Raw genomic sequence first — 57,671 nt, 5'->3', positions numbered from 1 at the left:
CGTGCATTGGCCGTCGTGAATACAGAGCGCGTCGCTACATTGCCGGATGTCCCGCCGATTACCGATACGATCCCGCAGCTAGAGCGCTTTTTGCCATGGGGGCCGTTCTATGGCGTTTTCGTGCGCCGTGATGTGCCAACCGAGGTCATCGACAAGCTCACGGCGGCGTATCTACCTGTATAACCGTGCGGACAGGCACCAGCGAGATCCGGATCAATAACCGCCATTTATTCTCTTCTCTTAGAAGGAGATGGTGAAGGCGACCCGATAGCAGAGGAAGTTCGCAGCCTCACCGATGGACACATTATGCTGTCCCGCAAACTCGCAGAAAGTGGTCATTTCCCCGCCATCGACGTGCTCAGCAGCTTAAGTCGTGTCATGCGAGACATCGTTACACCGGAACAGTTGAAGCTTGCCGCGGATGTTCGTGGACACCTTTCCAAGTACAAAGAAATCGAACTGTTGCTTCAGGTAGGAGAATTAAAGCAAGGCCAAGATCCTGATGCTGACGCGGCATGCGCTACACATCCTCGCATTCGCGCATTTTGTCGCCAACCCGAACAAGAAAAAGCTAATTTTTCCGCTGCTGTTGCTAGCTTGAAGAAGACTGCTTCATGAAGGAAATTGATCGCCTCCACCAACTTCAGGCACTTCGCAAGCAGCGTCTTCGAATTGCACAGGTGCGTCAACTTCAAGCCCAATCGCAAGCATTGGCCGCTGAGAAAATTGAAGAGAACCAAAGAGTCAAACTCAAAGGCTTAAAGGCGTCTCAAAATCAGTTCTTGGCAAAGACGTTGGATCGCTCAAATCGCATCTTTGACATCGGGTCACGCTTTGCTTCGATCTCATGGAAGATCAAAACCCAGAACTATCTGATCTCGAACACACAAAAAGAATGGACCCGTGCTGAACGTGATCTCAAAATTGCGATCAACAATTCAAACGATGCGGACAAAAAAGTGAAAAGGACCCAGTTTCAACAAGATAAGCTTGATGAAATCGTTGCAGAAAAACTCGTCTTGTTGCGCACTAAGGCCGAAATTCAATCCGAAGATCTGATGACTGAACAGGCGTCCATTTCCAAAGGTATTTACGCGAAGGACAGGGCGAAATGAAAGATAATGTTGATGATACATTTGATACCGCATTGGCCAACTTTGTCGCAAGCAAGATACGGCAAGTTGAAACAGTGTCCGACGATCAGACGGAACTAGAAAGACGCCTTCTAAATCTTTCGTTCACGCTTGACGAGTTGGAACTCAACATCGTCCAAGCAACCGGGGTGCAAACAGATCAAAGCTACTTATCAAAAAACACAGTCATTGATGTGGGCTTTGGAGACTCGAACGGACAGATTCGTCTTTCCAAGTCGACAGTTGACGCCATCTTTAGTGCACTCTGCCCAAGTGTAGATCTGGCAACCCTCTACGGACCTTCCGGCATGTTCCTAGCAGAACATCTGTTGACGCAGACATTAGACCAACTTGAAAAAACGCTTGAGGAGTCACTTTGCATCAATCGTCTGTCGCCCGACATAAGGATGGGTCAGTTTGACGCAAATCTATCGGTTGGGTTGCAGATTGCGAATAGCGACATCCCAGATAGTGTTATTTCGGTTGACGGTTCGCCTTCATTCATACGTGCGATTGCTTTGGCACTACTGGATCAAGCACCAGAGATTGTGAACACTACGTCGAAGATCGCCGACTTGACAGTCAGTATACGTAGCCCAGTATTCGCCATTGGTCGTGCAACGGCTGCAGAGCTTGCGCCCGGCGACATGCTGTTGCTAGACGAGCGATTTACCGGCCCAAATACGTGTAGGTTTTGGATAGAAGACGCATTCTCAGCTGGTGTTCATTCACAGGATGGCAGGCTGGTTCTAGATGAAACTCCGACTAGTCAAAACGATGCGATGGGTGGCACCCATTGGCCCGTGGGCAACACAGCAGGTGCTGCTCAACTGATCCTAGGGCAGAAGGAAATGCGAAGTGACACACTGTCAAGCTTAGCAACAGGCAGCGCTCTGCCCTTCGCGTTCAATAGGCTTATGCCCGTGACACTTCTGATTGGTGCGACCAAAATGCTACGCGGTCAAATTCTAGAGATGCCAGGACAATTGGGTTTCCTCGTCAAAGATATTGCACCCAATGAATGATCTTGCTTCACCACTGGTTCTTGGCTTTGTTGGCTCATTCTTCTTGGTCGCATTGCTCTCACTGACATCCTTCGTAAAAATTTCTGTGGTGTTCATGATCGTGCGAAATGCCACAGGGCTACAACAAGTCCCATCAAACATGATCTTGATGATTTTGGCGTTATTCTTATCCGTGTTTATCTCAATGCCAGTATTCTCGGCGTCCGTTACCGCACTATCAGAAGCCAACATAACTGCGACAACGGCCGGCGATTTCCTACAACTCTGGTCTATTGGTATTGCGCCATTCCAAGACTTTCTGACGTCCCACACGATCGACAGGCATCTGACCTTTATGGTCGAAGTATCAAATGACTTGTGGGCAGGATCAGGGCTATCAGGATCTAAGACTGATTTCGTTATCCAAGTATCATCATTTATGATTTCCCAGCTGACTGAGGCCTTCGAGATGGGCTTTCTGCTGTACCTCCCCTTCGTAGCGATTGACCTTGCGGTTACCGGTATCTTGATGGCGATGGGTATGCAGATGGTACAATCCAACATCATTGCGGTACCGTTTAAGTTGCTCATTTTCGTGTTTGTTGATGGTTGGTCCAAACTCGTTGAAGGGCTGATATTCAGCTATATAGGCGCCTAGGATGGAAACCGAGGCGTTCGGCAGCATTCTAGTCACCTTCATGATGGATACCGTCATCCTTGCAGGCGTACCGCTTGCTGCCGCGACCGTTATAGGACTGACCGTTTCTTTCTTCCAAGCAATCACACAAATTCAAGATCAGACATTCAGTCAGACTGTCAAAATTGGTGCAATTATTTTCGTCTTACTGACATTTGGTCGCGCGCTGACCGCGCCCCTCATGAACAGTACGCTCATGGTGTTTGAGAATTTCGGTGCCATGTAGTCATGGTTGCAGATGTTACAGATCTTTTGCTGAATACACCTCTGCAAACAATGTTTCTTCTCGTTTCATTGAACATGTTGCGTATCTTGGGTTTCTTATATGGTCTTGTCCCTCTCGCATGGGGGTTAATGCAATCAACTATATTACGTGCCAATATTGCGATCGCTTTGTCATTGCCTGTCATAGTTGGAAACTTGGATACAATCGCAACCCTGAGCACGGATGCAACCGCGCTTGATCTTGCGTTGCTTGCCCCAAAAGAGTTTGCTCTAGGCTTAGGGCTAGGTGTTCTCTCATCTACACCCTTTGCAGCTGCAGCCTATGCAGGGTCTATGATCGACACGTTCCGCGGCGAGTCAGACAGCGGCATTCAATCTCCGCTTGGAGGTGGAACTATTCAAACGACTGCATTGTTGTACACGGTTATTACCATTGCAGCCCTATTCGGCTTGGGCTTGTTTTCCGCCTTGCTTGGTCTGATCTACGACAGTTTTGCGGTTTGGAACGTAGATGAGATGCTACCAGTGTTTCCGGCTGCCACCGGAGAGCGTGTCGGTGTATTCCTATCGAATGCTCTCTCGCTTGGCATTCTGTTTGCCATGCCGCTTTTTTTGGTCTTGGTGATGACAGAACTCACAATAATTGTTGGTGCGAGGCTCGGCCGCAAGATGGGTATATACGATCTTTCGTTCCCTATGAAAAACCTGATGATGGTTCTGCTACTCCCAATCGTCGCGTTAATCGCATTCCGCACCGCGCCTGAAATGTTGAACATGTCAACCGATGCGTTGGAACGGCTGTTGAGTATCTACGATGAGTGATACTGAGTCAAAATCCAAACCTGCGTCGGGCCGTAAACTCCGAAAACAACGCGAAGAAGGATCAATTGCACAAGCATCGGAAGCAGGCACTTTTATTGCCGTAGCCTGCACAATCCTGTTGATGGGCGTTGGTGTACTGACGGGACTCCAGCTTTTTCATGCAAATTTTGATGCCGCCTTTATTGGCATCAGGCAGCCATTTGACGCCGCCATAAACATAACAGGGTCACAAATTGCGACAAACACAGCATTGATCGTTCTCCCTGTCGTTGGGGTCATGGTCATCGTCGCGATGGTTTTTGCCCTGATCTACAATCGCGGGCCGACTTTTGCGATGAAACCCGTTTCACTACAGTTCAATCGCCTATCTATGAAATCCGGTATGAAGCGGATTTATGAGCGGCGGGGATGGATCGAAACGGCTGCTGCAACCAGTCGCATTCTGCTGTGGTTTCACGCTGAATTTTGCGGGTCTTAAATGGTAAGAAGTCGAGGCGGAAACGACTGGGGTCTTGCGGCAAGCGAGGCGATAAGCCCATTTCACGCCAACTCATGTTCCAAGCATTCATGGGGCTTGTCTGCAGCCGACGCTTTTCGTCATGTATGTGATCTTGGAGCAAAAAAATTAGAATGAGCTGCTCGACCTCCAATAATGTCAGCTCTGCACGACTTTCTGGATTGTAAGTGCCTTTCTTTTGCACGTTTGAGAAAGTCGTACCGGGAAGTGTGTGGACATAGCACTGTGTTGTACCAATCAGCCGCTCTATGTGACCACCAAGATGGGGCAGAGCGATTTTCCGATAAAGGTGCTCAACGCCATATTGAAGAAGGCCACGGTTGAAGGCTTTCGATTTGAGGTCGGTCCCATTGTCGCTGCTGACTACTAGCGGAAGTCCATATACCGGCCACTCCAGGTCGACCCCTAGCTGGCGAAGGTATTCAGCCTTTGGAAACACCGCGCGCTGGAAGGCCATCATCAGATTGACCGCCGATGGCGCATCCATCGACAAATAGATGCCGGTGGGCATCCTTGTCGCTAGATCTAACAAGATCGTAAGCCAAGGGCGACCTATCGGTTCACCGGAGATTGGATGAACAACAATGATATCGAGGAGTGTATGATCGATCTGGACAACCGCCAATGGCTCCTGAACATCATATCGACCGCGAATAATCTGAAAGGCTTGTCGCGCCGCTGTGCTGCCTTCGCGTTTGCGCTTTAAATATCTGTCTTGAATGACAGCGATCCTGCGCTCGACGGTGGACTTGCCAATCTTGAATAGCCCCCTACCCTCCAGTTTTGTGTTGATGGATTTGAGTACCGCGCTTACTGACGCGCCGTTTCGGACAAGAAACTCTTTGCGGAGCACATGTTGGATGACTTTTTCATGCTGATCACTGAGCGCAACGCTCAGCGGCTTGCGTCCTGGCTTTGAACGGCGCAGGAAATCAGCGCGATCATCGCGCCTTGCCTTAGCCAGCCACCGATAGGCTGTTGATTTCGAACATTCATAGTCGCGGCAAAAGTCGCTTAGTGATCCCCTGGTCTTGAATCCGGTTTGGATGAAGGGTGCGAGGCCTGCTCGGATCGCAAACGCCTTTTCCCACTCCTTCTCTTCACGATTGGTTTTCTTCATGTGCATGATCGTCTCCTGACGCCAAGGCGCGACGAAAGGCTCGAAAAATCGAGTGTCAGCCTTGACTTTGAGTTTAAGTTAGAGATGATCTGGCAGACGACGGTACAAACGTCACAAGACCATCAGAGAGCCTATGTGTGCGACCACATAGGCTCTTTTCTCATTCAACTGGTCTTCATCTTACTCCTCCCATGTCTTTGTATCGTTCCGGCCAAATGTTGTCTGGCACGGTGCCAAGCCGTTCAGCGATGATCCGTTCGATCCGCCGCGAGCGTCGTGCCCCACGAGCGACATCAGTCACCGCAGTATGAGAGACACCCGCATCGCGAGATATGGAACGCAGAGACACCCCCGCTTTGTGGAGGTCCCGTTTCAGTTTGGAGTACGCATCCGTCATGGGATCAGCTTTCAAGGTTTCTCTCCTATTGAAAGCTGCCAGCAATATCGAGTCAAGTGTCTGATTTTACGACAAATTTATAGATTTGTTTTTCTCGGACGAACCAAATTTGAGCCAAATCCCCGGTTGTAACCACAGGTCAAAGTTGGAAGTTGTAACATTTGGGTATACCCTTATGATACGATCCGATGTGACAGCACAAAGTGTCACAAATGAGTGGAATGATTAAATATGTGACGGTATTGTCCGCCTACCCACCCTATTGTTACGGAACAAGAAATGCCTCGCATTGGATACGCCCGTGTCAGCACATCCGGTCAAGACCTCGAAGTTCAAATTGACAAACTGAAAGCGTGTGGTTGCGAAATCATACGCTCAGAAGTCGGTTCAGGCGCATCGCGCAATGGCAGAACTGAACTTGAAACGATCATGGAGTTCCTAAGGGAAGGTGACGAGCTGGTCGTACATCGTCTTGATCGCCTAGGTCGATCTACCCGCGATGTCCTCAACTTGGTTCACGATCTTGATTCCAAAGGCGCATCTTTGCGCATCTTAGAACCGGAAGTGACGACCGCTGGCGACTTGGGGCGGCTTGTCGTGACCGTTCTTGGCATGGTCGCGGACATGGAGTTGAAGTTCATCCGGGATCGACAACGTGCCGGCATTGATGCCGCAAAAGATAGAGGTGCCTATACAGGTAGGAAGAAACAAGTCGACGATGATGAAATTCGGCGACTTGCCAAGGCTGGCCGACCAAAGGCCAAGATAGCAAGAGATCTTGGTGTTTCCAGAATGACGGTTTATCGGGCGCTGGACCCACGCATAGCGCGCCGGACCACAGACATTCCCGCCGCCGAAGCACAGGCCCTGATAGCGGAGCTGCAACGCACCATAGAGGACGATGGGTAACTTAGCCGTTCAGCTCTTGCTCCCACGATTCCTGTTTTCAGCCTTTCGCTTGCTTCGGATGTAATCCTCATCGCGGTAACCAAGCAATGTTTGTGTGCCATCCGGTGCTTCGCGCACGATCTCTCCATCTTCCCGTCGGAAAACGAGATGTAGTCCTGCCTTCTGCCGTGCGCGCAGGTCTGCGTATATCGCATCAGCAAATGACGGGCGGTCATCAAATGGTGCCTTAATCGTTTCGTCATTCATCATGATGCCCTTTTTCGTCCGACTGATAACTTGGAAGCGCGTCGAACCCAAATCATTCTTCCCCACCTTTTTGGTAGTCGAGCAACTTCACATTTCTATGCGCTAGCTATTGCTAATTGCGCTTCTCATCGCGTCATGGTCTATATCGCCCAGATGTTCTTCATCAATGGTCTGAGTGTTGTCTTCAAACGGAAACTCGAACTCGTGCTCATAACCGGAAAGATATCCCGAAGTCCGACCTCCTGACTTCAGTCGATGCAGCTCGTCGTCAATTTGTGACATCAATGCATTCCACTTTGGAAGCAATAACACGGGGCAATCTTTTCCTGTCCAATCTTGGTGAGATTTCACTTTCGTCGTGTCCCATTCAAAGTCGTAAAGCAATGCCGCGACAAGCCTGGCTAGTCTGGCATCAGCATTTTTCTGATCAATCTCGCGGTGCATACATGTTTCGATCGCAATGCTGTTACCGTTGGCACTTCCAGCGTGGATAGCCCACTCATTTATTGGTAGCTGCTTGATGACCTTGCTATCATCGACAGTATAGTGCCAAGAAACCCAGCGTTTTGTCCCATTCCAGATATAGTACCCGGTTTTTCTAACCCAGTTGGAATGCGCATCTGCGTCAGCACCCGATCCAGAGTTTGATGTATTGTGGAGCGTTATGCTCGTTGGCCTGATGTTGATGCCTTTCCGGTTGGGCATATGTTCTGGGATGAGTTCCTCAAACAAATTCAGACTATTCCCAAGTTCCATTCTGTCCATTTTGCCCTCCGTTGACACCTTTGTTGGAAACCATCGGTTTCATTGACATGTACCCCAATATGATCCTCCATCTGCCACTACCAGCAGCGGTTTAGCTTGCCCTTCAACGTATTCTGCCACCTCATAGTATCTGATGTGGCCACCTTGACCGCTATCCGCGATTACCTTGAAGCTCCAGTCAGATGAACCACGGTTCAAAATGGTGATCTCATTGAAGCTGGTATTGCCCAAACTGGAGTGAGTGATCCGGCCAGTTTCTCGGTCGATAGTCATCGCGGTCCGCTTCGCGTCTTCGCCACGCATCTCCGCGACGGCATCACCCAGATGATCGGGAACATGGAGTCCCTCAATATTGCAAATGTAGCTCGTTGGTGCTGAGAATGCGTAGCCCGCATTTAACCACACAATTAACGCGGTTAATGTGACTGCCGGTTTCGCATCCCTCACTTTCCTGCACCATTCTCGGAAGTCCTCAACATTCGTTACCTCACTTGGTTACAACCAAGACCGGCTCTCCATCTTCGGCAAAGTTGATTTCGATCATCCGAACCTTATGATTTTCATCCCCTGCAAAGGGATACTCTGAAACAGGAACGAAAATCTCAAAATTACCTGTTGTTCGATTGTAGCGAGCAACAGTCGAAGAAATATATACGTCGTTAAATCCCACGAGATCGTCACCCTCTCCTGCATGAACAAGGTAACACAGGGGTGTCGGTCCCGCATCATCTCTGAACAACAACAACCATGCACCGGCCGACACAGGTTCACCCGTATACGATAGAGCCAGCCTCGCTTCCCTGAAATCGGTGTTAGGATTCATCAGATCGAGTGTGTTTTGAGAAACGGGCTCTGGGATCAGGCCGATCTCGTTTAGGTTGTCACACCCAGAAGAAATGTCGTCCGCTGAGGCCATGCTCGAATAAAGTGCAATTAGTGCCGATATTGATACAAAGCGGCATGCATTCTTCACCAATACTATCATTTCATTCACCTTTGTTGGAAGTGTTGTTCCATGCAGCGACCTCCGCCTCGGTAGCTTTTTGCACATAAAAAACTGGCTGGTCATCTCTGAAAATTCGACATCGCCACAATGTAGACAGGAAACCTCTTCCCGTTCTTTGCCGCCGGGAACCACCGGCCCCATCCATGACCAGGCGAACAATTCGCGGCACTTACTGGATTCCTCAACCGCCATCAATCTGCACCTTCGTTAAAATTGGTCCGAGACTGCCATAAATGATCCATAACGCCAAGATCGACTTCGAAGGGCCGCTCCCGCACGAAACTCGCAGTTGGTGCGCGCCGCGTAGCCAAATTTCCAGAACGACTCAATACGACCGATGCTGCGATGTGCATGAAAGGCAGCTTTGCGGCAGATCGCGGTGAGTACTATTCCAGTGCTGCTGGACTTGCTCACACCTGGCAGTCGATCCGCTATTTGAACGAATAACATACCGCCGTCGTGGCAGTTCTTGGAATGGTTGCTGACATGGAATTGAAGCTCATTCAAGGCAAGCAACGAACCGGCATCGGCCTTCACCGCATAAGATACTTTGATGATTAGGTCTATTGGATTGTCAATGCTGCTACCAGGAATGTAGCAAGAAGATACCCTGCGATTTTTTGCGTGAAATAGAAACTGCGAACCGCTGGCGCTTCATGATATATTTCGTCGAACCCGTTCGAAATTACTACCAAGGGCAATGTATTGTGAATGGAATACCAAAACCGATCGATTGGCTTTGAGCCTTCCATATTGGTCGACATGTATGAGCCGGCTACGCCCAGACTGACGAGTAGGACGAACCAGTATAGTGCCCTTTGCGGGTAGTACCCAAAGCCTGCTGTTAGCCGGTACAAATGCTTAGTACCTCGCAGTATAAGACTGCTTTCGGAGCTTAGCTGATGAATACTGCTCGCAAAAGCAACCGCTTTCGATTGAGGAAAGGCACCCATCCCATTCAATACACCAGAAAGTTGCTGATACGGCTGCGGGCGATATACAGCAGAGCAGTCGCAAGCGAATGGTTTTGAGTTGGAGACCCATCTTACTAGTCCATCCGCGTCAATGACCCCACTAGTGTTGGGTAGGCGACGATCAACCAACTCCAGCCAATCATAAGTAAAACCTTGGAGATCGTATCCAATCAAATCGCAATCACAGTCGTCTGAAGGCTTCCAGCTTCCTATTGGAGACATTGCCAGTCCAGAAACATCAGCGTTACGAAGCGACACAAATGTTCCCGCATACCAGCTAGGGTTTAGCACTGAAATACGCATTGAAGAATCTTCTTCTTGCACTGAGGCGAGGTCAAGCGAAAACCGAAGAGTGCCTCCTACTCTCGATCTCGACAGATCGAGAAGATTTGTAACCTCTGTTTCAAATAGGTTTAGGTCGCCTCCTACGCTCACGCCAGACAGGCCAACAAAATTGAACTCTGAGCCTCGGCCCAGAACGACGTCTCTAGAAAACTTCGAGGATGTGGCTTCAAAAGCACCTATATTCGTCTCTGCTAGCAGGAAGAGACCATCGACAACTGTCCCTGATGTGTTGAGTTGCTCACTAACGCTTGAACCTATGATTTCAAAACCGAGGGCAATAGTCGAAGCAGAAAAGTCAAGTGCGCCGATCTCCGAGTTTCTCACGGCAACTGCGCCTTCGATTACTGTTTTGTGGGCAACTACCTTATCCGATGAAGTAGCCTCAATAAGGATGAAGTCTCCACCGATCCTTGAGCCAGCAAAAGTCGCCTCAGAATTAAATCTCACATCATCGATTATTTGAATATCATGCGACACTCTCAATCTATCCGCGCGGAAATCTTCTTGAAAAACTGACTTTGCAAGCACTAACAGATGGTCAATATCCGCGCCTGATATAGAAACAAACTCTTCAAAATTGCTTTCGGTTAAGTATACTCCATCCTGAACTTCTGCGTTGCCCAATACAAAAATACCGTCAAATTGGGAGTTGCTTGCCGCAACTTGCCCACCAGCTGAAATACCGTCGAGAAAGACGTCTGTGTATCGGCCATTTTGTAGACCAACGTGATGTGCGATGCTGGCACCAGCCCCTCTAAGTGCACCTGGGAATACGACGCTCCCATCGAACGTGAGGGCACCATCAAAGTGAGCATCTTCGAAGCGAACTCCATCAGGGATGTAACTGAAATCCAACCACAGGCTCGGGACGATATCTTCATCATCCAAGACAATTTCACCTACAATTATTGCACAGTGAATCCTAATGAAGTTACGTTTTGTAGCCTCGAAAAATCTTTGCTCTGTTGCAATTTGTTCAATGAATCGTGCTCTTAAATTCCTGCTGTCTGGCCATGCCTCAACTCCATCTCGCGGGGCACATCCTTGCCCATCATCAAACCCAGTTATAGCGTGCGTCATTTCAGCAAAGCGGCCGAGACAAATCGCATTCCACGCCCAGCTTTCCTGTTCACTCCACCACTCAGGAAGCTCAGACGTGGATAGCGAACACTCGTCATCTTCATGCCCCACTAACAACGTCAATGGGCGGTCGTGATGTGATGCTGTGTGCGGGTCTTCATCAACGTCGGCAAAAACTTGAATCGGATGTAGTAAAAAAGTGAAATAACTGGAATTAAAGTGAATACCCCAGAAAAAAAACGACTTATAGAAATACTTCTGCTCATTGGACTACCATAGGTTTCGTTGTATCGTGAGGACCGCTGCGACGGCCTCAGCAGTCAACTTGGCGGGATCTATCGCAACACATGCGTCAATTTGTATAGTAGGAAAGCAATGGAGGTCGCTTACTGCAAATGGGTACAATGCGAGGAAAAGACGGTTGATCATGTCCTACGGTTAGTCGGTATGTCCACTCAAATCAATCGGGCAGCGTTCTCGGCTTAACCTCACCAATGTGTGGCTTGCCCCCGTTCTCACTTTCGTTGGAAAGGGCACGAAGTTATCCACATCGGCCAACAATATGTAAGAATCAGAGTCTCAAGATTTGAAAATGCTAAGTGACTGTTTTCGTTTGCTCTGCAGTCTCTCCAATAAGAAGATCCGACAAAAGCTAAAATGTCACCCGTGAGCAATTCAGGAATGTCACTCTGCCCTCAAAAATCAATGAGGGTGAGCGGACATGGGATGGGTGGTTATGAGCGAGCGCGAGTTGAACCGCGTGGAAGTGCTGGCGCAGGTCGATGATGGACGGTTGAGCGTCGATAATGCCGCGAACATGCTGCACCTGACACGACGGCAAATCTTTCGGCTGTTGAAGCGGTATCGTCAGGATGGCGCATCGGCGATCCGACACAAGGCGCGTGGCAAACCCCCGAACAATCGGATTCATCATGCAAAGCGTGACTACGCGCTGAGCTTGATCAAGGAGAACTACACAGACTTTGGCCCGACACTGGCGGCGGAGATGCTGGCCGAACATCATGGCTTTAAAGTCTCACGCGAGACCGTCCGCAAGTGGATGCAGGAAGATGGGATTTGGCTCTCTCGCAAACAGCGCCGGACATTCCACCAACCGCGGCTGCGCCGTGAATGCTTTGGCGAACTGATCCAGATCGACGGCTCGGATCACCGATGGTTTGAAGATCTCCGAACTCTTCATCACTCACGGTTTGAAGTTCGTCACCGCGCAATACACCCGATATCAATGCTCGCCCCGCGGACCCATCAGACTCCGGCACAAAAGCACCTTTGACGTCTTCTGGAAGGTAGTCTGCCCCACCACTACCGCCGGCCACCACCACATATCGCGGCGCAATACTGCCATCACCCATCGCACTGCGTAGGTCTTCCAACATCGCCCTTTCCTCGGCGCTTCGACCCTCATCCGACTTTCCCGTCAAAGCCACGGAGAAATCCTCGAAACGGTCATCATCGGCAGCGACGTCCCTGTATTTCGCATCTGAAGTTTCTCCTGCCCGAGCGACTGGCACCTCAGCTGGTGGTTGTTCAGGAGGATTGAACGGCTTCCCGTTTGGTTCTGCGAAGTCGAGCGGAGTGGTACGGCTGTTGCTGATGCTTTCAACTCTGGGCATAGTCTAGGTCCTTGTACAAATCAGTTACGTCGCTCGCTCAGAGAACGATATGCTTCCGCATTTTGGGGCGACATTTCAGGAACTATCAATTTTGCTCGCTACCTAGTACCGCAAGTAATTACGCAAATTCACCCGCGCTGTACGCAGGACACCCAACTCCGGCTTCTCTTGTGATCGGAATGCGTTGGGCGTGAAGCTCCGCCGACCCAACATGGGCTGCGGCGGTGTCACACCCGCTATGAAACTGAATTCAATCGCGTAGGCAGGTGGCGGCCGACTTTGTGGAGGCTTCTCGACGCTGCACTCCTGGATCAAGCAGGACCCACGCCCCCTGCTTAGCCCGTCTTTTCAATGTGGCCATATGTTCTAAGAAAGGACTATGGTCGCATCTGTGAGGATGCTAAGTATAGGGTGGCTGCCATTTTGCCGTAGATTGGCGTAGCCTCTCGCATGAACGACTTTGACACATTTACTGGAACCACGTGATGGCGCAACGTATCAAGAACTTAGAATTGCCTCATGATAACCTGAAAGACCTCAGGCGTACCTTGGGGTCTTGGCTGAAGAACCAGCGCGAGTTTGCGGGCCTGACACAAGCGCAACTCGCTGACCATCTGGAGCTGCGCTACTATTCGTTCATTTCTCAGGTCGAGAACGGGACCTGCCGCATCCCTCAGGATTTGTACGAAAAATGGGCCGATGGCATTGGCGTCAAGCGCAGCGAATTTGCAAAAACAGTGCTTGAACATGTCGAACCTGGTTTGAGCAAGATGCTGTTTCCGCAAAAGAAGTGAACCATGCTTCCGGGCGGCAGATGATGAACAAAGTTTTCAGACTAATATGCAATGACCAGACATTATCGCATGACTGGACCCAAAAAGAGCTTGGGCGGTTGTGGTACTTACACTCTGTCCTTGGTGCGTTTTTTGGCGATCTGGAAATCGACTTTGGATTGACCGACGCGGGCGATCCTTGGGCAAGTTTTGTTGATCCAGAGGATGGACGACTGTTGGCCCATGCTGCGCGCTACAATAGCTTTGTTGTGCTGGACATTCCTGATCTTGGCCTGAGTTACGAAGGACGCACATTGCGCGAGGCCGTGGCCAGGGTCGCCTCCGATGCCCCAATTGCGAACAACAGAAACGGTCAATGCGCAAAGATTGGCGCACATTTTCGCGCCGCTGCAATCCGCGGTACAGGTCTGACGGCCCTTGTGCTGACGCTTCTGGAGAGTTTGCGCCCGAGGCCAGCGATGGCCCAAAGCAGCGAGACCGGATCAGGCACGCCGAAACCAATGCTCCGGCATATTCAGGATAAGGTTTTTGGTGTCTTCTCTGCACCGTTGAAAGCCGCGCTTGTGATGTTGGCTATCTCTGTTGAGGCAACAGCCGCACAGCGACCCGCCCCAGAAGATGACATTGATGATACCGGCGACGAAGAGTTTGACGCAGAAATCACACTGACCAACGAAGTCGCTCTGCCAAAGGCGGAACAGACTGACGCTCCTAAGATAGTCACGGCGGATAGGCCGCAGGCCGATGCATCGGTTGAGGGATATTCTCCAAAATCGTCAACCCAAGTGAATATTGAACATACAGAAAGCAGCCCGACAAAAACAAGCTTTGACGTTGAAATGCAGGGCACGCAGCTTTCTTTGAAAGGTGGCCCAGACGACGACATCCTCAACGGGGGCGCTGGCGCAGACATACTGCTTGGTGGTGACGGCAACGATATCCTTTTTGGAAACGGTGGCGATGATTTGCTGGATGGGGGGTCAGGCGACGACATCCTCGATGGGGGTGCGGGCGCGGACATACTGCTTGGTGGCGAAGGCGACGACATCCTTTTCGGACGCAGCGGCGATGACCTGCTCAACGGTGGGCGCGGCAATGACAGGCTCGAGGGAGGTACCGGCGCGGACAAACTACTTGGACGAGGCGGTGACGACATCCTGCAAGACGATGACGGACCGGGCGAACTCAACGGTGGGGCCGGGAATGATGTCGTCATTGCCGGAAATGGCATAAACACTGTTCGCGGAAGCTTCGGTGACGATACTCTCGAAGTGAAAGGCGGAGACAACCTCGTGCGCGGGGGTCGGGGTGACGATACATTAAAGAGCGGTACAGGAAACGACATCCTGAACGGTGGCAAAGGGGCCGACCATTTTCTTGTATCGGGCGGGGGTCAGGACCTGGTCCAAGATTTCACATCAGAGGATCGCGCGACGCTGACCGTCAATGGTACCTCGCATCTGCTGAGCAATGAAGCGGATCTTATCGAACTCGCAGCGTATCTTTCATCGGACAATGATGATGTCACCGATGCAGCCTTTGGGAAAAACAGCGTAACATTTGTTATCGGTCAACATGATGACGGCACCGCGATGTCTGTTCGGTTCCAAGGCCTGCCGGGGATTGACGACGCTGCGCAAAGGTCCAGATACGAAGACGATCCCGTGACCATGATCGAAACTTTCGATATGATCTGACGGGCTCTGCCCACGACACGTTGTACGAACCAGACCGCTACAGATTGCGCGTGGTATCGTCAGCGCCCGCTGCGCCAGACATACATGCCGCCCGCAAAAATCAACGCGGCCCCGACCAAAATATTCCACGTCGGCACCGCACCAAAGACGAACAAACCCGCCAACGTCAGGTAAATGATGAAACTATAGCCAAAGGGCGCAAGGGTGCTGGCTTCGGCATAGGCGTGGGCGCGGGTCAGTGCCTCATGCCCGGCCCAGGCGAACGCGCCAATGGCCATCAACAGGCCCCAACTCAAAGGCGACGTTGGCATCACCCAGCTGATGGCCGCAAACGGGGCCAGCGCGAGCGTGCCCATTGCGCCGGTGTAGAACTGCAAAACACCCGGAGTGACCTGTCGGGTCAGTTTGCGGGTCAGCACCTGATACATCGCCATCCCCATCGCCGGATACAGCATCAGAACCGCATACCAGTTGATAGGCTCACCCGCCGGCCAAAGGATCAAACAGGCCCCCATCAAGCCAAAGCCGATTGATACCAGATGTGCCGCGCGGATCGGCTCGTTCAGGATCAGGCGTGCGAAGATGCAGACGAAAACTGGCGCAAGATACAACATCGCTGATGTGACGGCGAGAGACAGGTATCCCAGCGCAAAGAAGTTCACCAATGTTGATGAGACCAGACAGAAGGATCGCAGCAAAACAAATCCGACAACGCGGCGCGGCAGGCGCTGCGGCGCCCTGCCCCGCCACATCCGTTCGATGGCAGTGATCAGGAAATGAACAGCATAGCGCATAAAGGCAAGCTGGAACACAACCAGACCGCCGCCAATCAGCCATTTCGTCGACGTGTCCACAACGGAAAACAGGAGATTTGCCAAAAGGACCAGCGCAACACCACGGCCAATCTGTCCTTCGGGCGTTGTGTCAGACACGCCCGTAGTGTTTCAGATAATGGTCCAGCAATTCAGGGACCATCTTATCACCCAACCCGTCCTGCAAGGCCTGCCGCATCATTTCCAAAGGTGCCTTGGCCATCACAGTTGGCGCGCCCATAGCGTCAGCCATCTGCGCGTAATAGCCCACGTCCTTGGTCGCGTTTTCGATCGAGAAGGCCAATTTGCTTGGGTCGTCATTCAAAGGGTAGTTCGCAAAGAAATCCATGAAAGGTGATCCAAGCGGACCGGCGAACATCACGTCGAACAGCTTTTGACGATCAACCTGTGCAAGATCAGCCATCACAAAGGCCTCGGACAAGGCGTTGGCCACAACCTGACCAAAGAAGTTGTTGATCAGCTTAATCGTGTGCCCGCTGCCCACCTCGCCTAGATGAAACACGTTTTCGGCCAGATCCTGCAGCACAGGCTTGACCCGCGCGAACGCATCCTCGTCACCAGAACACATCAGGTTGAGCATCCCGTCCCGCGCCTGAACCGGCGTGCGCCCGATTGGTGCGTCCAAATAGATACCGCCCGCAATCTCGACCTCTTGTGCCAGCGCGCGCGTGGACGATGGCAGCGAAGTGCCAAAGTCTATCACAATGGTCCCCGGCTTCATCCCGGCGATCACACCGTCCGTCCCACGCATGCGACTTTCGACATGTTCAGATGTCCCCATGCACAGCATGACAATGTCGCTTTGTGCCGCCACCTCATGGGCTGATGCCGCTTCGACGGCACCACACGCAATCGCCTTGTCCATCTCGGTCCGGTCACGGTTGCCAAGCACAGTCAGGCCATACCCCTTGTCCTGAAGACGCGACACCATCGCACCCCCCATCAGGCCCAGCCCGATAAAACCGATTTTCTGTGTGCTCATGTCATGCGCTCCTTACATCACAGCCCCGATTTGCCACGGGACGAATTCGAAATCTCCAAGATCCTGTGCTTCGGATTTTGTCTGCTGACCAGAGGCGGTAGCGAGGATTGCCTCATAAATCTCGCGCCCCAACGTGGCGATGTCTATGCCATCCGACAGGATACGGCCCGCGTCGATGTCCATGTCTTCGGACATACGCCGCGCCATATCAGTGTTCGTCGCGATCTTGATCGTGGGGCTGGGTTTGGACCCAAACGCCGACCCGCGTCCGGTCGTAAAGCACACGATTTGGCAGCCGCCTGCAATCTGTCCGGTGACACTGACGGGATCATAACCGGGACTGTCCATAAAGGTGAACCCGGGCGTCGTAACCATCTCGGCGTATTTGAACACACCCATCAGGGGGGTCGTGCCGCCTTTGGCCGCAGCCCCCAGCGATTTTTCAAGGATTGTAGACAACCCCCCGGCCTTGTTGCCCGGACTGGGGTTATTATCCATCGATCCGCGATTGCGGGTGGTGTAATCCTCCCACCAGTGGATCATATCAATCAGCTTTTGGGCTGTCTGCGGATCTGCCGCGCGTTCGCACAAAAGATGCTCTGCGCCATAAATCTCGGGGGTCTCAGCCAGAACGCCGGTCCCGCCGTGGGCCACCAACGTGTCGCAGGCATATCCCAAAGCAGGGTTTGCCGTGATCCCAGACCAGGCATCCGATCCACCGCATTGCAATGCAACCTTCAACGCACTGACCGGACACGGGGTCCGGGTCGCGCGGTTGGCCTCTGGCAGCATCGCGGCAACCTTCTCGATCCCCATCTCGATCGTGCGGCGCAGACCCGCGACGTTCTGTATGTTCATCGTTTGAAACTGGGGGCCATGTTTCAGCCCATACGCCTCCAACAACCAATCAATCTGGTTCATCTCGCAACCCAGACCAACCATCAGCACACCGGCAAGATTTGGGTGACGGGCATAGCCCCACATGACCCGCTGCAACGCCTCAAAGCCGGTCCCGTCCCCGCCCATACCGCAACCGGTACCATGCACAAAGGCCGCAACACCGTCGACATTGGGATAGGCGGCCAGTACCTCAGGCGTGAAATGATCTGCGATCATCCGGGCCGCCGTGGCCGAGCAATTCACGGACGTGATAATTCCGATGTAGTTGCGGGTCCCCACGCGTCCGTCCCCACGATCATACCCCATGAACGTATCAGCAGTGGCCGGGGTCGGCGCGAAACGCATATTGGTGCCAACGGCATACTCACCCGTGACCGGGACAAAGCTAAGGTTGTGGGTATGCACATGGTGCCCCGCTACGATATCTGTTGAAGCAAGGCCAATCCGCTGTGCATATTTGATGACGGCCGCGCCTTGCGGAATGTCACGCAGCGCAACCTTGTGACCCACCGGTACGGGCGTGGCGATTGTTAGTCCATCCACCACGTCGCCGGGCTCAAGCCGCTTTTGAACGACGGCGACATTGTCGCTTATGTCCAGTCGCAAAAGCCCCACGTCAGGCGCAATACGGCCCATCCGAGGGCCACCTGTGTTGTGGAATATGCGCGCTGCGCGCAAGCCTGTGGCGGGTATCAGTCCACATGTCATGCCACGCGCGCCAGTCCTTGAGTGCGGTATGCGGAGCCGCCAGCGACCGCGCGACAAAGCTGGGAAACTGGTCGCGGCCCGTTGATTGCCCCGTCACATTATAGCGCAGATCGAAGGACCAACGATATTCATCAGACAGGTTACGCAGGCTGGCATGCGGCGTCAGCGGATCAAAAATTACCGCGCCACCCGCCCTCACCGGCGTCGGGACCGCACCCTCCTTCGATAGATAGGTGTCGGTGATACCCACCTGGGTCATCGTGCAATGCGGCAGCATCGCGTCGCGCTTGCCGGGCATGACCTGCAAACAACCGTTTTCGACTGTCGCATCAGTGATGGCCAGCCACACGGTCAGCATCTGCGTGTTATCAGCACTTTCAAGCGTCACACCACGATCCTGATGCCAGTCGGTCGACACAATATGCGCGCGGGTCTCATCGCCGGATACCTGCCGCTCCGGTGGCTTGATCCGCACATGCTGAATAGGGTTCGACGTCAACTCTGGCCCCAGAAGGCTCTCTACAATGTCCAGCAACCGGGTATGTGTCGCCATTTGAAACACCGCAGGACCAATATGCATGGGCGTGCCATCGCAGATGTCAGCATGAGGCAGCGAAATATCGAGCGGTTGATACCACTCCAGACCTGCAGCCACCGCATGATCCAGCTTGCCAAAAATCCCATCTGAGGGGTCGGCGGGGGGACTTTGCCCTCCTGCGTCCAGCTATCGTACAGCCCATCCATCACCTGCGCATATTCCGCGCGCACCGCATGCAGGGTTGCCGTGTCGATGACATCTTCCAGCACGAGGTAGCCATCCTTTTGAAATTGCTCATGTTGGGCAGGCGTAAGCATGGGGTCCTCTCCTCTACAGCAGAAGTGTCACGATATTTGGCCACACCAGCAAGACCGTCAGCGCCAAAAGCTGCACACCGATGAACGGCAGGAAGCCTTTGAAGATGTCGGTCAGGGAAATATGCGGCGGGGCCACCGATTTCAGATAAAAGGCCGCAGGACCAAAGGGCGGCGACAAGAAACTGACCTGCATATTCATGCAGAACAGAACGCCAAACCAAATCGAGATATGCTGCGGCTCCAACTGTCCGATGAAGCCTAATTCCTCAATCGGCAGGCGTTTTACGATTGGCAGGAACACTGGAATGATCAGCAAAACAATCCCGACCCAATCCATGAAAGCGCCCATGAACAGCAGGATCAACATCATCGTCAGAAGCACCACCATCGTTGGCATTTCAGACCCTACAATAAGGTTGGCAATGTAATTTGGTCCACCGGCCAGCGTATAGGCCCCGGCCAAAGCAGCCGCCCCGATGGTCACCCAGATAATCGTACCGGTTGACTTCAAGGTGCGCATCATCGCGTCCCACAACAGGCCAACACTGGCTTCGCCCCGGAACACGGCAATCATAAAGACGGCAAAGGCACCCATGCCCGCAGCCTCTGTAATACCAGTGATCCCGCCATAGATAGAGCCAAGAACAACGCCGATCACCAACAGGGGCGGCACAAGTCCCTTGCCGTGGTGCCATCCTTGCATCGTGCGACTGCGCCCAAAAACACCAAACGCCAGCACCAGACCAACACCACAGGCTATTGCAAGCGGCATCAGGTGGGATGTCATGCCAAGCGAAATGGGATCTTCGCCCGCGTCCATAATATTCTGGCCGGTGACCGTAAAAAACAGTGCGCGCGCCAGCAAGACCGCCGCCCCACCCGCCAGCAACAACGACAGGAAACCGCCAAACATGCCGCGTTTTTCCGATGCTGTTGGATCGCCCGGTTGCGGCTCTGGCAGCGGGGCATCTTCGGGGCGCAACTGCGTACGGATGACGATGTAGGCGATAATCATCATCGCCAGCATGAACCCAGGCACAAAGGCCCCCGTAAACAGCGCCTTGATCGACGTTTCCGTGATCAGCCCATAGATGATCAGAACAATCGAGGGCGGGATCATCGTTCCCAACGACCCAGACGCACAGATCGTCCCAATGGCAAGGTTCTGATTGTACCCCAGCCGAAGCATCTGGGGCAAAGCGATCAGGCCCAGCAACACGACCTCACCCCCAATGATGCCCGACATTGCGGCCATGATCACCGCCATCAGGGACGTCACAATCGCGATCCCGCCACGGGTCCGTGACAGCCAGAAATTCAGCGAGTTATACATCTCTTTGGCAATGCCCGACCGTTCCAGAAGGGCCGCCATAAAGATGAACAACGGCACCGATATCAGCACATATTGCGTCATCAAATCGAATATCTTCTGCGTCAGAAGATAAAGCGGGCCGGTTCCCGGCCTGCCGGTCAGCATGCCCTCACCAAAGGTCCAAGGCGCCAACAGCACCTCGGGCTCAAACTTCAGCACCATCACAACAAGCGCCAGAACGGCAGAGGCAAACCCCAAAGGCATCCCGATGGCCAACAGCACGATCAGCCCAAGGACAACGATGATGGAAATGGTCCCGATATCCATTACTTGCCCTCCACGCTGCGGCGGATGGCCTCGATCTCATCTTCGTCAACGATGAATGTCTCGGGCTCGAGGTTCCAATCTGCAATCAGGTTGGCCACAGCCTGAAGCGCGATCAGACACATGATAATCAGGATCATGGGTTGGATAGTGGCTGGGATCGGCGGGTCAAAGGCCGTGCCAAACATTTCCCAGCGATAGAGCTTGTTGATAAACACCTGCGTGTAGCTGCCATAGACAACACCCGCCGCAAACAGAACGATAAAGAACGTCGACAGGACATCAAACAGCTTGCGCACAGGACGCGGCACGACATCATACAAAAGCGAAATGCGGATGTGGCAGCGTTGCTGCATGGCATAAAGGCCCGAGCACAAGAAGACGAAGCCAGCGATCCATAGGGTCAACTCATTGGCCCATTTCGTGGGGGCCTCCACCACGTAGCGCATGAACACTTCGTAAAGCATCACGCTGGTCATCACGACAATCATGATCATTGTGACCCGACCGATGAACAATGCAAATCCGTCCCAGCGACGCCAGTGCTCGAACTCCATCGGGGCGACAACAATGGACCGTGCGCCAAGAACCGCAAAGATGGGCATCAGAACAAGGGCAGCATAGTCAACGACATTGGCAAAGCCGCCGAACAGGCCCGGCATATCCTGCAAGACCTCTTTGCGGGTGTGCAATTCAGAAACCTGCGTGAACAGGCTCGCGTTTTCAGGTGGTATCCAGTCCAGAATGAACGCGGGAATATGCCAGACCAGCCATCCCGCACAAATCAGAAACGCAAACGGCCAAATCCATTCGGCCGGTCCTCCTGTTTGCTTTTCTGTCATGGCTGTCCCCCGAAAGTCATTTGGTGTTTTGGCGCGGATCATTTGGGGGTTCTCCTCGGGCCCCCAAACGCCTCACAAAAAAGGAGCGGCACCGAAATGCCGCCCCCGCGTTTATTGGCCAAAAGGCATTATTCCATCGCACCGATGCTGCGCAGGAAACTCAGGTGAGCGTTCAGCAGGTTCTGGCTTTCTGGCGTCGTTGCAAACTCAACCCATGCATCCTGCACAGCCTGACGGTAGGTGCCCATGTCTTCTTCGGACCACTGGTACATGTTCAGACCTTGCACGGCCAAGGTGACCGAGTTCTCGGCGTTCTTGACTTCGTTGATGGTGGTGTTCTTGAGCGCAAGCGCCTGCATCGCAATCTTCAGGATCGCCTGATGATGTGCGGGCATCGCATCCCAGACCCCCTTGTTGCAGGCCAGGTGGTCCGCAGGCATTGAGTGGAAGCCGGGATAGTTGGTGTGCTCGGCGATATCATAAAGACCCAGACCGATGTTGTTGGTCAGGTTGGCCGCATCGGCCCCGTCGATGATGCCCGTTTCAAGCGCTGTGAAGATTTCGTTGAAGTCCATGACGATCGGAGATGCGCCAAGGTTTTCAAAGATCAGCGTGATCACACCGGGAGGTGAACGAAACTTCCACCCTTCCAGATCGGCAACACCGGAAATCGGGCGCGTCGAAGACAGCGATTCAGGACCAGGGATCCACCAGCCGACAAATTCCATATCGTAACTGTTGTAGAGCTCGTTCAGCGCATCATACCCGCCGCCATGCAGCAACCATGCGTACTGTTGATAAGGGTTCGCATAGCCACCGGTCAGATCGCCGGTAAACTGAAACGCTGGGTTCTTGCCGGTCTGGTAAGCACCACCGGTCATGTCACAGTCCAGGATCCCCGTTGCAGCCGCATCAAAAGTTTCAGCAGAGGCAACCACCGAGGATGCATAGAACATCTCGATCTGGATTTCACCGTTGGACATCGCAGTGACGTCTTCGATGAATTCGCCCGCCATCTGGCCAGACAGCGTTTCCTGGCTAAAGTGTGTCTGAATCCGCAGGTTTGTGGTCTGCGCGTGCGCAGCCGACGCGGCGATAGACATCGCAGCAGCAGACCCTGCTAGGGTCAATTTCTTAAGAATGGACATTCGTTCCTCCCATAGTCCGTAGTGACATGCCTTGGCGGCTTTTTATTTTTGGTATGACCAAACTAGTCAGCTTCGCACCATGTGGCAACGAAAATTTAGGCGCAGAAATCCCTCATGAAAGGCATATTTTTGAACAACTTAGGACGGCAGCATCCGATGGCCCCAAAGTTGATTTTTGTGTCGCGCCTGTTTTTGGGACGGTTTATGGTAGGACAAGACAGACTCACTCTCTTCGCATTGGAAAGCCCGACATGACTAAGATGACCAAAGACAAACTGCGCTCGCGGGACTGGTTTGCACGCGAAGGCGATCCTGAGATGACGGCGCTCTACCTCGAACGCTACCTCAATTACGGGCTGACCCGCGAAGAGCTGCAAGACGGCAAACCCATCATTGCAATCGCCCAGACCGGGAGCGATCTTTCACCTTGCAACAGGCATCATCTGGAACTGACTAAACGGGTACGTGACGGGATTATCGCCGCGGGCGGCACACCTATCGAAGTGCCTGTGCATCCGATTCAGGAAACCGGCAAGCGTCCGACAGCCAACCTTGACCGGAACCTTGCCTACCTGTCGTTGGTGGAAACCTTGCAGGGCTATCCACTTGACGGCGTTGTGCTCAACATCGGCTGCGACAAGACCACGCCTGCCCTTCTGATGGCGGCCGCAACCGTCAATATCCCGGCCATTGCCTTGTCCGTGGGTCCGATGCTGAACGGCTATTGGGACGGGGAACGCGCCGGATCCGGTACGGTCATCTGGAAGGCCCGCGAACTGATGGCCAAAGGCGATATCACCGGCGATGAATTCATGGAAATCGCAGCGTCCAGCGCACCCTCTGTGGGCTATTGCAACACGATGGGCACGGCCACGACGATGAATTCATTGGCCGAGGCCTTGGGCATGCAATTGCCCGGCAGCGCCGCGATCCCCGCTCCGTACCGCGAACGCGCGCAAATCAGCTATGAAACGGGCAAACGCATCGTCGATATGGTGTGGGAGGACATGCGCCCGTCCGACATCATGACGCGTGCTGCCTTTGAAAACGCGATTGTCATCAATTCTGCCATCGGCGGATCAACCAATGCGCCCATTCACCTCAATGCGATTGCGGCCCATCTTGGCGTGCCACTGGACAATGATGACTGGCAAAATCTGGGCTACAAAGTGCCGCTACTGGTGAACCTGCAACCCGCCGGCAAATATCTTGGCGAGGACTATCACCGCGCTGGCGGGGTGCCTGCGGTGGTGGCGGAACTGATCGCTGGTGGCCTTTTGCCCAACCCCGATGCCATGACTGTCAACGGGCACAGCATGGGCGACAATTGCACCGGTAAGGCGGCGACCAACACGGACGTCATTCGCAAGCTGGACAATGCGCTGGTCACGGACGCGGGTTTCCTGAACCTTAAGGGCAACCTCTTTGACAGTGCGATCATGAAAACCAGCGTGATCTCGGAAGAATTCCGCGCGCGCTACCTTTCAAACGCTGATGATCCTGACGCCTTTGAAGGGCGCGCGGTGGTGTTTGACGGACCAGAGGACTTCCACCACCGGATCGACGATCCCACCGAAAACATCGACGAAAACTGCATCCTGTTCATGCGCGGTGCCGGGCCCAAAGGATATCCTGGCGGGGCAGAGGTCGTGAACATGCGCGCGCCGTCCTATCTGTTAAAAAAGGGCATCACCGCCCTGCCCTGCATCGGTGACGGGCGGCAATCGGGCACGTCCGGTTCACCATCAATCCTGAATGCCTCACCCGAGGCCGCTGCGGGCGGTGGTCTGGCACTCTTGCAAAACGGTGACCGGGTGCGGATTGATCTGGGCAAATGCACGGCCGACATTCTGGTGTCGATGGAAGAACTCGCAGAGCGGGCCCGCGCCCTTGTCGCCGCTGGCGGCTACCAGATGCCTGAAAGCCAGACACCCTGGCAGCAGTATTTCCGCGAACTTGCTGGCGGTCTCGATACCGGCATGACACTGCGCGACGCGCCGAGCTATCAGGATACAGCCCGCAAGAATATCCCCCGGGACAGCCACTGATGAAACGGCTTTTGGTCGTATCAAACGCCACAGCGCATATGCGGACGCGGCTTGAAGCCAGTTTCGATTTGACCTTCCTGGCGGATGTGGACCCGCAGACCTGGCTGGATGAACACGGGGCTGAGGTGACATACCTGCTGACCGACGGCCCGACAGGTGTTGCACCGGATGTGATGGCGCGTCTGCCCAATCTGCGCGTGATCAGCAATCTTGGCGTTGGCTATGACGGCGTTGACACGGCAGAGGCCACGCGCCGGGGCATTCCCGTCACCCACACACCCGGTGTGCTGAACCAAGAGGTCGCAACAACTGCGGTGATGCTCTATCTGAGCGTCTGGCGGAACTTTGAGGCCGAGATGGCGCATGCGCGCTCTGGCCGCTGGGCCACAGAAGGAAACCTACCACTGCCGCGCACAGCCGATGAACGTAAAGTCGGGATTCTGGGATTGGGCCGGATCGGCAAGGCGATTGCCGCAAAGCTGGCGCCCTGGCGCCCTGAAATCCTCTATTATGGGCGCGGCAAACAGGATGTGCCCTATCGCTACTTTGCTGATCTGACGGCGATGGCTGCGGCGTGTGACACGCTGATCAACATCGCACCGGGGGTGCGGCAACCCACCATCTGATTGACCGCCGCGTGATGGACGCCATCGGACCAGACGGCAACCTGATCAACGTCGGTCGCGGATCAACCGTGGATGAGGCGGCGTTGGTCGCAGCTTTGCAGGCCGGCACTTTGGGCGGCGCTGGATTGGATGTATTCGAAAACGAACCGCACATACCGGATGCTCTGCGTCGGATGCCGCATGTCACGCTGCTGCCGCATGTCGCAAGCGCCAGTGTTGAGACGCGGCAGGCGATGGGCGACCTGGCTGTCGACAACCTGATCGCTTTCAAGGATGGCAAACCCTTGCTGTCCCCCGTCCCCGAAAGCGCAGACCTGCTTTAGCGGCCCATCCAGCCACCATCGACCACCAGAATTTCACCGTTGACATAGTCCGAGGCGTCAGAGGCCAGAAACACTGCCGGGCCTGCGAAATCCTGCGGCGTACCCCAACGACCCTGGGGAATGCGCTCCAGGATGGATTTTGACCGCGCCGGGTCATCTTGCAATGCTTGGGTATTGTCTGTCGCGATGTAGCCGGGGGCGATAGCATTCACATTGACACCATGCGGCGCCCATTCGTTCGACAGCGCTTTTGTCAGCTGCCCGATCCCCCCTTTCGAGGCCGCATAACCGGGAACCGTGATACCCCCCTGAAACGTCAGCAGTGACGCGGTAAAGATGATTTTGCCCGCACCCCTTGCCACCATCCCGCGCCCGATTTCACGCGACAGGATGAATTGGGATGACAGGTTCACGTCGATCACCTCGTCCCACAGGGCATCATCATGATCAGCCGCCGGTTTGCGTTTGATGGTGCCCGCATTGTTGACAAGGATATCAGGCGCATGACCGTCGCGTTCCAGTTGGGCGGCGAAATCACGCACGGCCTGACGGTCCGAAAAATCGCACTGATAGGCCGCGAATTTGCGCCCCTTGGCAGTCACCGCCGCTTCCACCGCACTGCCAGCCGTCTCAAGGCTTGCGCTGACGCCGATGATATCAGCACCCGCATCCGCCAGCGCCTCGGCCATGCCGCGCCCGATACCGCGCTTGCAACCGGTCACCAGCGCAGTCTTACCCGTCAAATCAAAAAGGGTCATGCGACGTCTCCCACCTTGATCAGGCTTTTCAGGGCCGTCGGGCTGCTGTCGAGGCTTTCGAATGCCACCTGAATATCAGAAAGCGGACTGACATCAGTGATGACCGTATCCGCATCAATGCCGCCTGCGGCAACAAGAGCAATGGCCTTGTCATAATCTACCGGCTCATAGACCCGCGCGCCCAGCAATTTCAATTCGCGCCAGAAGAATTGGAACAGATCGATCTGGGGTTTCTGGGCGTGGATGGCGACCATCACAATACGCCCGCGGGTTGCGGCACAGGCCGTCATCGCGTCAACACCTGGCTGCGTCCCAGAAACCTCGAACACCACATCAGCACCCTTACCGCCCGTACGGCTATGGACTGCCTCTTTCAGATCAACCTCTTTCGGGTTCATCGTGTCAAAGCCCAGCTTTTCGGCAATGGACAGACGGGCCGGGTTCACCTCGGACACGACGACATTGCCGCCAGCCTCGCGCGCGACCATAGCGCACAAGATCCCGATAGGGCCGCCACCGATGACCAGCACGTCTTCGCCCGATTTGAGGGCAGCCATGCGCACATCGTGACAGGCCACTGCCACCGGTTCGATCAGCGCAGCATGATCCAGCCGCATATCATCGGGGAGCGTGTGCACGGTGTGCGCGGGCACGGTCCAGACCTCTTGCATGGCGCCGTCAGTATCAAGACCCAGAAACTTGAGTTTGTGGCAAACGTGCCGATGGCCTGCATGGCAGGCAGGGCAATCGCCGCAATGATCCAGCGGGCGCACAACAACCTTTTGGCCGATCTTGACGCTGTCAACGCCAGTGCCCACAGCAGACACCACGCCCGACATCTCATGTCCGACAATCCGGTTTAGACCAACGCGCGCATCCATATTGCCGTGATAGACATGCATATCGGTGCCACAAATGCCGCAAAAAGCCGTGCGGATGGATACTTCGCCGGGACCTGCGGCTTGCGCCGTCGTCTCTTCAACAAAAAACGAGCGATCACCGCGATAAAACGCGGCCTGAATAGTATCTGTCATATCGGTTCCTCAGGTTGCGCCCATCGACGCATGGGCGGCGTTAAGTTTGTCCCAATCGAAGGTCACACCAATGCCTGCGTCATTTGGTGCGACGGCAAGGTGATCCTCGACCTGCAAAGGACGGGTTGTATATTGATCAATCGGAAAGCTGTGAACCTCAAGCCAACCCGCATGGGTTTGAGCGGACACCAAACTGACGTGCAACTCCTGCATCCCGTGACTGCACACAGGAATGCCTGCCAGCTGCGCCTGTTCTGCCACCTGTAAGAACCCTGTGATCCCACCGCAGTTCGAGGCATCGGGCTGGATATAGCTGAGGCGCGCATCGCGGAAGGCGAACCCGAATTCATAGATCGTATGCAGGTTTTCGCCCATCGCAAGCGGCACGCCGGTGGCCGCCACGATGGCACCGTACCCCAAGTAATCATCAGGATTGATAGGTTCCTCAAACCATAGCACATCCTGATCCTTGAACGCCTTGGCCGCCTCGATCGCCTGCGGAACAGTCATGGAGTAATTCGCATCAACCATAAAGGCACGGTCGGGGCCCAGCACATCGCGAATTTTGGCAGCCCGCGCGATGTCATCAGACAAATCAGGTTGACCCACTTTGATCTTAACACCGTTATAGCCCGCTTCCAGATAGCCCTCTGTCTGGCGAACCAGTTTATCAAGCGAGAAATTGAGATCGATGCCGCCGCAATATGCCTTGCACCGATCAGACGCGCCGCCTGCCATCTTCCACAAGGGCGCGCCCGCAGCTTTGCAGCGGATATCCCACAGCGCGATATCGATAGCCGAGATTGCAAAGGACGCAATACCCCCGCGGGCGACATAGTGCACATGCCAGCCCATCGCGTCGTAAAGCGCATCAATGTCATCGGCGTCCTTACCAACAAGAAAGGGGGTCAGATCATGCACAATCATGGCTGCTATAGCCCGCCCACCCTTACCGCCGGTATAGGTATAACCGGTCCCGACATTGCCATCAGCGGTGTAAACAGTCGCCGTGATCAATTCGAAATGCGTGTGGTCGCCGTGCTTGGCATCTGTTAGCACTTCCGCAAGGGGCACGTTAAAAAGCTTTACGTCAATTTTGTCGATTTGGGCCATGCTTGTCATACTCACGGGCGCTGAAAATGTCAGTTTGGTATGACAAAAATCTTTCGATGCGTCCAGAAGAAGATTGATGATTGTAATTTTTCTGCTTTCTGGCACATTTGGTTATACGAAAACCGCGATAGTCTGACGTGTGGCACAAAAGGAAAACGATGGGTGCATCGGTGAAAGATCAAAAAGTCCGGGCCGCCGACGAACTTGTCGCGAGATTTGAAAAACAAATCCTCGATGGCGAACTTAAGGCCGGTGATCCACTGCCGCCTGAACGGGAAATCGTACAGGGCCATGGCGTCAGCCGCACGGTTGTCCGCGAGGCCGTGCGCATGCTGGCCGGCAAAGGTTTGATCAAAGCGCAGCCCGGTTTCCGACCCATCGTGGCAGAACCGGGATATGACGCTGCCGTGGATGTACTGGGCAGCATCGTCACCCAGCTCTTGGGCCAACCAAAAGGGGTACGCAACCTTTTTGACATCCGTATCCGGATGGAAGCATCTCTTGTCCGCGACGCCGCGAAACTTGCATCCTCTGCCGATATCAAAACCATGGAAGAGGCTTTGGAAGCGAACAAAAACGCGATCGAGGATTCGATGCTCTTTTATGAAACCGATGTTAACTTCCACAGCATTCTTTATGAAATCCCGGGCAACCCCGCCCTGCCATCGATACACCGCGCCTATACCCAATGGCTGTCCAAACACTGGCGCGTCATGCCACGCAGCCCGCAGCGCAACCAGACCAACTACGAAGCGCATAAGGCGATCTTTGACGCCATCCTGCGCCGTGATCCTGACAAGGCGGAAACAGCGATCCGGGACCATCTGGAATTTGCCTGGCGTCAGGTCAGCAGCACCTTTGACGATCTTTGACGATGGCGCGCAACATCAAGGTTGGCTGTTTGGGCGAGGTGATGCTGGAACTTGTGGCCAGCGATGGCGCAGACGCGCAACTGGGTGTGGCCGGCGACACCTACAACACTGCGCTCTATATGGCCCGTCGTCTGCCGCGCGGGGCGGTTGATTATGTGACAGGTTTGGGTCGTGATGGCTTCTCTGATCGGATCAGATCACATATGACGGCCCACCACATCGGGGCCACACGTGTCTTTACACATCCCACGCGCAACCCCGGTCTTTACGCCATCGAAACCGACGAAACAGGCGAGCGCAGCTTTACCTATTGGCGCAGTATGGCCGCCGCACGCTGCCTGGGCGACGACGATATGCCACCCATTGCTGATCTGCTCGATGGGCTGACCCATGTCTACTATTCGGGTATCTCACTGGCGATCCTGTCGCCTCAAAATCGGGAACGTCTGCGCGACGCGCTCGCCGCGTTCCGCAAATCCGGCGGCGTCGTCGCTTTTGACAGCAACTATCGCCCACACCTTTGGAACGATCCCTCCCTCGCCAGACAAGAGACGATGCGCGCTTGGCAAACCTGCGACATTGGTATGCCCTCTATTGATGACGAGATGGCCCTTTTTGGTGACACCACCGAGGCACAGGTGCTGGCGCGGTTCAATGGATACGGTATCCCGCAAGGCGCGCTCAAACGCGGCGCACTGGGACCGGTCGGGCTGGATGGGACCTGCGCTGACGTGCCTGACGCGCAAGTCGATGTGGTCGATACGACCGCAGCGGGTGACAGCTTCAACGCGGCCTATCTGGCTGCACTGTTGCAGGGCAAGGATAATGCCACAGCGATGACCGCAGGCCACGCACTTGCGGCACGGGTCATCGGGCACAAGGGCGCCATCATGCAAGAGGAGACAGGATCATGAAATGCGGTGTGATCGGATTAGGCGACATGGGCTCTGGCCTCGCGAAAAATCTGATGAAGGCGGGGTTCGAAACTCACGGGATAGATCTGGACCCCGCGCGGCGTGCGGCCTTTGCGGATATGGGCGGGATCGCCGCGAAGGACGTCGCGTCGATAGGCACGGCGTGTGACGCTGTCTTTGTGATGGTGATGAACGGCGATCAGGCCCGTGCGGTCATGCTTGCCGACGACGGTCTGGTCCCACAGATGAAGCCGGGCAGCGCAATCATTCTGTCCGCCACGATCAAACCCAATGAGGCCCGCGCAATTGGTGCCGATATGGCTGAAAGTTCAGTGCATCTCATCGACACACCTGTCTCGGGCGGCTTTCCGGGCGCGCAAAACGGTACGCTGACGATGATGGCCGCCGCCGCGGATGCCGTTCTCGACCAGTATGCACCTGTGATGGAGGCCGTATCGGCCAACATCCACCGGGTCGGCACCCGTCCCGGCGATGGGCAAACCGTCAAGGCCTGCCTGCAATCGCTGATTGGCGCTCAATTCTCGGCCACGTTCGAGGCGGCGGCACTGGCTGCCAAGGCGGGCGTGTCAGGACAGGTGATTTTGGACGTCTTCTCGACCTCTTCAGCGGGGTGTGGCGTCGTGAACAACGCGTTGGAAAAGATCATCGACCGGCAGTTCGAAGGTACTGGCAGCAGCATTCACACCATGCACAAGGATCTGACCATTGCGATGGGTCTAGGCGAAGAGCTGGGCGTGCCGCTACATACTGCTGCCGCCGCCATGCAGATTTTCCATGCCGGCCGCACGAAATATCCTGACGGCGACAACTGGGTCTGCACCCGCGTCATCGAAGAGATCGTGGGCGCAGAGCTGCACCGGAAGGGCGCAAAATGATACTGGGCATGACTAATCCAGGGGCTTGGGTCAATACTTGCTCGGGGCGTTTTGGATAGACCATGGACAAGCCAAAGATCGCGGTTTTCGGGGCGGGTCTGATCGGCCAACGGCATATCGAGCAGGCCACTGCACACGCCACACTTGCCGCGATCGTGGATCCGTCCAGCGCAGCGGCCAACCTCGCCGCTGATCTGAAGGTACCGCACTACAAGGACCCTGCCCGCTATCTGGAGCATCAGCGACCCGATGGTGTGGTCATCGCGACACCCAACCACCTGCACGCCGATCACGCTTGCGCATCCATTGCCGCAGGCGTCCCTGTTCTGATCGAAAAACCATTGGCGGACACCGCAGCAAACGCTGACCGGATCGTGACAAAGGCCCGTGCTGCCAACATCCCCGTTCTTGTCGGCCATCACCGCCGCCACAACCCGATCGTGGCCCGCGCCAAGGCCGAAATCGAAGCAGGAACATTGGGTGATATCGTCGCCGTGCAGGGCCAGTTCTGGCTTTACAAGCCGGATGACTACTTTGATGCCGCATGGCGCAAAGGGCCCGGTGCGGGACCGGTCATGATCAACCTTATCCATGACATCGACCTGATGCGTCACTTCTGCGGCGACGTAACCGAAATTCTGGCGATGCGGTCCAACGCGCAACGGAGCCAACCCGTCGAAGACACGGCCGTGATGATGCTCCGCTTTGCCAGCGGGGCGCTTGGCACCTTTTCGCTATCCGACACGATCGCAGCACCCTGGAGCTGGGAAATGACATCCGGCGAGAACCCAATCTATCCACATCGGCCCGGGCATTGCTATGCCATCGGTGGGACAAAAGCGTCATTGTCCATCCCCGATTTGCAGCTTTGGACCCACGATGGCCCGCGCAGCTGGTGGAACGCCATCAACGCCAGAACCCTGCCCGTGACCCACGCCGACGCCTTTGCACAACAGTTCACCCATTTCATTGACGTCATTGGCGGTGCGCAACCTCTTGTCAGCGCCGAAGAAGGCCGCGCGAGCCTGATGTCGACGCTGAAAATATGCGATGCACTGCTCCCCGACATCGGAGACACCTGATGAAGATTACCAAGGTCGAAAGCCATATTCTGCAGTATGATCTTCCAGAGGAGCTTGGCTACTCGCAGCAGTTCTATGCCCAACGCACCGCTCATCTGGTCGAGGTGTCAACGGACGAAGGGGTGACCGGCTGGGGCGAATGTTTCGGCCCCGGCGCGATTGCCATCGCCAACAAGGGCATCGTTGAAGGGGTGATCGCCCCGATGATCCTTGGCATGAACCCGATGGATCGCGACGTGATCTGGCACAAGGTTTACAACCTGATGCGCGATCACGGCCAGAAGGGGATGCCGATGCAATCGCTGTCCGGTGTGGATATCGCGCTGTGGGACATTGCAGGCAAAGTCACAAACCAACCGATCCACGTTCTGCTGGGTGGCGCACACAGGACGTCTGTTCCCGTCTATGGCTATGGCATGATGCTCAAACGCGAAAGCGTCGATGACCACATAGCGCGCTTTACGGATGAAGCGGCGGCAATCCTTGATGCGGGCTTTGTTGCAACCAAGATGAAAACGGGGCTGGGGCCAGAGGCTGATGTGAAACTTTGCGCTGCGGTCGCAAAGGGCGTCGAAGGCAAAGGACGGTTCATGGTCGATGCCAACCATTGCTACACAACCTCGGACGCCTTTTTTGTGGGCCGCGCCCTGGACGAAATGGGGGCCTATTGGTTCGAAGAACCGGTTGCACCGGAAGACCTTGATGGCTACCGCGAACTGCGGGCGGGGTTACAAACCAATATATCGGGTGGAGAGGCCGAATTCGGGCGCTGGGGATGGCGTAACATCCTAGAGAACCGCGGCCTTGATATCGCTCAGCCAGAGGTCTGTGCACTTGGTGGCATCACCGAATATCAGCGCGTGCTGGCCCTGTGCCATGCCCATTTCACGCCCGTGATCAATCACGTCTGGGGATCTGCCATTGCCGTGGCCGCAAACCTGCACCTGCTCGCGGCAATGCCCCCCTGCCCGGCGGCCTGCATCCCCGGGAGCCGATGCTGGAATTCGACACCACGCACAATAGCTTCCGCGACGACCTGTTGACGGCATCCTTGGAAATCCAAGGCCAGGTGGCCCGCAACGACGGACGTGTGGCGATACCGCAAGGCCCCGGCCTTAGTGTCACACCCGACCCGGAGGTATTGGCGCGCTTTAAGCTGACATAGTGGATTGGGCCGCCCCGGGGGTTGGCTTACAACACCCGTTTGTTTTGCGCCGACAACGGGCTCTATAGGCCATCCAAAATGACGTGCGTGTCTGGCATTTTTGTCAGGGTCCGTGCCAGTCGCATATCCCACCTTGGTCCTGTTGAGCGGGCCACCGCATAGGCCTCGCGCAACTCATCCGGTCGGTCCTCGGCCAGAGCGGCGATCAAGAACGCCGCCTGCGCGCGATCCTTGCTGGATTTGAGTGCGTTCGGCCCACCCTGCCGCCTGTCTGCGACAATCAGCTTGTGGATCGCATAACGCTCTGGCTGCGGGATCTGCACCAATACGCCGCTGCGATATGGGACCGCCGCCTTGATCGGGTCTTGGATCAGGTAATTCAGGTGATGCAACGAATGCGCATCAACCCCAAGGGCTGCCAAGGGCTTTACAGTCTCGTCAGCCTCAAAGGATGGGGTCAGGAATTCGACCATCAACTCGTTGCGGGTCTGCTTCCAGCGCCAGACATGTTCGGGGCGCAGGCTTGGCACCGGATCAAAGGCGAAATCCCGAAACACATCTTGCAAGCGGGGTGAAACAGTATCTTCAAGCGCCAGCGAAAGCCGTTCAAAACTGGCGATATCCATGTCGCGGGTCTGCGCGGTATCATCAAAGCGATAGCGCAAGCCAAGTTCACCCTCGTATAGTCGAAACGCATGCGTGCCGACAATTGTACCGCCCAACCGAAACACCCCTGCCCTTGCCATCGCCGACATCAGGCTACCGGTCGCCGCATCAATGCGCATGAATCCCTCTGCACGCAAAATGCGGATCAATCGGGTGCGGTTGGCCTGACGCTCCTCTGCCTGCGCGCGCAGCTCTGTCAGTTGCGCCAGCCGCGCGGCCAACTCAGGCGTGTCTTCACCAATATATGTCTTGCGCACATCAGTGCCGATGCGAAAGCTGTCATACCAATAGGTTTTACCGCCACGGGTGACCTTTGTGGGCGTGCCGCGCACCTCCATCACCGCCTCGTCCTTCAAAGACCCCAGTAGATCGTGATAGGCCGCATGTGCGGTTGTGGTATGGCGTTGCTGCATGGATATGTTCAACAGTTTATATTTTTGTTGAACATAGTGACGTGTTCAACAAAAAGCAAATCTGTTGAACACGCGCACCCTGCCCTCTTTATCTGGTCGAAATCGTGATACGGCGACGCGGGCCCAATGTGGCCTCAACAGCCTCTGCGACAATCCCCAGCAGATGGGTTTGCACGTAATGTGCGACGAACTGATTGTCGGCATTCAGGGCAAGCACTTCCCCATCATCTGATCCAAACTGCAAAAGTGCGATCCAGTTGCGGTAATGTTCGGGATGAAGGTCTTTCATACGCTGACAAGCAGCGCGCCATGTCTGCGGATCCTTCACAGGGCTCAGCGACGGCGCGTCAGCAACCGGCGGCCTTTGTCCAAAATCAACGGCAACGATTTTAGCATCTTTCACCGGATTGGTCTCAGTCATGCGTTCGTGAAAGTCCGGGCCGACATTTTGCCAATAGGGCGCTGAAATGCGGTAAACCTCTGGATAGTTCAGACGGTAGGCCCCTACCCTGCCCCGCACGCCCTGCCGCTTACAAATGACCAGCCGTTTCTCAAGCCAATATTTGATCTCGCGCTTCACGGTGCGTTCGGTGACATTCCACATCTTTGCCAGATCGCGTTGGCCGACGCAAAACTCATCCAGTCGCCAATTGTAGCGGGCCGTGATCAGCAAGATCAGACGAGAGACAGAAATCTGGTGACGGGCATCAAGATGCAAGCCTGAGACGGACAATGCCGTCAATAAATCATATTTCAGAGAGCTGGCTTTGACGCCAACCAACCGTTTCGCATCCATGATGACATCTCACTGTCTTGCCTCAAGCGCCGGCTGTTGTCGCCGATTCTGCTTATGGTCCAGCAAGACACGAATTCCCGTTTTCTGTCAACAAGCGACCAAAAACGAGAAAACGCGGCAAATTCTATCTAAATATATGAAATAAGGTTATATGGTTAAGGGGGACATCGACTGTGTCACCATATTAAGCGTCTCATGTCACCCTATCCAGTAAATCACGAAACTCATGTCACCAAATATAGTGAAAAACCGCGCAAATCGGACCTTATACTCATAACAATCCGCAAAAACGGGAAATTTGAAATTTGCGTTTTGCAGTTTTTCTCAATTCCCGTTATTCACGAGTTGAGGACAAAAAACAAGAGCACCCCATGAGAACACATTCCGATCTGCAAGCGATGAATGAACGCAGCCTCACACAACAGGCCGCTGTGCGCCGCGCGACATTCTCGCCCGGCGAAGTGAAAACCCTCCGCCCCTTCTCGATCTGGGAGATCAGCCAGTTTATGTTCGATGTGCCAGCTGATACGTTGCGCAAGAAGCTTGCGGATGATCCCTCCCTGCCCCAAGGCGAAACCGAAGATGACGGTCGCCAGCGCTGGTTCAGCCTGGATGAAATCAATGAGCTGCGCAGGCGCATCAAGTTTCGTGGTAAATCCCTGCTGCCCAGACGGCCCAAGGGACGCGCCGTGCGTGTCGCCGTCAGCAATTTCAAAGGTGGCGTCGGTAAAACGGTTGTGGCCCAGCATCTGGCGAATGCCGCCGCCCTTGATGGCTACCGCGTGCTGTGCATTGACTTTGATCCGCAGGCGACGCTGACCCATTCAATGGGCATTGTTGAGGTGAAGGAATGGAACACAGTCTGGGGGATCATGTGCCGCGATCTGTGCCGCGAGGCCGACCGGATCACAGACAGTTATGATGATCCTGACGATTGCCCCTACCCGTCTTCCAGCGAATTACCGGAAGATGTGCAATCCATCGGGACACAGCGGTTTCAGGATTTCATCCAGCCCACCTGTTGGCCGACAATCGACATCATCCCGTCCTGCGCCAACGCGGCCTTTGTCGAATTTGCCAGCGCGCAGTATCGCAGCCTGCACAAAGCCTGGAGCTTCTTTGGCTGCGTGGCGCGTTACTTGGATGAACTGCCCGATGATCAATATGACCTGATCATCTTTGATTGCCCGCCCGCGATTGGCTACCAGTCGCTGAATGCTGCCTTTGCCTCAGACATTCTTTATATCCCATCCGGTCCCGGCTATTGGGAATACGACAGCACCACCAGCTATCTGGGGCAGCTTGGGGATGCGATGGCGGATATCTCTGAGGGGTTTGGGGGTCTGGCCGAAGATGCCGGGCTGACACTGCCAAAAAAATTCATGGATGTGCGTTTGCTGATGACACGGTTTGAGGCGAACAATCCGCTGCATAACGCAATGATGGAAGCGTTTCGCAATGTCTTTGGTGCAGACGTCTGCCTGAACCCGATCGAGATGACGCGCGCTGTTGAACAATCGGGGCGCTTTCAGATGAGCGTTTATGAACAGGACTATCGCCAGATGACCCGCGAGACCTGGAAGCGCGCGCGGCAAAGCTTCGACCGGGCCTATAACGAATTCAAAACAACTGTGTTGAAGTCTTGGGAGCAGGAAAGCGCGAAAGCGGAGGCAGCGGAATGACATCGAAGAACAAATTCGGATTTGGGCCATTGGATACGCCCGCAACGCCCAAACCACGCGAACGCAATGTGGGCCCAATGGGGGCTGCGGTGCGGGATGCGGCAGAAAGTCTGCAGGAAACAACAGAAGCGAAGGTGGAACAGAGGCGTCAGAACGCCAGTGACGCCAAGGCCTATCGTGCGGCGCAGGAAGAGGGTCGCGTGTTGTCTTCGGTGCCATTGGCCGATGTGCAGACCACAGACCTGCCACGTGACCGGCTGGACCTAGAGGGCGTTGCGGCATCGACCGAGATGGAGGAACTCAAAGCCTCGATCAGAGAACGCGGCCAGAAAGAACCGGTGGAGCTTTACCGCGATGCGGCCGGGCAATTGCAACTGAAAAAAGGCTGGCGGCGGTTTACGGCGCTGTCCCAGCTTTTTGCCGAAACCGGTGATGACAGCTTTGCCACGATCATTGCGCGCATCGAGGTGGGCGAGGGCGACAGGTTGGCGCGTTACATCGACATGGTCGAGGAAAACGTCGTGCGCGAAGACCTCAGCTTTGCCGAGATGGCGCAGGTGGCGATTTTGGCCGCTCAGGATGAGGGCACCGAGGAAGTTGATCCCGACGCGATGGTGCCGCGACTTTACGGTGCGCTACATAAGGTGAAACGATCCTACATCCGGAGTTTTGTTTTTTTGCTGAGCGTGCTTGGCGATGATCTGAAATGGCCAAAGGCGGTGTCGCGCAACCTTGGTGTTGATGTGGCGCGGGCATTAAAATCGGTGGAGAGTGCAAAGGCGTTGTGTGCCGCCTTGCGTGGCTGCGCCACGGAAGAAGAGCAGGCGGCGGTGTTGGCGAAGTTTCTTGACGCCAAGCCGGAAGAACCCGCAGCACCCAAGCCGGTTGAGCGCAAGGAAAAGCGCGAATTTCATGTGGGTGACATGAAGGTGACGGCGCGCAAAGGCGAATGCCGTATCGTGGGCGAGGATGATTTTGCCGGGTTGCCTAAGGCCCAGTTGGAATATGCCGTACAGGCGTTTCAGCGCGCCCTGCGCGAGAAAGAGCCACGGGTCACGACGCTTTGACGGGCAGGGGGGTTACCCATGGGTAACCTCGGCCGATGAAACACCAAAGGGGGTTACCCATGGGTAACCCCCTTTGCTATTCAGCACACTGCAGGGGCGATTACCCCAGCAAATCCGTTGCTGGATTCCCAATGATTTCAATATCTTCATAGTATTTCTGCGCCTGCGTCAGACTGCGATGCAGTGACAGCTGCATGGCCGCTTGGATCGGCGCGCCGTCGATGGCGGCCTGCGTCAGAAAACCCGAGCGAAGCCCATGTGGTGTGGCAAAACCTTTGGGGAACCCCGCCTGTACGATCCGCTTTTGCACGATCTGATAGATGCCATCAGGCGAGAGTTTCCGTTCCAATGGATGATCGTTTTGGGTGATAGGGCGGAAGAGGGGCCCATCGTCGATCTTGGCCATTTCAATCCAGACAGCCAGTGCTTTGGCGGCGCGGCCCTTCAGCACCAGCCGGGGTGTTTTGCCCGTTTTGGTGGCCATCATGTTGATCCAGATCACCCCGTCACTGTCATAGTCTTTCAGATCGACATCGGCGCGCATCAGTTCCGCAATCTCGGATCTGCGCCGTCCACCCGACGCCCAACCCAGCATCAGCACAGCCTGGTCACGGATGCCGCGTAGGGAATCGTCACAGGTGGCCAGGATCGCCTCGAGCACATCGCGTGTGATCGGGTTGGCCGATTTTGGCGCTCTGCGCTTGGCGGCTGCTTTGCGGGCCGTCGCACGGATCTGTCGCAGTAGGGGGGCGTCAAAGGGGCTGGAGAGGTTCTTCACACGGTGAAAGGTACGCCAAGACGCGATCCGGCGGTCCAGCGTCGCAGGGGCCGGGCAGGCAAGGCTTTTGCGCAGTCCTTGGGTGATCAGGGCGTCAGCGGCGCTCAGGGCCGGGTCAGCCGGGTTCGCGTCCTCAAGGCTGCGGCTGTGGTCGACAATGAACCGCAAGGCCACAGCCTCGCTCTCTGGCCAGCTGAGGGGGGCGTTAAAGAGGGCGACCTTCCACGCGGTGATGTAGATGAGGTCCCGTGTATAAGCACGCAACGTATTAGGCGGGGTGCCTCGGGCCTGAAGATCCGTCAGCGTGGTGTGATCTGCGTCTGATAGGGCAGGGGACATGATCTTGGACAGGGCTTGGGTCGTTGACATAGGCCATGTTTTGGCGGCTTTCAGCGTCATTGACAAGAGACATGATAACAAAAAGTTATCACGCCTACATGCAATATTTACCGGATCACTTGGGTGACCTGCACGCATTGCCAGAATTCAGGACCCGATAAACGCAGTCAAAAATTTTCTTTCACTGAAGTGAAAGCACTTAATTTTTGCATCTGGTCGTTTTTGATCCTGAAACGTGGTGCGGGCCGATTGCTCACTTTGACCTGATCCAAACGTGATTGGCTGCACGGTCGGATGGCGGGCTATGTCTGGACGCAAATTGATTTTTGCATTTTGAAAGGCGCCCCCATGACACGGTTATCTGCTCTTTACGTTCGGCCGGTTGTGGCCGCGTTCTTCATCGTCTGGGGTTTGATGGTGCAGGCGCAAACACAAGCCTTACCCAGCTATGTGATCGCGCAATTTGGCGCGCCGCCGGCGATACCAGATGGGCCGTTGTCGCCCAGCTTGCAGTCCTCTGTCGAAGCGGCCTTTGTGAACAGCATCTCAGAGGGCGCATGGGGCAGGGACCAGACCATCGGGTTGCGCGATATTGCCGAGTCAGGTGATCCCCGTCTGGTTTGGCTGATCAGCGATCTGATGCGGTTTGTCCCTGATCCGCGCGTGAATGCGGAATTGTCCAAGGCGGCGTCGGTCCTGTTGGGCAAGAATTTCGGAGGTCGCAATAACTGGGGCGAGATTACCGATCATCTGATCGCATGGGATGTGCCAGCTCCACCCGATTATCTGTCCGCCAAACGCGCTATCTTTACCACCGTGTTTGACGGTTGGGACCGGATTTTCAGTGAAGGTGATGTTGACTGGCGGCTGGTGTCCTGGGGTGGCGTTTTGATTGATGATCGTCCGTTTGGTACCACCGATGAGCCATGCAACTGCATCCCTGCTGCTGACAATCCGCAGGTCACCAGCGCCGCAGAGGCCACATGGTTGGATGACGATGCCATCGTCTTTGGGATAGAGGTGAACGGTGAATACCGCGCTTATCCGCGGCGCATCATGGAAGTGCGCGAGATGGTGAATGACACATTGGGTGGTCGTGATCTGGGGATCCCATATTGTACGTTGTGTGGTGCGGCGCAGGCCTATTTCACCGATCAGCTACCGGCCGGGATTGCCCGCCCAGTTTTGCGAACTTCGGGGCTTTTGAGCCGTTCCAACAAGGTGATGTATGACCTCAACACCTATTCTGTGTTTGATACTTTTCGGGGTGATGCGTTGACCGGGCCGCTGGCGGATCGTGGGCTGAAGCTTGAGCAGGCCAATGTGATTACGACCGATTGGGGCACGTGGAAAGCGGCACATCCGCAGACCACCGTCCTGATCGAAGCGCTGGCGCTTGGTCGTGATCCTGATTTCCGCAATGGCCGTGATGCAGATGGTCCGATCTTTCCGGTCGGTGACGTCGATCCGCGCTTGCCCGTCCATGAAGATGTTATCGGTGTGATCACCGCCTCTGGCCAGCCAGTGGCGTTCCAGCGCAGTGCGGCGTTAGTGGCCTTGCGCAATGGGTCTGCGATTTCGGTAGAAAACATCCGGCTGGAGCTTGATGCAGGCGGGATCAAAGCGGTGGACGCTGATGGCGCAGACGTCGGCAGCCATCAGGCGTTTTGGTTTGCGTGGTCACAGTTTCACCCGCAAACGACATTGTGGCCGGAGTAGGGGGTGGCGAAGGCTGTTCTCTATCGCATGGATCTGCCCAACTATACCTGTGGGTATGGCACGGCTGCGCGTGATCTGCTGCGCCGTGAAGGGTTTGAGGTTGCCGAACATATCCTGCGCACCCGCCACGAAACCGATGCGTTCAAAGACAAACATCACATCACGACAACGCCTTTGATCTTCATAGATGGGGTCAAGATTGGTGGGTTTACGGATTTGAAAAAGCACCTCAAGGCGCAGAAGCCGAAACCCAGAAGATTCTGGCATCGCGCACGGTGAGACCGCGCGCGCAGCGTTGCACCGGTGACTTCGCCTTGTGAGAAATTCGCCCACATATCTGACCTATTCTGCATCTAGCAGCGCTGTTTTCACGGCATGAAAATGCATGCGCAATGCGACATCAGGAAATCGTGACTTGAATATCTACCTACTACTAGGTAGATAACACAAATCTACTGATCGTGTGCGCATTGCACTTGCCGAGAAAGGGGCGATGGATGATGTCGATTTTGTGCATGTTGATGTGTTGGGTGGCGAGCACCGTTCCGATGATTTTCGGGCCAAGAACCCCGACGCCGTTGTGCCATGCCTAGAGTTGGACGACGGCACACATATCGCACAATGCAACGCGATCACAGAATATATTGACGCCGTCTATACGGACGGTCCATCCCTGACGGGAACAAATGCAAAGGACCGCGCCCGGATTTCAATGATGAACACACGCGCCGAAACGGGTCTTTTGAATGCGGTTGGCGCATATTTTCATCACGCCACACCGGGGCTGGGTCCCGATCTAGAGGTCTATCAATGCGCCGAGTGGGGCAACAAACAAAAGGAGGTCGCTGGTCAAACAATGGCCTATCTTGATCATGTCTTGGCCGAAAATGACTATCTGGCCGGTGATGCGTTTTCGATTGCCGATATTACTGCTTTTGCCCGGTTGAATTTTGCTGACCTTGCCAAAGTTGAGGTGCCTCAAAGCCTCGCACATCTCAACGCATGGCGCGCGCGGGTCGCCGCGCGCCCCTCGATCGCCGCATAACGCGGGCCTGCCACTTAAGCCAAAGGAACGATTTCATGGAACTGAACTCAGATTTTACCTCGCGTGTCGTGGTCCATGCGGACCAGCTAGAGTGGCAGGCCTCACCCATGAAGGGTGTGGACCGCCGCATGCTTGACCGGATCGGCGGAGAGGTTGCGCGGGCAACAACCATTGTCCGTTATGCGCCCGGCAGCGCGTTTTCGGCGCATACACATACGGGCGGCGAAGAGTTTATCGTGCTGGATGGTGTGTTTCAGGATGAACACGGTGATTTTCCTGCGGGCACCTATGTGCGCAATCCGCCGACCTCAGCGCATACACCGGGGTCGGAGCCGGGTTGTACGATTTTTGTGAAGCTGTGGCAGTTTGATATGGAGGACCGCACGCAGTTTCGTAAAACAATGGCAGAAGAATTGGCCGCGCCGATCAATGGTGTGGCGACCGCCACCCTGCATACTGATGATCGCGAAGTGGTCACCTATCGTCATGTTGATGCTGGCGCGACCCTGACCGCGGATGTCGCTGGCGGGATTGAGATGTTGGTGATTGACGGCACGATGACTGTTGATGGTGATATTCTGTCCAAAAATAGCTGGCTGCGCTTACCTGATGGCGCTGCACTTGCTGGTGTTGCCGGAGACGACGGCGCGAAGGTCTGGATGAAGACCGGCCATCTGCCATTTGCTGTGCCACCGGCGGTCTGAGGTATGGCGCGCGCAGGACCATTGGCGCTTGTCGCCGGGGCAGGGGCTGGCCTTGGGCAGTCCCTGCTGGCACGGTTTGAGGCCGCTGGCATGACCACAGTTGGCCTTGGCCGCACCCGACCGCAAGATCCGGTCGGTGTCTTTCATCAGGTTGATCTGACCGACGCAGAGGCGACCGCTGCCGTAATTGAACGCGTTATTGCTGATCATGGACCGCCGAAGATTGTGGTTCACAACACTGCCGAACTTGTGATTGCGCGGTTCGCTGACACGACGTTGGAGGACTATCAGCGGACGTGGGCGTCGATGGTGCAGTCACTTGTCATCCTGGGCCAAGGTGTACTGCAACCGATGGTGCGCGCTGGGGGTGGGACCTTGATTGTATCCGGCGCGACCGCTTCTCTGCGCGGTGGCCCCCGCTTTTCCGCCTTTGCGTCCGCTAAATTTGCGTTGCGGGGTCTGACCCAATCATTGGCACGGGAGTATCAGCCCACTGGCATTCACGTGGCACATGTGATCCTGGACGGCATTATTGATACTGCCAGATCGCGGGATATGCATAGTCTTGATCCCGAAAAGATGCTGAAACCCGCCGACATTGCGAACGTCTATTGGCAGTTGGCGCAGCAACCGCCCAGTACCTGGACGCATGAGTTGGACCTGCGCCCCGCATCCGAGGGGTTCTGAGCCATGCGGACTGAAATTCTGATCATCGGCGGCGGTCTGAGTGGCTTACGTCTGGCACGCGATCTGGCCGCGCAGGGCCGTGACTTTCAACTTGTCGAGGCGCGCGACCGGTTTGGTGGCCGGATATTGGGCGCATCACAGGATGGGGCCGATTTTGATCTTGGCCCAGCGTGGTTCTGGCCCGGTCAGCCCCGCATGGATGCCCTGATCCGCAGTCTTGGTTTGCGTCGTTTTGAACAGTTTGCCGAAGGGATCCTGACCTTTGAGGACGAGCGCGGTCAGGTTGAACAGGGCCGGGGGTTTTCCTCAATGGCCGGGTCTTATCGGTTGGAGGGTGGGTTCACTGCGCTGATTGATGCCATTGCGGCCGATTTACCACCCGAAAGGCTGCACCTGTCGGGCCCCGTGACGGCGATCACAGCGCATGATGACCATGTCGTTGTTGCCACCCAGAGTGGCCGCTTTGTGGCGCAGCGTGTTGTGCTTGCACTACCGCCTCGCTTGGCCAGTCAGTTGACCTATACGCCCGCATTACCTGATGTCGCACATCAGGCCATGGACAGCACAGCGACCTGGATGGCGGGTCAGGCCAAGGCGCTGGCGGTCTTTGAGACACCGTTCTGGCGCGAGGCTGGCTTGTCCGGTGATGCCATGAGCCGGCACGGGCCGATGGTTGAAATTCACGATGCGTCGCCTGCAAGCGGCGGCCCCTACGCCTTGTTTGGGTTCATTGGAGTGCCGCCGCAGGCCCGCGCGGATCAGGTGGCCCTTAAAGACGCCGTTGCCGCGCAATTCGTCCGGCTGTTTGGGCCAAAGGCGGCTGATCCGCTGGTCCTGACGGTCAAAGACTGGGCCTATGATCCCTACACCGCCACCCAAACCGATATGCAGCCGCTGTACGCCCATCCGACCTATGGGCTGCCACGCAGTTTGCGGGGGTTGATGGATGGTCGGCTGATACTCGCGGGGACAGAGACGGCCCCGCATTTTGGTGGCTATCTGGAAGGTGCTTTGGAAGCAGCTGGAAATGCGTTAGCACTGCTGGAACAAGAAAAGGCCTGAGGCGTCATGAGCACAGATACAAAAACCGCCCTCATGGATGTTGCAGAGCATATCGCCCGCGCGCGCGGCTTTGACGGGTTCAGTTATGCAGATCTGGCAGAGGCTGTCGGCATTCGCAAAGCGTCGATCCACTATCATTTCCCAACCAAGGCCGGTCTGTCCGCCGCCCTGATGGAACGGTATAGCGCAACGATTGCCCGGATGTGTGCCGACATCGCGGCAGCCAATGACACGGCCGCGCAGCGCTTGCTTGGTCTGATTGCGCTGTATCGCGGTGCCTTGAACGACGGAGAGACCTTATGTTTGTGCGTTTCGCTGACCGCCAGCCATCAAAGCCTTCCTGATGAGGTGAACATCGCGATCACAGGGTTTCGTGCTGCGATGGTCGCATGGATTGCTGACGTTTTTACACTTGGGCAGAAAGACACATCCGTCGTGGGCGTGATAAATCCGCTGGCAGAGGCCCGCGCCTGTCTTGCGTTGCTGGAGGGTGCGCATCTGGCTGCCCGGGCCGAGGAAAGCGTCAAAGTGTTCGACCAAGCCATGGACGTCCTGAAGGCGCGTTGCCTGTCGTCGGCGGGCACCTGACGCCGGCTAGCGGTTTCCGCAACGTCAGCATCTATTTTGGTAGGTTAATTTTCCTGGGCATGTATGTTGGCGGCTTACAACGGAGGTATGACATGGTTAGATTTCTTAGCCACGTTCAACGGTCACTCTGTAACAAGTATTCTATTATCACAGCCAAGGCGGACAGTGTCGCCGCCAAGCCAGCCCCCACCGCGATCGTGGTGCCGACGCTGCGCGAGGTGATGCAACATCGAAAAGATGCTGCTGTCGTCCTGAACGAAACCAAATTTTAATTCTTTGCTGGCTTTAATTTGATCCGGGGCGTTTGGATAAACAGTCCCCACATCAGTTGAGTACGCAGAAGGGAGCGAGACGTGATTGACAGCACTCTACCCGCCACAATTATCGACGATGCCGGTTTTAAGTCGCTGGTGACCGCATGGAAATATGCGGATATCTGGGATAAGTTTGATCTTATTTACGATGACAAGACGGACGTTCCTGCGCGGCTTCATGAATACACCATCGTCAAAAGTAATGACCCGTCAGAGCCATATGGCGTGTTGCTGCAAATGTCGCCGGTGGCCGCACAAAGCACGGACCGCCCATGCTACATGGGCAAGAAGCTTCTTGCGAAGGTTCGGTTGAGTTAGGGTCCACCACCCTGCAGTCAGAAGACCCACAGTAAAACGGACCCGACACAACATGTGCCGGGCCCTCTATGGTGCTGAAATAACTTTCTAGAATACGCGCCGACCCTTCCCAGAAGCAATTCGGTCTTTTGAACCACCTCACAGCCGATCTATGCGTGTCACTCGTTCAACTCCAAGTGCTGCCGTAACCAAAAAATGGCCCCACCTGATGCAGATGAACGGGTCTGAACCGGGACTGTTCAGACCCAGAGAGAACTCTGGACACGTGATTATTTGCACCTTTGGCCACTCACGAACCCCCACTCAGATATGCTTGCGGCTCATCCGAATTTCGACGGTGCAAATTTGGTGTTCCAACCCCCACTCTTTAACAATTTACCAACGCTGGTTGGCGTTCTCTCGTTTCATCTTTGCCACCGCATTTGCGGGTTCTGACCGACTTTGACAGGAAGAAATCATCGTCTCAGTCAACCCCCACGCAATGAAGCAGTGACCTAACGTTAACTTTCTTGGGGTGCGAAAGTCCTGAAAGTTAATCTGAAATTTTCTGAAAATTTGCGACCGGCCCCGATAGCGGTCATACCAATCCATCGCCCATAAAGCTTGCACGATGGGCGATCCGCGGTAAATTGCTCTTGGGAAACATGTACTTCGCCTTCAGTTGCGGCCTGAAGCGCGTTGAAGGGAGCTATAAGTGACACGTGTCACCAACGTGCCATATACGGTCCGTCTGGGCCATTTCACCTATGATACAAAGCTTAACAGCCTGTTGGATTCGGATGGAAACCGTGTTGGCCTGCGCCCGCAGTCTGAACAGGTGCTTGCTATCCTTGTCGAGCATATTGATCAGACTGTCACCAAAGAAGACCTGATTTCGACCGTCTGGCAGAATGTCAGCGTCACCGATGATAGCCTGACCCAATGTATTGCGGACATCAGGCGGACCTTGGGTGACCGTGACCGCAGCATTCTGAAGACGCGCCCGAAGGTTGGTTATCTGCTCAGCGCGACGCAAAGCGACACGGACCCGCCACATGCCGCCATGATTTTTGATCAACATGCGGCTTCGGCATCCAGAGTGGCGTGGGTCTGTATCGAAACGGTTGACACGGGGGTGCCGCTTGATGTGGTGGCCTTGCAGCGGCAGGTCACGGGCAGTTTGGTTCAGGGTGACAAAAACACCGTCATTTTGTCATTTGCGGATGTGTCCGAGGCGTTGCGCGCCGCGCTTAAGCTGAGCCTGCCACCGGGTGGGCCGACCAGCCGGATTGGTGTTGACTTGGTGCCAAAGGATCAAGGCGCAACAGATGAGACCAGTACCCTGCGCGTCGCGGGCCTGTCGGCGATTGCACAACCGTCCGAGGTGGTCGCGTCGGTTGAAATCCGCGATCAGTGCTATGGCGAGCCTGATTTTGATTTTGAAGATCTTGGCCAGCAGCCCTTGGACACTGGTCAAACCGCCCATGCCTTCCGTGTTCACAAAGATGATGGTCTGCGGCGTCTTTTACCCGATCTGGCCGCCGAAGATTTGCTGCCCACGATTGCGATTGTACCGTTGCGTGCGCGGGTCAATACCGCCGATACAACAGCCATCGGCGAGGTGATTGCCGATGATCTGATCGCGACCATGTCCCGGTCCGCCGACATCAATGTCATATCGCGTCTCTCGACGACTGTTTTTCGATCGCAAGATGCAAGTCTGGGCAAGATTGGTCATGTCTTGGGTGCAGATTTCGTCTTGTCCGGCACCGTTCTGACTCATGATGCGCAGGTCGGTATGATGCTGGAGCTGTCAGAGGTCAGCACGAGCAAGGTTCTGTGGGCGGAGCGCATCGAGGTTGATGTCAAATCACTGTTGAGCGGGAATGACGCCGCTGAAGATATCGTCTCCAAGCTGCGCAAGGCGATTGCGCTGAATGAGATTGCCCGCGCCCGCGCCCGCCCGATATCGACGCTGCGCAACTACACGTTGCTGATTGGTGCCGTCGGCTTGATGCACCGTCTGGCCCCGGTTGATTTTGAGTTGGCTGGCGAAATGCTGCGGACCTTGATCGAACGCAGCCCTAACCAACCGGCTGCTTTGTCGTGGATGGCGCGCTGGCATGTTTTGCGTGTCCAGCAGGGCTGGTCAGATGATGCAAAAAAAGAGGCACAACTGGCGTTGGCCTGCTCGACAAAGGCACTGGATATTGATCCAGAAAATGCTTTGGCCCTGACAAGCGAGGGTTTTGTGCTGACCAACCTTTTGCATGAGCTTGATGAGGCGGAAGATCGCTACGATGCGGCCCTAGAGGCCAATCCTAATGATGCCAATGGCCGATTGCTGCGGGGGACATTGTTTGCCTTTCAGGGCAAAGGTGACGCTGCAAAGCGTGACAGCGAACGTGCATTGCATCTGGCACCCATTGATCCTCATCGGTTCTTCTTTCTGGCTTTGGCTGCATCGGCCAATATTGCTGCTGACGATTGTGAGCGCGCCCTGGTCTTGGCCAAAGCGTCGCTTCGGCTGAACCGGACGCATACCTCTACCTTGCGGGTCAAAGCGGTCGCACAAATGCGGTTGGGTCAGGAAGAGGCAGCGCGCAAGACCACCAAGGAGCTGTTGCGTTTGCAGCCCGCACTTAGTGTCAGTGCTTGGCTTAAGAACTCACCCAGTGCTAACTTTGACGTAGGACGAGAATTTGCGGCAACATTACGGGAAACCGGTGTGCCAGAATAAAATTGTAAACCTATTTATTAAGGGGATTTGATTATGACGAACGGTGGCGGTGGTGGTCCCGAAGGTGGTTTTGGCGGCTTCGGAGGTTTTGGTGGATTCGGCGGTTTTGGCGGGTTCGGTGGTTTCGGGGGCTTTGGAGGTTTCGGGGGATTTGGCGGCTTTGGTGCACCAGAAAGCCCGTTGATCGCAGAGTCATTGCTGACCACGCGTGACGGCATAGTCGGTGCGCCACTGAACCTTGACCCGAATATTGTGCAAAATTGCTGCGAAGACACAGCGAACCTGAAACGTCTGTCGCCCGAAGTCCGTGCCAGCATTTTTATGTTTGAGTTGGGCACACGCGTCACCTATTCGGCCAGCTGCGATGAGACCGCGACAGCCTATCTGTGGCGCATGGATTCAAAACCGGGGCAGCCGCCCAAGGTGCAAGCGCGACCGCTGGTCGAAATGACCGCGCCGACGATCCAACAGTTCAAAGATCAGATGGGCTATTTGGCGGGGTATGCTGATTTGCGGCAGGACCGTGCCGCCGAAATTCTGGCACAACTGGGCACGCCGGTGCCGTTTTTCGCATCTATCGCCTTCATTGACCCAGCCCGTACGCCATACACAATTGAGTTGCTGAACGCGGCGCTGCGCTTTGCAAATTACAGCCATATGCGCATGAAATACACGATTGCTGCGAAACGCCCGTTGGAGTTTTCGCCACAAGTGCAACCGATGATCCAGACGCCGACACATGGGGCATTGCCCAGCGGTCACGCGACCGAAAGCTTTGTCACCGCACGCCTGCTTTGGAAATTGTTGCGGGCATCCGGTACGCCGCAATATCAGCAGGATGGCGTTTGGGGTGAGATGATGATGCGTCTGGCATCGCGGATTGCCGTCAACAGAACGGTTGCTGGGGTACATTTCCCGATGGATAGCGTTGCGGGCTCGCTTCTGGGTCTGACGTTGGCGGAATTCATTCACGAACATTGCGATCCGGCTGCACAGCACAGCACCAGCGCGACGTTCATTGGTCCGGCCTTTGATGCGGCGGATGATTTTGACTGGCACCAGCTTTATGGCGCGGAAGATGACCGGCAACTGGTCCGATCCGGTCCAGCATCCAATCCCTGGGCCAAAACGTCACGGAAACTGTCCAAAAATCAGGTCCAGTCGGCCCCGTTGGAGTGGCTATGGGGCAAGGCGGTTGCCGAATGGCAGGACCTGCCATGCGCGTAACAAAAAACAAGGGACCCAAAAAACAGCCCTCGCGTTTGGTATGGGAAGAAGTCGCGCAGGATCGCGGTTTAAGCAGCGCCTTGGATTTCAGGCTTGGGCAGCAGGAAAAATTTCTGCCGCCCCCGCCCGAGGATGGCTCTCGGGTCGATATGGTGTGGTGGTCTGCTCTTGTCGATCTGCGCGACACCAGTATTGCGGAGTTTGCGGACAGGTTTGATGATAATCTGCGCGCGCAGCTGCACATTCCCAGCGACTACACACTCAAAGAGCAACAGATCGCGTTCGAGGATAAGATCGTTGTCATCTTTGCCACGACAGACTTGTTGGCGGTGTTGAACGGGTATGCCGATAAATTCAACGTCGCGGCGATCATCCTTGGCGCAATTGTTGATCCGCGTTTTATCGCACTTGACGCCGAGGTCAGAAAAGGACCCTTGCCGATTATTAAGGTGCCTGATGGGTCTGTTGTGACGGCTGTCATTGATGATGGGATTGCATTTGGCAACGATGTCTTTCGTGACGGACTGGTGTCGTCACGGGTGCACTATGCGACCATCCTGCCGACACCGCCGACCGGGCCTGCTTCGGTCGGTGCGGAGCTTGGTAAGACACAGATCGACAATTTGCTGTCGGCGAACACAACGTCAAAGCTGTTGGATGAGGATCGCTTTTACCAACAGGCGGGTTTGATTGATTTTGCCGACGGTACATTTTCGCCGACCTCGCTGCGCCGTTCGCATGGCACGCATATTATGGGGTTGGTCGCCGGATATCCGATGGCCAGAGCGGTGAAGGACCGGCCTATCATCTGTGCGATATTGCCGACCCGTGTGACCGAGGATGTTTCAGGCGGCAGCATCCTGCCCAGCCTGATTTTGGCCCTGATACGTCTGACCCGACAGGCCGCGCGGTTCCGCTGTCTTGATAAATCGCGCCCGCCGGTTGTGTTCAATTTCAGCTATGGCAATTTTGCGGGCCCACATGACGGCACCAGCCCGATTGCCCGTGTTATCGAGGATTATTTTGGACCAACGGCCGACCTGTCCCCCTGCGATACGCAAGAACAGCTTTTGCGGCTTTTGCTGCCTGCGGGGAACGGTAACTTGTCGCGCACGCATGCCATGCTTGATTTCAAGGGCGCAGGTACCCGTCCGGCAAAGGTGCTTGATTTCGTGGCAATGCCCGATGACCGCACCGCCAGCGAAGTGCAATTGTGGATGCCTTACAGCGCGACAAGCCCGCTGCCAAAGTTCGTTACCGTGCGTGCGACAACACCAGACGGCGCGCAAAGCGGTCCGGTGCAGATCGCGGCGGGGTCCTATCAGGCGCTGTTCAATGATGATGGGGACGAAGTGGCGCGACTGTCCTTCGCATTCTCGCCGCCACCGACGGCGCGCGGTGTCATCACGCTGAGCCTGAACCCCACCGAGAGCCTGATCCCGGCACCTCTTGCCCCGGCAGGACGCTGGCAAATCGAGGTCACACCAGATCAGATTGCCCCTGATCAAGCAGTGCAGGTCTGGATCGAGCGCGATGATACATTGCCCGGCTTTCGGCGTGGCGGGCGTCAGCCTTATTTCAACAACGCGGATTATCAACGGTTTGACCGCTTCGGTGCGCCGCTTGCGGTTGATCCAAGTGGCACAAACAGTCCGATCAGACGGGCAGGGACCCTGAGTGGGTTTGCGTGTGGCAAGTCGCCGATGGTGATCGGGGCGCTGACCCAAAGCAACGGAGAAATGTCGGACTATTCTGCGGCCGGTCCAACGACACCGCCACGCGACGCGGCGAAAGCCTATCGCGACGGTCCTGACGCATCGGCGCGTGGGGATGATAGTCTGATCCTGCGCGGTGTGATCAGTGCGGGGTCACGCAGTGGGTCGATGGTACGTTTGAACGGGACCAGCGTCGCTGCACCCCGCGCGGCACGCTTTACCGTCAATGAAATGTCCACGGGTGCGGCAGGCAATCGCAATTGGATACAGATCGAAGCCAACATTCAGGATGCAAACTATCCGCCGCCAAAACCTATCGCTACGCGCACGGGTGCAGGCCGGCTTGATATAACTGTTGATGAGATCGGCCATGCTCTGGCGCAGCCGATCTCAGTTCGTGTGCCTTAGGCAAAGACGAATTCGTCTTCGAGCAGGCGCTCAAAGCCAAACCCGTCGAGGGAAAAGGCCGTGTCGCCCACGGCCCTGATCTCTATGGCATCAAAGCTGGCCCCGCCTTGGTCAGCGGTGATCATCCCACCGCTGGCATCCAGCACCTGTGAGCCGATCATGACGCCATCATCAAGGAAGATCACCTCGACCTCGCCATTGCCGCGCAGTTGGGCAAAGTCAAAGGACGCTTCGGTCGCATCGCCGAAGTCACCGTTCTGCAGCCGGAACGACAGGGTTTCATCATCGTTCACAAGGCCAAACTCGCCTTTGAAGAAACTGTCACCGCGCGACCAGACGCCGACCTCGCCGTCGATGAAGGTCAGCTTTTCACGTCCCGGTGCTTCGGCCTTCAGGCGCACGTCGATGTCGCGGAAGGACACGGCATTCTTGAACAATGACAGGTTATCGGTATCGACCGTGACGCCATCGACAATCTCGAATGCCTTTGTGCCAAAAAATCCGCGACCCTCGAACGCGACCGCCACATCAACCGTATCCGGTGCGACGTCGCCGATGGTCAGCTGCGCGACAAGCGGGTCATGGTCACTGCCACGATCATCGGTATCTGCGAATTCCGAATTCACATGCACGATGTCGAATTGGGCACTATCGGCCAATCCACCTGATACCAGAATATGATCAAGCGCCTGACTGTTGCCTTGGAAGTTGAAGCTGTAACGCTCGTCCTCGGGCAATGTGTTGGTCAGGTTCGTCAGCCCCGCATCCTCTAGCCCGGTCAGGGGCGAGACGAATTCGAACTCGTTGAAATCACCGACAACCACGACGTTTGCCTGCGGGTCAGCAGCCAACGCGTCTTCGACAAAGCCAGCCACCGCCTCTGACTGCGCTTGGCGTTCATCGAGCGATCCGTTGACATCGACGTCTTCCTGACGATCCGTAAAGTCCTGTTCGACCCCCAAGATCGGCGCGCTGCCGCCTTTGGACGAGAAGTGATTGTTCACGACCGTTACTTCCTCACCGTTGAACGCGAATGTGGCAACCAACGGCAAGCGCGCGCCTTCAAAAGCCCCGCCTGCGTCCTGCGTGCCAATCGTTTGCACGGACCCTTCCACAAGGCTGACCCGGTCCTCTTTATACAAGAACCCGGTGCGGATATTGCCGCCCGGCTGACCACCGCTGGCCAGATCGGTGATGAAAGTGTTGTCGATATAGGCATAACCCGAACTGTCGTTCATGATCCCGTCGTCGGCCATATCAATGGCATCAATCAGCGTTTCGAACGTCAATGCAGCAGACACGACGCCATCGCCGGTTTCGCCCCCTGTACTGTCCTGAATTTCCTGCAAGCCGATGATGTCAGGGCTGCCAAGGTTATTCACGATCTGATTGGCAATCGTATCAAAGCGGCCATCGCCCAAGTCATCATCGACATTGCGGGCCTGACCGCCGTTGGTCAGATCCTGGTCTTCGACAATCGGATCAAGGTTCAAGACGTTGTAGCTGGCGATTGTCAGCTGGTTCTCGGATCCGGCGAGCGAGGTGCTTTCTGGTTCCAGCATCGACGGTTCCGCCACGACAATCTGTTCGGTTGGATTGATCTGGAAGTAGCCGAAATCATAGGACACGACGCCGGTGACATCTTCGAGTACCGCACCGGTGTTCACATCAACCGCATCAAGGCCAAAGTCCCAGTCGATCTGCACCTTTTCAGGATTAAAATCATCAGGCAAGATATTCAGCGTGCCCCGGTCAGACAGACCCGTCGCCCCGTCGCCGCCGTCCACAACGACGAAGAGTTCACCGAACCCGTTTGTGCCAGACACCGCGACAGGTTGCGGTGCTGTGACCAGCATCCCTTCAAGGCTTTCCCAGAAATCAATGCCGTCCGTTTCAGGGTCAAACGAGGTGAAGTTGTCATCCTCGATGTTTTCAGTCGGCAGGGGCCGACCGTCCGCACCCAAGACCACAGAGGCGGGCAGGGCGTTCCCGCTCGACAGTACCGTGATATCCAGATTGCCGCCGATCTGCGTGGTGCTCAGGTTGCCGCTGCCTTGGCCGCCGGGATAGAATTCGCTGACTGTGCCGCTGACATCTATCGCGTCACCGATCGCGACGGTTGGCACGCTGTTGGTAAAGACAAAGATCGCGTCAGAGGTCGCAATGTCACCATCACCATCCGGGTCCTGCAAATAGAATCCATTGGAATCGACCGCTGTGACTATGCCGCCGGTCGTTACCTGCGCACTGCCTTCGCCTGTGGTGGGATCCAGCGGTGTATCACTGATCAGGCCAGAGACGTGTCCCGCCCCCTGAATTTCCATAATCGTCAGGCGCGGCGCGGGTATGTCAGGATCATTGGTGGACCCCGGTGTATCCCCAGACTGATCGCCAAAGGGCAGGGGGATGAAATCACCCGTGCCATCAATATCGCGGGCGGCACCGGCGGCGGTGAAATCCCCATCGGCAGGCACGACGGTGTCAGAGTAATTCACATCCGGCGCGGCATCGCCATCGACCGCCGACACACTATCAAGCACCGCATCCCACGGTGGCGCGTCAATGATGCCGTCATCATCGATATCCAGATCATCACCTTCCGCACCAGTGAAGCCTTCGACGATCAAGAAACTTTGCGGTGAGCCAAAGAAATCAAGCCCGGCGACGCCCACATCACCTGTCCCGAGGTTGGGATTTTGATCATTGCCGATCAGGACAAAGCCGTTTTCATCGGCAACAGCACCACTTAGATCAATGGCAAAATCGACGCTGCCGGGGGCAAACTCGCCCGAGAGGACGAGCAATGTTTTCCCCTCTAACGATGCACCGGGTGTTGTGAATAGCTCAACAAAGTTCGACGTGTCGTCAGAGCCACCCGGCGAAGAAATCCGATATTCGTTGATCGCAATGCCGTCCTGTGGCGGCGTGACACCACCGGGCACGGGAAACGGATTTGGGGCGCTGGCGTTGTCGGTCACATCGTCCAGAGCGTTCGGCCCGCTAAAGGTCCAGGCGGCCGGATCAAAGATGGGGTTCGCACCGGTCTCTGGTGGGCGTGATGCCCAGCCATCCTGATATTCCCAGACCTCGCCACTGCCGTCCGTGTTCACGTCGCCAAAGACATCAACGACAACGTCATTCTCAAACAATTCGATCGCGTCATCGCCGTTGATGGATGCGACGCCACCTGTGAAATCCGGGGGAAAGCCAAAGAAGGCGGTAAAGCTGTCGGTTTCGCTTGCGATATAGATGGTTGTGCCAGCGACCAGCGGGATCGCAGGAAAGGTAAACTCAACCGTGCCGCCGCCATTGCCGTTGTTGGCAGAGCCGACCCCATATTGCGACAGATCAGCGATATCGTTCACTGCCGTAAGTTGAATGGCTTTGGGCAGGCCCCCCGAAAGGTCCCCGTCGATGACACCGGTGATGATCAAATCTGACATAATATGCTTTCCTTGCAATGAAGGAGGGCGCACAGCCGCCCCCACGGTTGAACAAGAAAAGCATGCGCCGGTAACCGCGCTAATTGCAACGGCTGGGTGCCGATTGTGATCAGGGCTCTGCTTACGGTGGTGCATTCCCCTTTGATCCATACCTTTTGATGATCGCGGAGTTGCGCGTAATCTTGCCTACCTAAAAATTCTCTTTTGCGTCGACGAGTTCAGAGAACTAGGGTCTAATACTTAGTATGCAGCCGTATGCCGATGTTCCCTGAACATTGTGACAGCCTCTCGAAGCCAAAGCTTCAAAGTTGCGCCGGCGAAGAATGACGATGAATGGATGAGTTAGGACACGAGAATGGATATTTTTGATGCACCGGACTTCACGGGTACCGTGGATTGGTCAGAGGTCTATGGCGACGCAGGGTCAAATGACGTTGTCTTTATTGAACGTGGTCAGAAGGTCAGGATTGATCAAGACATCGATGTTGAAGGATTAATCATCGAAGGCATTCTGACCGCGAAGGATACACAAGATCTGGATGTTACCACGGACTGGGCACTTGCCATCAACGGCGGCAAGTTCCGCGTTGGTGTCGAAAGCAATCCATTTGAACATGATTTCACACTGACCCTTGATGGTGACAGCTTCAATCAACGCCTCGACTTTCGTAATGTTGGGCTGAACGGTCCAATGGATCCGACCATGATGCTGCGGGAGAATGGCGGTGATGCCTTCCTGATGGCAATGGGCGCAGGGTCCAAGATTGATATTCATGCAGCGGATCAAGACAAAGATAGCTGGACGCAGTTGCGGCGCACGGCAGAAGCCGGAGACACTGTGCTTCGCCTGGCCGAGCGGACACAGTGGGAAGTCGGGGACCGGATTGCCATTGCGTCCACATCGGGCAGCATGGAAGAGGCGGAAGAGCGCACCATCACGCGGGTCAGCGACGATGGGCGCAAGGTTTGGTTGGATGAGGCGCTCGACCATCGCCACTACGGCCGGATCGAGACTTACGACAACGGTGAAACCGGCAGGGATTTCAAGGAGTGGGACATTGATATGCGCGGGGAAGTTGCCCTGTTGTCGCGCAATGTAACGATCACCGGTGACGACAACGCGGATCGGGACCAGATGGGCGGCCATGTCATGGCGATGATGGGCGCAGAAATGCGGATTGACGGTGCCGAATTCACGAAAATGGGGCAGGCGGGTGAGTTAGGACGGTATGCCGCCCATTGGCACATGCTGGGTGACGCTGAGGGTCAATATATCGCCAACTCATCATTCCATGAAACCTACAACAAGGGATTCACCGTTCACGGCACTGACAACACATTGATTGATAATAATGTGGTCTATGATACGGTCGGGCACGGCATCTTTTTTGAGGACGGGTCCGAGACGGGCAATGTTGTGAAAGACAATCTTGTGTTTTCGACCCATCGCGCGAGCAAAGGCGAGGCGACAATTCCAACTGACCGGTCGGATGTTGCAAGCTTTTGGATTGAGCACCCCAATAATGTCTTGATCGGCAACCATGCAGCCGGATCTGAGCATACTGGTTTCTTCATTCTTGGTGACACCCCGCCACATGGTCTGAGCGCGGGCCAATTTGTTCCCGGCGGGATGGCTGATCTGGTGTTTGAAGGTAACACCGCACACAGTTCATTTCAGGGCGTCTTCATTGACGGGACCATAGACCCAGATACGTTGCAATGGAGCAGCGGTGTCGTTCAGAACGAGGACCGGTTTGTTCTGAAAGATACCACCGTATTTAAGATTAAAGGTGACAACCGCGGCGCGATTTGGGTACGCGCAAGTCAGGGCATCTTTGACAATGTGATGGCAGCCGACAACAACGAAGCTGTCTTCATGAA

57 protein-coding genes and 2 pseudogenes (1 of these 59 running past the window's edge) are annotated in these 57,671 nt (G+C 55.3%); 37 read left to right on the top strand and 22 right to left on the bottom strand.

Annotated features, from left to right (window positions below; genetic code table 11):
• The 9 genes and pseudogenes from ACZ1G5_RS19165 to ACZ1G5_RS19125 all read left to right on the top strand — a co-directional run.
• Positions 1–183 carry the end of a tripartite tricarboxylate transporter substrate binding protein gene (locus tag ACZ1G5_RS19165; protein WP_472734493.1) on the top strand. 639 nt of this gene lie to the left of the window's left edge, so the window shows 183 of its 822 coding nt (coding positions 640–822); the start codon falls outside the window, past its left edge; the stop codon is at positions 181–183.
• A gap of 21 nt (positions 184–204) precedes the next feature.
• A pseudogene (locus ACZ1G5_RS19160) lies at positions 205–360 on the top strand (EscN/YscN/HrcN family type III secretion system ATPase); the annotation flags it as partial.
• 18 nt (positions 361–378) lie between these two features.
• A complete protein-coding gene (locus ACZ1G5_RS19155; protein ID WP_472734498.1) occupies positions 379–618 on the top strand; it encodes a hypothetical protein in 240 nt (79 codons plus the stop codon).
• Positions 615–1,115 carry a hypothetical protein gene (locus ACZ1G5_RS19150; protein ID WP_472734492.1) on the top strand — a complete coding sequence of 167 codons (501 nt, stop codon included), beginning with the start codon at positions 615–617 and terminating at the stop codon, positions 1,113–1,115. Before ACZ1G5_RS19155 ends, ACZ1G5_RS19150 begins: the two co-directional genes overlap by 4 nt.
• Positions 1,112–2,158: a hypothetical protein gene (locus ACZ1G5_RS19145; protein ID WP_472734491.1), complete on the top strand. Its 1,047-nt coding sequence runs from the start codon at positions 1,112–1,114 to the stop codon at positions 2,156–2,158. The genes ACZ1G5_RS19150 and ACZ1G5_RS19145 overlap by 4 nt, the downstream gene beginning before the upstream one ends.
• A complete protein-coding gene (locus ACZ1G5_RS19140) occupies positions 2,151–2,795 on the top strand; it encodes an EscR/YscR/HrcR family type III secretion system export apparatus protein (protein WP_472734490.1) in 645 nt (214 codons plus the stop codon). Before ACZ1G5_RS19145 ends, ACZ1G5_RS19140 begins: the two co-directional genes overlap by 8 nt.
• 1 nt (position 2,796) lies before the next feature.
• On the top strand, positions 2,797–3,060 hold the full coding sequence (locus ACZ1G5_RS19135; protein WP_472734489.1) for an EscS/YscS/HrcS family type III secretion system export apparatus protein: 264 nt from the start codon (positions 2,797–2,799) through the stop codon (positions 3,058–3,060).
• 2 nt (positions 3,061–3,062) lie between these two features.
• The gene (locus ACZ1G5_RS19130; RefSeq protein WP_472734488.1) at positions 3,063–3,881 is read left to right on the top strand and encodes a flagellar biosynthetic protein FliR; all 819 of its coding nucleotides are present in this window, start codon (positions 3,063–3,065) and stop codon (positions 3,879–3,881) included.
• Positions 3,874–4,359 (top strand): EscU/YscU/HrcU family type III secretion system export apparatus switch protein, encoded by a 486-nt coding sequence (locus tag ACZ1G5_RS19125; protein WP_472734487.1) that lies wholly within the window; start codon positions 3,874–3,876, stop codon positions 4,357–4,359. Before ACZ1G5_RS19130 ends, ACZ1G5_RS19125 begins: the two co-directional genes overlap by 8 nt.
• Here the strand turns inward: ACZ1G5_RS19125 and ACZ1G5_RS19120 are convergent.
• Entirely contained in the window at positions 4,250–5,524 is a 1,275-nt protein-coding gene (locus tag ACZ1G5_RS19120) for a transposase family protein (RefSeq protein WP_472734486.1), read from the bottom strand. The two genes, ACZ1G5_RS19125 and ACZ1G5_RS19120, sit on opposite strands and share 110 nt — an antisense overlap.
• Positions 5,525–5,693: 169 nt before the next feature.
• Complete coding sequence (locus tag ACZ1G5_RS19115; protein WP_472734497.1) at positions 5,694–5,915, bottom strand: helix-turn-helix domain-containing protein; 222 nt, start codon at positions 5,913–5,915, stop codon at positions 5,694–5,696.
• A gap of 279 nt (positions 5,916–6,194) precedes the next feature.
• Here ACZ1G5_RS19115 and ACZ1G5_RS19110 point away from each other — a divergent pair, with 279 nt between their 5' ends.
• Positions 6,195–6,824: a recombinase family protein gene (locus ACZ1G5_RS19110; RefSeq protein WP_472734485.1), complete on the top strand. Its 630-nt coding sequence runs from the start codon at positions 6,195–6,197 to the stop codon at positions 6,822–6,824.
• A 9-nt stretch (positions 6,825–6,833) separates the two neighbouring features.
• Here the strand turns inward: ACZ1G5_RS19110 and ACZ1G5_RS19105 are convergent, their stop codons facing one another.
• The 5 genes from ACZ1G5_RS19105 to ACZ1G5_RS19085 form a co-directional block, all read right to left on the bottom strand.
• Entirely contained in the window at positions 6,834–7,070 is a 237-nt protein-coding gene (locus tag ACZ1G5_RS19105) for a hypothetical protein (protein WP_472734484.1), read from the bottom strand.
• 102 nt (positions 7,071–7,172) lie between these two features.
• On the bottom strand, positions 7,173–7,835 hold the full coding sequence (locus tag ACZ1G5_RS19100; protein ID WP_472734483.1) for a peptidoglycan recognition protein family protein: 663 nt from the start codon (positions 7,833–7,835) through the stop codon (positions 7,173–7,175).
• 39 nt (positions 7,836–7,874) lie between these two features.
• Entirely contained in the window at positions 7,875–8,282 is a 408-nt protein-coding gene (locus ACZ1G5_RS19095) for a hypothetical protein (RefSeq protein WP_472734482.1), read from the bottom strand.
• A 40-nt stretch (positions 8,283–8,322) separates the two neighbouring features.
• Positions 8,323–9,033 (bottom strand): hypothetical protein, encoded by a 711-nt coding sequence (locus ACZ1G5_RS19090; RefSeq protein WP_472734481.1) that lies wholly within the window; start codon positions 9,031–9,033, stop codon positions 8,323–8,325.
• Positions 9,034–9,404: 371 nt separating this feature from the next.
• Entirely contained in the window at positions 9,405–11,363 is a 1,959-nt protein-coding gene (locus ACZ1G5_RS19085; RefSeq protein ID WP_472734480.1) for a hypothetical protein, read from the bottom strand.
• Positions 11,364–11,961: 598 nt separating this feature from the next.
• Here ACZ1G5_RS19085 and ACZ1G5_RS19080 point away from each other — a divergent pair.
• From ACZ1G5_RS19080 to ACZ1G5_RS19070, 3 genes and pseudogenes are all read left to right on the top strand, one after another.
• Positions 11,962–12,426 (top strand): annotated as a pseudogene (locus ACZ1G5_RS19080) (helix-turn-helix domain-containing protein); the annotation flags it as partial.
• 933 nt (positions 12,427–13,359) lie between these two features.
• A complete protein-coding gene (locus ACZ1G5_RS19075) occupies positions 13,360–13,668 on the top strand; it encodes a helix-turn-helix domain-containing protein (RefSeq protein WP_472734479.1) in 309 nt (102 codons plus the stop codon).
• Positions 13,669–13,688: 20 nt separating this feature from the next.
• Positions 13,689–15,365, top strand: a complete 1,677-nt coding sequence (locus tag ACZ1G5_RS19070) for a calcium-binding protein (RefSeq protein WP_472734478.1) — start codon at positions 13,689–13,691, stop codon at positions 15,363–15,365.
• Positions 15,366–15,424: 59 nt separating this feature from the next.
• Here ACZ1G5_RS19070 and ACZ1G5_RS19065 read toward each other — a convergent pair whose 3' ends face one another.
• From ACZ1G5_RS19065 to ACZ1G5_RS19030, 8 genes are all read right to left on the bottom strand, one after another.
• Positions 15,425–16,297, bottom strand: a complete 873-nt coding sequence (locus ACZ1G5_RS19065) for a DMT family transporter (protein WP_472734477.1) — start codon at positions 16,295–16,297, stop codon at positions 15,425–15,427.
• Positions 16,290–17,180 (bottom strand): NAD(P)-dependent oxidoreductase, encoded by an 891-nt coding sequence (locus ACZ1G5_RS19060; protein ID WP_472734476.1) that lies wholly within the window; start codon positions 17,178–17,180, stop codon positions 16,290–16,292. The genes ACZ1G5_RS19065 and ACZ1G5_RS19060 overlap by 8 nt, the downstream gene beginning before the upstream one ends.
• Positions 17,181–17,192: 12 nt before the next feature.
• Entirely contained in the window at positions 17,193–18,716 is a 1,524-nt protein-coding gene (locus ACZ1G5_RS19055; protein ID WP_472734475.1) for a UxaA family hydrolase, read from the bottom strand.
• The gene (locus tag ACZ1G5_RS19050) at positions 18,697–19,341 is read right to left on the bottom strand and encodes a phytanoyl-CoA dioxygenase family protein (RefSeq protein WP_472734474.1); all 645 of its coding nucleotides are present in this window, start codon (positions 19,339–19,341) and stop codon (positions 18,697–18,699) included. The genes ACZ1G5_RS19055 and ACZ1G5_RS19050 overlap by 20 nt, the downstream gene beginning before the upstream one ends.
• Positions 19,308–19,643: a hypothetical protein gene (locus tag ACZ1G5_RS19045; protein WP_472734473.1), complete on the bottom strand. Its 336-nt coding sequence runs from the start codon at positions 19,641–19,643 to the stop codon at positions 19,308–19,310. Before ACZ1G5_RS19045 ends, ACZ1G5_RS19050 begins: the two co-directional genes overlap by 34 nt.
• 13 nt (positions 19,644–19,656) lie before the next feature.
• Positions 19,657–21,282 carry a TRAP transporter large permease gene (locus tag ACZ1G5_RS19040; protein ID WP_472734472.1) on the bottom strand — a complete coding sequence of 542 codons (1,626 nt, stop codon included), beginning with the start codon at positions 21,280–21,282 and terminating at the stop codon, positions 19,657–19,659.
• On the bottom strand, positions 21,282–22,163 hold the full coding sequence (locus ACZ1G5_RS19035; protein ID WP_472734471.1) for a TRAP transporter small permease subunit: 882 nt from the start codon (positions 22,161–22,163) through the stop codon (positions 21,282–21,284). The genes ACZ1G5_RS19040 and ACZ1G5_RS19035 overlap by 1 nt, the downstream gene beginning before the upstream one ends.
• A gap of 86 nt (positions 22,164–22,249) precedes the next feature.
• Positions 22,250–23,269, bottom strand: a complete 1,020-nt coding sequence (locus tag ACZ1G5_RS19030; protein WP_472734470.1) for a TRAP transporter substrate-binding protein — start codon at positions 23,267–23,269, stop codon at positions 22,250–22,252.
• Between the two features lie 251 nt (positions 23,270–23,520).
• On the opposite strand from ACZ1G5_RS19030, the gene ACZ1G5_RS19025 reads away from it, so the two are divergent.
• Genes ACZ1G5_RS19025 through ACZ1G5_RS19015 form a run of 3 tightly spaced genes read left to right on the top strand, consistent with a single transcriptional unit; the run spans position 23,521 to position 26,266 of the window.
• Positions 23,521–25,317 carry an IlvD/Edd family dehydratase gene (locus tag ACZ1G5_RS19025; RefSeq protein ID WP_472734469.1) on the top strand — a complete coding sequence of 599 codons (1,797 nt, stop codon included), beginning with the start codon at positions 23,521–23,523 and terminating at the stop codon, positions 25,315–25,317.
• Positions 25,317–25,943, top strand: coding sequence for an NAD(P)-dependent oxidoreductase (locus ACZ1G5_RS19020; RefSeq protein ID WP_472734468.1), 627 nt, complete (start codon positions 25,317–25,319; stop codon positions 25,941–25,943). The genes ACZ1G5_RS19025 and ACZ1G5_RS19020 overlap by 1 nt, the downstream gene beginning before the upstream one ends.
• A gap of 14 nt (positions 25,944–25,957) precedes the next feature.
• Entirely contained in the window at positions 25,958–26,266 is a 309-nt protein-coding gene (locus tag ACZ1G5_RS19015) for an NAD(P)-dependent oxidoreductase (protein WP_472734496.1), read from the top strand.
• Here the strand turns inward: ACZ1G5_RS19015 and ACZ1G5_RS19010 are convergent.
• The 3 genes from ACZ1G5_RS19010 to ACZ1G5_RS19000 are packed head-to-tail and all read right to left on the bottom strand — an operon-like array spanning position 26,263 to position 29,180.
• Positions 26,263–27,024: an SDR family oxidoreductase gene (locus ACZ1G5_RS19010; protein WP_472734467.1), complete on the bottom strand. Its 762-nt coding sequence runs from the start codon at positions 27,022–27,024 to the stop codon at positions 26,263–26,265. The genes ACZ1G5_RS19015 and ACZ1G5_RS19010 overlap by 4 nt on opposite strands.
• Positions 27,021–28,058 (bottom strand): zinc-dependent alcohol dehydrogenase, encoded by a 1,038-nt coding sequence (locus tag ACZ1G5_RS19005; protein WP_472734466.1) that lies wholly within the window; start codon positions 28,056–28,058, stop codon positions 27,021–27,023. The genes ACZ1G5_RS19010 and ACZ1G5_RS19005 overlap by 4 nt, the downstream gene beginning before the upstream one ends.
• A 9-nt stretch (positions 28,059–28,067) precedes the next feature.
• Positions 28,068–29,180, bottom strand: coding sequence for a mandelate racemase/muconate lactonizing enzyme family protein (locus ACZ1G5_RS19000; protein WP_472734495.1), 1,113 nt, complete (start codon positions 29,178–29,180; stop codon positions 28,068–28,070).
• Positions 29,181–29,341: 161 nt separating this feature from the next.
• Between ACZ1G5_RS19000 and ACZ1G5_RS18995 the strand changes: the two genes are divergently transcribed.
• The 6 genes from ACZ1G5_RS18995 (at position 29,342) to ACZ1G5_RS18970 (ending at position 34,100) form a co-directional block, all read left to right on the top strand.
• Positions 29,342–30,043 carry a FadR/GntR family transcriptional regulator gene (locus tag ACZ1G5_RS18995; RefSeq protein ID WP_472734465.1) on the top strand — a complete coding sequence of 234 codons (702 nt, stop codon included), beginning with the start codon at positions 29,342–29,344 and terminating at the stop codon, positions 30,041–30,043.
• Positions 30,044–30,045: 2 nt separating this feature from the next.
• A complete protein-coding gene (locus tag ACZ1G5_RS18990) occupies positions 30,046–30,957 on the top strand; it encodes a sugar kinase (protein WP_472734464.1) in 912 nt (303 codons plus the stop codon).
• Positions 30,954–31,853 carry an NAD(P)-dependent oxidoreductase gene (locus ACZ1G5_RS18985; protein WP_472734463.1) on the top strand — a complete coding sequence of 300 codons (900 nt, stop codon included), beginning with the start codon at positions 30,954–30,956 and terminating at the stop codon, positions 31,851–31,853. Before ACZ1G5_RS18990 ends, ACZ1G5_RS18985 begins: the two co-directional genes overlap by 4 nt.
• 62 nt (positions 31,854–31,915) lie before the next feature.
• The gene (locus ACZ1G5_RS18980) at positions 31,916–32,935 is read left to right on the top strand and encodes a Gfo/Idh/MocA family protein (protein WP_472734462.1); all 1,020 of its coding nucleotides are present in this window, start codon (positions 31,916–31,918) and stop codon (positions 32,933–32,935) included.
• Positions 32,935–33,978, top strand: coding sequence for a mandelate racemase/muconate lactonizing enzyme family protein (locus ACZ1G5_RS18975; protein ID WP_472734461.1), 1,044 nt, complete (start codon positions 32,935–32,937; stop codon positions 33,976–33,978). Before ACZ1G5_RS18980 ends, ACZ1G5_RS18975 begins: the two co-directional genes overlap by 1 nt.
• Complete coding sequence (locus ACZ1G5_RS18970; protein WP_472734460.1) at positions 33,975–34,100, top strand: hypothetical protein; 126 nt, start codon at positions 33,975–33,977, stop codon at positions 34,098–34,100. Before ACZ1G5_RS18975 ends, ACZ1G5_RS18970 begins: the two co-directional genes overlap by 4 nt.
• A 62-nt stretch (positions 34,101–34,162) precedes the next feature.
• On the opposite strand, the gene ACZ1G5_RS18965 is transcribed toward ACZ1G5_RS18970, so the two are convergent.
• Positions 34,163–35,179, bottom strand: coding sequence for a nucleotidyltransferase family protein (locus ACZ1G5_RS18965; protein ID WP_472734459.1), 1,017 nt, complete (start codon positions 35,177–35,179; stop codon positions 34,163–34,165).
• 88 nt (positions 35,180–35,267) lie between these two features.
• Positions 35,268–35,975, bottom strand: a complete 708-nt coding sequence (locus ACZ1G5_RS18960) for a DnaA N-terminal domain-containing protein (protein ID WP_472734458.1) — start codon at positions 35,973–35,975, stop codon at positions 35,268–35,270.
• Between the two features lie 371 nt (positions 35,976–36,346).
• On the opposite strand from ACZ1G5_RS18960, the gene ACZ1G5_RS18955 reads away from it, so the two are divergent.
• Positions 36,347–37,657, top strand: coding sequence for an AAA family ATPase (locus ACZ1G5_RS18955; protein WP_472734457.1), 1,311 nt, complete (start codon positions 36,347–36,349; stop codon positions 37,655–37,657).
• On the top strand, positions 37,654–38,724 hold the full coding sequence (locus ACZ1G5_RS18950; RefSeq protein WP_472734456.1) for a ParB/RepB/Spo0J family partition protein: 1,071 nt from the start codon (positions 37,654–37,656) through the stop codon (positions 38,722–38,724). Before ACZ1G5_RS18955 ends, ACZ1G5_RS18950 begins: the two co-directional genes overlap by 4 nt.
• Positions 38,725–38,824: 100 nt before the next feature.
• Here ACZ1G5_RS18950 and ACZ1G5_RS18945 read toward each other — a convergent pair whose 3' ends face one another.
• Positions 38,825–39,871, bottom strand: a complete 1,047-nt coding sequence (locus tag ACZ1G5_RS18945) for a tyrosine-type recombinase/integrase (protein ID WP_472734455.1) — start codon at positions 39,869–39,871, stop codon at positions 38,825–38,827.
• A 318-nt stretch (positions 39,872–40,189) separates the two neighbouring features.
• On the opposite strand from ACZ1G5_RS18945, the gene ACZ1G5_RS18940 reads away from it, so the two are divergent.
• The 12 genes from ACZ1G5_RS18940 (at position 40,190) to ACZ1G5_RS18885 (ending at position 52,347) form a co-directional block, all read left to right on the top strand.
• Positions 40,190–41,560 (top strand): DUF3179 domain-containing (seleno)protein, encoded by a 1,371-nt coding sequence (locus ACZ1G5_RS18940; RefSeq protein WP_472734454.1) that lies wholly within the window; start codon positions 40,190–40,192, stop codon positions 41,558–41,560.
• A gap of 3 nt (positions 41,561–41,563) precedes the next feature.
• Positions 41,564–41,839 (top strand): glutaredoxin family protein, encoded by a 276-nt coding sequence (locus ACZ1G5_RS18935; protein WP_472734453.1) that lies wholly within the window; start codon positions 41,564–41,566, stop codon positions 41,837–41,839.
• A gap of 184 nt (positions 41,840–42,023) precedes the next feature.
• On the top strand, positions 42,024–42,605 hold the full coding sequence (locus ACZ1G5_RS18930) for a glutathione binding-like protein (RefSeq protein WP_472734452.1): 582 nt from the start codon (positions 42,024–42,026) through the stop codon (positions 42,603–42,605).
• A gap of 35 nt (positions 42,606–42,640) precedes the next feature.
• Complete coding sequence (locus ACZ1G5_RS18925; protein WP_472734451.1) at positions 42,641–43,309, top strand: cupin domain-containing protein; 669 nt, start codon at positions 42,641–42,643, stop codon at positions 43,307–43,309.
• Between the two features lie 3 nt (positions 43,310–43,312).
• On the top strand, positions 43,313–43,996 hold the full coding sequence (locus ACZ1G5_RS18920) for an SDR family NAD(P)-dependent oxidoreductase (RefSeq protein ID WP_472734450.1): 684 nt from the start codon (positions 43,313–43,315) through the stop codon (positions 43,994–43,996).
• 3 nt (positions 43,997–43,999) lie between these two features.
• Positions 44,000–45,058 (top strand): flavin monoamine oxidase family protein, encoded by a 1,059-nt coding sequence (locus tag ACZ1G5_RS18915; protein WP_472734449.1) that lies wholly within the window; start codon positions 44,000–44,002, stop codon positions 45,056–45,058.
• 6 nt (positions 45,059–45,064) lie between these two features.
• Positions 45,065–45,646 (top strand): TetR/AcrR family transcriptional regulator, encoded by a 582-nt coding sequence (locus tag ACZ1G5_RS18910; RefSeq protein WP_472734448.1) that lies wholly within the window; start codon positions 45,065–45,067, stop codon positions 45,644–45,646.
• 92 nt (positions 45,647–45,738) lie between these two features.
• Positions 45,739–45,918, top strand: a complete 180-nt coding sequence (locus ACZ1G5_RS18905; protein ID WP_472734447.1) for a hypothetical protein — start codon at positions 45,739–45,741, stop codon at positions 45,916–45,918.
• An 81-nt stretch (positions 45,919–45,999) separates the two neighbouring features.
• Positions 46,000–46,278, top strand: a complete 279-nt coding sequence (locus ACZ1G5_RS18900; protein WP_472734446.1) for a hypothetical protein — start codon at positions 46,000–46,002, stop codon at positions 46,276–46,278.
• 694 nt (positions 46,279–46,972) lie between these two features.
• A complete protein-coding gene (locus ACZ1G5_RS18895; protein WP_472734445.1) occupies positions 46,973–48,997 on the top strand; it encodes a winged helix-turn-helix domain-containing tetratricopeptide repeat protein in 2,025 nt (674 codons plus the stop codon).
• Positions 48,998–49,030: 33 nt separating this feature from the next.
• The gene (locus ACZ1G5_RS18890) at positions 49,031–50,224 is read left to right on the top strand and encodes a phosphatase PAP2 family protein (protein ID WP_472734444.1); all 1,194 of its coding nucleotides are present in this window, start codon (positions 49,031–49,033) and stop codon (positions 50,222–50,224) included.
• A complete protein-coding gene (locus ACZ1G5_RS18885; protein ID WP_472734443.1) occupies positions 50,215–52,347 on the top strand; it encodes a S8/S53 family peptidase in 2,133 nt (710 codons plus the stop codon). Before ACZ1G5_RS18890 ends, ACZ1G5_RS18885 begins: the two co-directional genes overlap by 10 nt.
• Here ACZ1G5_RS18885 and ACZ1G5_RS18880 read toward each other — a convergent pair.
• Complete coding sequence (locus ACZ1G5_RS18880; protein WP_472734442.1) at positions 52,344–55,790, bottom strand: endonuclease/exonuclease/phosphatase family protein; 3,447 nt, start codon at positions 55,788–55,790, stop codon at positions 52,344–52,346. The two genes, ACZ1G5_RS18885 and ACZ1G5_RS18880, sit on opposite strands and share 4 nt — an antisense overlap.
• A gap of 355 nt (positions 55,791–56,145) precedes the next feature.
• Here ACZ1G5_RS18880 and ACZ1G5_RS18875 point away from each other — a divergent pair.
• A partial coding sequence (locus tag ACZ1G5_RS18875; RefSeq protein WP_472734441.1) for a G8 domain-containing protein occupies positions 56,146–57,671 on the top strand: 1,526 nt, incomplete at its 3' end.

Source organism: Yoonia sp. JB2-21, assembly GCF_055693545.1.
This window is presented reverse-complemented; position numbering and strand designations above follow the sequence as displayed.

Coding starts and splice junctions, on each gene's coding strand:
- ACZ1G5_RS19090 (WP_472734481.1), bottom strand. CDS start 9,033: ATGGCGGTTGAGGAATCCAGTAAGTGCCGCGAATTGTTCGCCTGGTCA.
- ACZ1G5_RS19070 (WP_472734478.1), top strand. CDS start 13,689: ATGATGAACAAAGTTTTCAGACTAATATGCAATGACCAGACATTATCG.
- ACZ1G5_RS19115 (WP_472734497.1), bottom strand. CDS start 5,915: ATGACGGATGCGTACTCCAAACTGAAACGGGACCTCCACAAAGCGGGG.
- ACZ1G5_RS19020 (WP_472734468.1), top strand. CDS start 25,317: ATGAAACGGCTTTTGGTCGTATCAAACGCCACAGCGCATATGCGGACG.
- ACZ1G5_RS18920 (WP_472734450.1), top strand. CDS start 43,313: ATGGCGCGCGCAGGACCATTGGCGCTTGTCGCCGGGGCAGGGGCTGGC.
- ACZ1G5_RS18980 (WP_472734462.1), top strand. CDS start 31,916: ATGGACAAGCCAAAGATCGCGGTTTTCGGGGCGGGTCTGATCGGCCAA.
- ACZ1G5_RS19145 (WP_472734491.1), top strand. CDS start 1,112: ATGAAAGATAATGTTGATGATACATTTGATACCGCATTGGCCAACTTT.
- ACZ1G5_RS19130 (WP_472734488.1), top strand. CDS start 3,063: ATGGTTGCAGATGTTACAGATCTTTTGCTGAATACACCTCTGCAAACA.
- ACZ1G5_RS18890 (WP_472734444.1), top strand. CDS start 49,031: ATGACGAACGGTGGCGGTGGTGGTCCCGAAGGTGGTTTTGGCGGCTTC.
- ACZ1G5_RS19010 (WP_472734467.1), bottom strand. CDS start 27,024: ATGACCCTTTTTGATTTGACGGGTAAGACTGCGCTGGTGACCGGTTGC.
- ACZ1G5_RS19040 (WP_472734472.1), bottom strand. CDS start 21,282: ATGGATATCGGGACCATTTCCATCATCGTTGTCCTTGGGCTGATCGTG.
- ACZ1G5_RS19025 (WP_472734469.1), top strand. CDS start 23,521: ATGACTAAGATGACCAAAGACAAACTGCGCTCGCGGGACTGGTTTGCA.
- ACZ1G5_RS18945 (WP_472734455.1), bottom strand. CDS start 39,871: ATGTCAACGACCCAAGCCCTGTCCAAGATCATGTCCCCTGCCCTATCA.
- ACZ1G5_RS18940 (WP_472734454.1), top strand. CDS start 40,190: ATGACACGGTTATCTGCTCTTTACGTTCGGCCGGTTGTGGCCGCGTTC.
- ACZ1G5_RS19005 (WP_472734466.1), bottom strand. CDS start 28,058: ATGACAGATACTATTCAGGCCGCGTTTTATCGCGGTGATCGCTCGTTT.
- ACZ1G5_RS19155 (WP_472734498.1), top strand. CDS start 379: ATGCGAGACATCGTTACACCGGAACAGTTGAAGCTTGCCGCGGATGTT.
- ACZ1G5_RS19075 (WP_472734479.1), top strand. CDS start 13,360: ATGGCGCAACGTATCAAGAACTTAGAATTGCCTCATGATAACCTGAAA.
- ACZ1G5_RS18965 (WP_472734459.1), bottom strand. CDS start 35,179: ATGCAGCAACGCCATACCACAACCGCACATGCGGCCTATCACGATCTA.
- ACZ1G5_RS18960 (WP_472734458.1), bottom strand. CDS start 35,975: ATGGATGCGAAACGGTTGGTTGGCGTCAAAGCCAGCTCTCTGAAATAT.
- ACZ1G5_RS19140 (WP_472734490.1), top strand. CDS start 2,151: ATGAATGATCTTGCTTCACCACTGGTTCTTGGCTTTGTTGGCTCATTC.
- ACZ1G5_RS18925 (WP_472734451.1), top strand. CDS start 42,641: ATGGAACTGAACTCAGATTTTACCTCGCGTGTCGTGGTCCATGCGGAC.
- ACZ1G5_RS19045 (WP_472734473.1), bottom strand. CDS start 19,643: ATGCTTACGCCTGCCCAACATGAGCAATTTCAAAAGGATGGCTACCTC.
- ACZ1G5_RS19035 (WP_472734471.1), bottom strand. CDS start 22,163: ATGATCCGCGCCAAAACACCAAATGACTTTCGGGGGACAGCCATGACA.
- ACZ1G5_RS19110 (WP_472734485.1), top strand. CDS start 6,195: ATGCCTCGCATTGGATACGCCCGTGTCAGCACATCCGGTCAAGACCTC.
- ACZ1G5_RS19055 (WP_472734475.1), bottom strand. CDS start 18,716: ATGGGCCGTATTGCGCCTGACGTGGGGCTTTTGCGACTGGACATAAGC.
- ACZ1G5_RS18915 (WP_472734449.1), top strand. CDS start 44,000: ATGCGGACTGAAATTCTGATCATCGGCGGCGGTCTGAGTGGCTTACGT.
- ACZ1G5_RS18955 (WP_472734457.1), top strand. CDS start 36,347: ATGAGAACACATTCCGATCTGCAAGCGATGAATGAACGCAGCCTCACA.
- ACZ1G5_RS18910 (WP_472734448.1), top strand. CDS start 45,065: ATGAGCACAGATACAAAAACCGCCCTCATGGATGTTGCAGAGCATATC.
- ACZ1G5_RS19120 (WP_472734486.1), bottom strand. CDS start 5,524: ATGCACATGAAGAAAACCAATCGTGAAGAGAAGGAGTGGGAAAAGGCG.
- ACZ1G5_RS18990 (WP_472734464.1), top strand. CDS start 30,046: ATGGCGCGCAACATCAAGGTTGGCTGTTTGGGCGAGGTGATGCTGGAA.
- ACZ1G5_RS19000 (WP_472734495.1), bottom strand. CDS start 29,180: ATGACAAGCATGGCCCAAATCGACAAAATTGACGTAAAGCTTTTTAAC.
- ACZ1G5_RS19125 (WP_472734487.1), top strand. CDS start 3,874: ATGAGTGATACTGAGTCAAAATCCAAACCTGCGTCGGGCCGTAAACTC.
- ACZ1G5_RS19135 (WP_472734489.1), top strand. CDS start 2,797: ATGGAAACCGAGGCGTTCGGCAGCATTCTAGTCACCTTCATGATGGAT.
- ACZ1G5_RS19105 (WP_472734484.1), bottom strand. CDS start 7,070: ATGAATGACGAAACGATTAAGGCACCATTTGATGACCGCCCGTCATTT.
- ACZ1G5_RS19060 (WP_472734476.1), bottom strand. CDS start 17,180: ATGAGCACACAGAAAATCGGTTTTATCGGGCTGGGCCTGATGGGGGGT.
- ACZ1G5_RS18880 (WP_472734442.1), bottom strand. CDS start 55,790: ATGTCAGATTTGATCATCACCGGTGTCATCGACGGGGACCTTTCGGGG.
- ACZ1G5_RS19050 (WP_472734474.1), bottom strand. CDS start 19,341: ATGGCGACACATACCCGGTTGCTGGACATTGTAGAGAGCCTTCTGGGG.
- ACZ1G5_RS18885 (WP_472734443.1), top strand. CDS start 50,215: ATGCGCGTAACAAAAAACAAGGGACCCAAAAAACAGCCCTCGCGTTTG.
- ACZ1G5_RS19100 (WP_472734483.1), bottom strand. CDS start 7,835: ATGGACAGAATGGAACTTGGGAATAGTCTGAATTTGTTTGAGGAACTC.
- ACZ1G5_RS18985 (WP_472734463.1), top strand. CDS start 30,954: ATGAAATGCGGTGTGATCGGATTAGGCGACATGGGCTCTGGCCTCGCG.
- ACZ1G5_RS19015 (WP_472734496.1), top strand. CDS start 25,958: ATGGACGCCATCGGACCAGACGGCAACCTGATCAACGTCGGTCGCGGA.
- ACZ1G5_RS19150 (WP_472734492.1), top strand. CDS start 615: ATGAAGGAAATTGATCGCCTCCACCAACTTCAGGCACTTCGCAAGCAG.
- ACZ1G5_RS18905 (WP_472734447.1), top strand. CDS start 45,739: ATGGTTAGATTTCTTAGCCACGTTCAACGGTCACTCTGTAACAAGTAT.
- ACZ1G5_RS19030 (WP_472734470.1), bottom strand. CDS start 23,269: ATGTCCATTCTTAAGAAATTGACCCTAGCAGGGTCTGCTGCTGCGATG.
- ACZ1G5_RS18950 (WP_472734456.1), top strand. CDS start 37,654: ATGACATCGAAGAACAAATTCGGATTTGGGCCATTGGATACGCCCGCA.
- ACZ1G5_RS18975 (WP_472734461.1), top strand. CDS start 32,935: ATGAAGATTACCAAGGTCGAAAGCCATATTCTGCAGTATGATCTTCCA.